Source organism: Pseudomonas sp. NFX98 (genome assembly GCF_047784845.1).
In the GTDB taxonomy this organism is placed as follows: domain Bacteria; phylum Pseudomonadota; class Gammaproteobacteria; order Pseudomonadales; family Pseudomonadaceae; genus Aquipseudomonas.
On sequence record NZ_JBLNNF010000001.1, the window covers coordinates 1 to 57,671 of the forward strand.

44 protein-coding genes, 4 tRNA genes, 4 pseudogenes and 1 riboswitch (1 of these 53 running past the window's edge) are annotated in these 57,671 nt (G+C 56.6%); of the genes and pseudogenes, 16 read left to right on the forward strand and 36 right to left on the reverse strand.

What is annotated here, in order from left to right; translation table 11 throughout:
• Positions 1–376: 376 nt before the first annotated feature.
• Positions 377–453 (reverse strand) — tRNA-Arg (locus tag ACM110_RS00005).
• 565 nt (positions 454–1,018) lie between these two features.
• Here ACM110_RS00005 and ACM110_RS00010 point away from each other — a divergent pair.
• A complete protein-coding gene (locus ACM110_RS00010; protein ID WP_003178899.1) occupies positions 1,019–1,345 on the forward strand; it encodes an Arc family DNA-binding protein in 327 nt (108 codons plus the stop codon).
• A gap of 104 nt (positions 1,346–1,449) precedes the next feature.
• Here ACM110_RS00010 and mgtE read toward each other — a convergent pair whose 3' ends face one another.
• Positions 1,450–2,892, reverse strand: coding sequence for a magnesium transporter (gene mgtE / locus ACM110_RS00015; RefSeq protein WP_416126056.1), 1,443 nt, complete (start codon positions 2,890–2,892; stop codon positions 1,450–1,452).
• 320 nt (positions 2,893–3,212) lie between these two features.
• On the opposite strand from mgtE, the gene ACM110_RS00020 reads away from it, so the two are divergent.
• Positions 3,213–3,731, forward strand: a complete 519-nt coding sequence (locus ACM110_RS00020) for a cell envelope protein SmpA (protein ID WP_416126057.1) — start codon at positions 3,213–3,215, stop codon at positions 3,729–3,731.
• A 19-nt stretch (positions 3,732–3,750) separates the two neighbouring features.
• Here ACM110_RS00020 and ACM110_RS00025 read toward each other — a convergent pair.
• From ACM110_RS00025 to ltaE, 7 genes are all read right to left on the reverse strand, one after another.
• Positions 3,751–3,827, reverse strand: a tRNA-Arg gene (locus ACM110_RS00025).
• Positions 3,828–3,899: 72 nt separating this feature from the next.
• Positions 3,900–3,976 (reverse strand) — tRNA-Arg (locus ACM110_RS00030).
• Between the two features lie 107 nt (positions 3,977–4,083).
• A tRNA-Ser gene (locus ACM110_RS00035) sits at positions 4,084–4,174 on the reverse strand.
• 62 nt (positions 4,175–4,236) lie between these two features.
• Complete coding sequence (csrA, locus tag ACM110_RS00040; RefSeq protein WP_002554426.1) at positions 4,237–4,425, reverse strand: carbon storage regulator CsrA; 189 nt, start codon at positions 4,423–4,425, stop codon at positions 4,237–4,239.
• 187 nt (positions 4,426–4,612) lie between these two features.
• A complete protein-coding gene (locus tag ACM110_RS00045; RefSeq protein WP_416126058.1) occupies positions 4,613–5,854 on the reverse strand; it encodes an aspartate kinase in 1,242 nt (413 codons plus the stop codon).
• A gap of 91 nt (positions 5,855–5,945) precedes the next feature.
• Entirely contained in the window at positions 5,946–8,564 is a 2,619-nt protein-coding gene (alaS, locus tag ACM110_RS00050) for an alanine--tRNA ligase (RefSeq protein WP_416126059.1), read from the reverse strand.
• 146 nt (positions 8,565–8,710) lie between these two features.
• Positions 8,711–9,715: a low-specificity L-threonine aldolase gene (ltaE, locus tag ACM110_RS00055; RefSeq protein WP_416126060.1), complete on the reverse strand. Its 1,005-nt coding sequence runs from the start codon at positions 9,713–9,715 to the stop codon at positions 8,711–8,713.
• A 196-nt stretch (positions 9,716–9,911) separates the two neighbouring features.
• Positions 9,912–10,081: riboswitch (FMN riboswitch) on the forward strand.
• A 103-nt stretch (positions 10,082–10,184) separates the two neighbouring features.
• Between ltaE and ACM110_RS00060 the strand changes: the two genes are divergently transcribed.
• On the forward strand, positions 10,185–10,697 hold the full coding sequence (locus tag ACM110_RS00060; RefSeq protein ID WP_416126061.1) for a 6,7-dimethyl-8-ribityllumazine synthase: 513 nt from the start codon (positions 10,185–10,187) through the stop codon (positions 10,695–10,697).
• Between the two features lie 111 nt (positions 10,698–10,808).
• On the opposite strand, the gene astE is transcribed toward ACM110_RS00060, so the two are convergent.
• The 7 genes from astE to ACM110_RS00095 form a co-directional block, all read right to left on the reverse strand.
• Positions 10,809–11,819 carry a succinylglutamate desuccinylase gene (gene astE / locus ACM110_RS00065; RefSeq protein WP_416126062.1) on the reverse strand — a complete coding sequence of 337 codons (1,011 nt, stop codon included), beginning with the start codon at positions 11,817–11,819 and terminating at the stop codon, positions 10,809–10,811.
• Positions 11,820–11,831: 12 nt separating this feature from the next.
• Positions 11,832–12,122 (reverse strand): topoisomerase II, encoded by a 291-nt coding sequence (locus tag ACM110_RS00070; RefSeq protein WP_175392293.1) that lies wholly within the window; start codon positions 12,120–12,122, stop codon positions 11,832–11,834.
• Positions 12,123–12,183: 61 nt separating this feature from the next.
• The gene (astB, locus tag ACM110_RS00075; protein WP_416126063.1) at positions 12,184–13,530 is read right to left on the reverse strand and encodes an N-succinylarginine dihydrolase; all 1,347 of its coding nucleotides are present in this window, start codon (positions 13,528–13,530) and stop codon (positions 12,184–12,186) included.
• A gap of 165 nt (positions 13,531–13,695) precedes the next feature.
• On the reverse strand, positions 13,696–15,165 hold the full coding sequence (gene astD, locus ACM110_RS00080; protein ID WP_416126394.1) for a succinylglutamate-semialdehyde dehydrogenase: 1,470 nt from the start codon (positions 15,163–15,165) through the stop codon (positions 13,696–13,698).
• Entirely contained in the window at positions 15,162–16,187 is a 1,026-nt protein-coding gene (gene astA, locus ACM110_RS00085) for an arginine N-succinyltransferase (RefSeq protein ID WP_338582523.1), read from the reverse strand. Before astA ends, astD begins: the two co-directional genes overlap by 4 nt.
• Before the next feature lie 79 nt (positions 16,188–16,266).
• Entirely contained in the window at positions 16,267–17,286 is a 1,020-nt protein-coding gene (gene aruF, locus ACM110_RS00090; RefSeq protein WP_416126064.1) for an arginine/ornithine succinyltransferase subunit alpha, read from the reverse strand.
• Between the two features lie 194 nt (positions 17,287–17,480).
• Positions 17,481–18,701, reverse strand: coding sequence for an aspartate aminotransferase family protein (locus ACM110_RS00095; RefSeq protein ID WP_416126065.1), 1,221 nt, complete (start codon positions 18,699–18,701; stop codon positions 17,481–17,483).
• A 311-nt stretch (positions 18,702–19,012) separates the two neighbouring features.
• Here ACM110_RS00095 and ACM110_RS00100 point away from each other — a divergent pair, with 311 nt between their 5' ends.
• Positions 19,013–23,707 (forward strand): dermonecrotic toxin domain-containing protein, encoded by a 4,695-nt coding sequence (locus ACM110_RS00100; RefSeq protein WP_416126066.1) that lies wholly within the window; start codon positions 19,013–19,015, stop codon positions 23,705–23,707.
• On the opposite strand, the gene argR is transcribed toward ACM110_RS00100, so the two are convergent.
• The 7 genes from argR to acs all read right to left on the reverse strand — a co-directional run bounded on the left by argR (position 23,708) and on the right by acs (position 31,649).
• On the reverse strand, positions 23,708–24,688 hold the full coding sequence (argR, locus tag ACM110_RS00105; RefSeq protein WP_338582526.1) for a transcriptional regulator ArgR: 981 nt from the start codon (positions 24,686–24,688) through the stop codon (positions 23,708–23,710).
• Positions 24,689–24,889: 201 nt separating this feature from the next.
• Positions 24,890–25,654 (reverse strand): ABC transporter ATP-binding protein, encoded by a 765-nt coding sequence (locus ACM110_RS00110; protein ID WP_338582527.1) that lies wholly within the window; start codon positions 25,652–25,654, stop codon positions 24,890–24,892.
• Positions 25,655–25,681: 27 nt separating this feature from the next.
• Positions 25,682–26,794: a M14 family metallopeptidase gene (locus ACM110_RS00115; protein ID WP_416126067.1), complete on the reverse strand. Its 1,113-nt coding sequence runs from the start codon at positions 26,792–26,794 to the stop codon at positions 25,682–25,684.
• Between the two features lies 1 nt (position 26,795).
• A complete protein-coding gene (locus ACM110_RS00120; RefSeq protein ID WP_416126068.1) occupies positions 26,796–27,494 on the reverse strand; it encodes an ABC transporter permease in 699 nt (232 codons plus the stop codon).
• Complete coding sequence (locus ACM110_RS00125) at positions 27,491–28,180, reverse strand: ABC transporter permease (RefSeq protein WP_416126069.1); 690 nt, start codon at positions 28,178–28,180, stop codon at positions 27,491–27,493. Before ACM110_RS00125 ends, ACM110_RS00120 begins: the two co-directional genes overlap by 4 nt.
• 91 nt (positions 28,181–28,271) lie before the next feature.
• Positions 28,272–29,048 carry an ABC transporter substrate-binding protein gene (locus ACM110_RS00130; protein ID WP_338582531.1) on the reverse strand — a complete coding sequence of 259 codons (777 nt, stop codon included), beginning with the start codon at positions 29,046–29,048 and terminating at the stop codon, positions 28,272–28,274.
• Positions 29,049–29,693: 645 nt separating this feature from the next.
• The gene (gene acs, locus ACM110_RS00135) at positions 29,694–31,649 is read right to left on the reverse strand and encodes an acetate--CoA ligase (protein ID WP_416126070.1); all 1,956 of its coding nucleotides are present in this window, start codon (positions 31,647–31,649) and stop codon (positions 29,694–29,696) included.
• A gap of 476 nt (positions 31,650–32,125) precedes the next feature.
• Here acs and ACM110_RS00140 point away from each other — a divergent pair, with 476 nt between their 5' ends.
• The 4 genes from ACM110_RS00140 to ACM110_RS00155 all read left to right on the forward strand — a co-directional run bounded on the left by ACM110_RS00140 (position 32,126) and on the right by ACM110_RS00155 (position 35,626).
• Entirely contained in the window at positions 32,126–32,389 is a 264-nt protein-coding gene (locus ACM110_RS00140; protein WP_416126071.1) for a DUF2790 domain-containing protein, read from the forward strand.
• Positions 32,390–32,936: 547 nt separating this feature from the next.
• The gene (locus ACM110_RS00145; protein ID WP_007978181.1) at positions 32,937–34,184 is read left to right on the forward strand and encodes a ribonucleotide-diphosphate reductase subunit beta; all 1,248 of its coding nucleotides are present in this window, start codon (positions 32,937–32,939) and stop codon (positions 34,182–34,184) included.
• Between the two features lie 558 nt (positions 34,185–34,742).
• On the forward strand, positions 34,743–35,204 hold the full coding sequence (locus ACM110_RS00150) for a hypothetical protein (protein ID WP_416126072.1): 462 nt from the start codon (positions 34,743–34,745) through the stop codon (positions 35,202–35,204).
• A 128-nt stretch (positions 35,205–35,332) separates the two neighbouring features.
• Positions 35,333–35,626 carry a helix-turn-helix domain-containing protein gene (locus ACM110_RS00155; protein ID WP_416126073.1) on the forward strand — a complete coding sequence of 98 codons (294 nt, stop codon included), beginning with the start codon at positions 35,333–35,335 and terminating at the stop codon, positions 35,624–35,626.
• A 159-nt stretch (positions 35,627–35,785) separates the two neighbouring features.
• Here ACM110_RS00155 and ACM110_RS00160 read toward each other — a convergent pair whose 3' ends face one another.
• Positions 35,786–35,965 (reverse strand): hypothetical protein, encoded by a 180-nt coding sequence (locus tag ACM110_RS00160; protein ID WP_416126074.1) that lies wholly within the window; start codon positions 35,963–35,965, stop codon positions 35,786–35,788.
• A 729-nt stretch (positions 35,966–36,694) separates the two neighbouring features.
• Between ACM110_RS00160 and ACM110_RS00165 the strand changes: the two genes are divergently transcribed.
• On the forward strand, positions 36,695–37,087 hold the full coding sequence (locus ACM110_RS00165) for an alpha/beta hydrolase fold domain-containing protein (RefSeq protein WP_416126395.1): 393 nt from the start codon (positions 36,695–36,697) through the stop codon (positions 37,085–37,087).
• Between the two features lie 611 nt (positions 37,088–37,698).
• On the opposite strand, the gene ACM110_RS00170 is transcribed toward ACM110_RS00165, so the two are convergent.
• The 3 genes and pseudogenes from ACM110_RS00170 to ACM110_RS00180 all read right to left on the reverse strand — a co-directional run bounded on the left by ACM110_RS00170 (position 37,699) and on the right by ACM110_RS00180 (position 39,104).
• Entirely contained in the window at positions 37,699–38,082 is a 384-nt protein-coding gene (locus tag ACM110_RS00170; protein WP_416126396.1) for an OsmC family protein, read from the reverse strand.
• 145 nt (positions 38,083–38,227) lie between these two features.
• Positions 38,228–38,860: pseudogene (tnpC, locus tag ACM110_RS00175) on the reverse strand (IS66 family transposase); the annotation flags it as partial.
• Positions 38,829–39,104, reverse strand: coding sequence for a hypothetical protein (locus ACM110_RS00180; protein ID WP_416126075.1), 276 nt, complete (start codon positions 39,102–39,104; stop codon positions 38,829–38,831). The pseudogene tnpC (ACM110_RS00175) and the gene ACM110_RS00180, both read right to left, overlap by 32 nt.
• 140 nt (positions 39,105–39,244) lie before the next feature.
• Between ACM110_RS00180 and ACM110_RS00185 the strand changes: the two genes are divergently transcribed.
• The gene (locus ACM110_RS00185; protein ID WP_416126076.1) at positions 39,245–43,054 is read left to right on the forward strand and encodes an autotransporter outer membrane beta-barrel domain-containing protein; all 3,810 of its coding nucleotides are present in this window, start codon (positions 39,245–39,247) and stop codon (positions 43,052–43,054) included.
• A gap of 197 nt (positions 43,055–43,251) precedes the next feature.
• On the forward strand, positions 43,252–44,292 hold the full coding sequence (locus ACM110_RS00190; RefSeq protein WP_416126077.1) for a DUF1214 domain-containing protein: 1,041 nt from the start codon (positions 43,252–43,254) through the stop codon (positions 44,290–44,292).
• Positions 44,293–44,490: 198 nt separating this feature from the next.
• Here ACM110_RS00190 and tnpC (ACM110_RS00195) read toward each other — a convergent pair.
• From tnpC (ACM110_RS00195) to ACM110_RS00215, 5 genes and pseudogenes are all read right to left on the reverse strand, one after another.
• A pseudogene (tnpC, locus tag ACM110_RS00195) lies at positions 44,491–45,421 on the reverse strand (IS66 family transposase); the annotation flags it as partial.
• Positions 45,422–45,502: 81 nt separating this feature from the next.
• Positions 45,503–45,685, reverse strand: coding sequence for an IS66 family insertion sequence element accessory protein TnpB (gene tnpB, locus ACM110_RS00200; RefSeq protein WP_416126397.1), 183 nt, complete (start codon positions 45,683–45,685; stop codon positions 45,503–45,505).
• Positions 45,686–45,690: 5 nt separating this feature from the next.
• Positions 45,691–46,217 (reverse strand): annotated as a pseudogene (locus ACM110_RS00205) (isocitrate lyase/PEP mutase family protein); the annotation flags it as partial.
• Positions 46,218–46,343: 126 nt separating this feature from the next.
• Positions 46,344–46,589 carry an OprD family outer membrane porin gene (locus ACM110_RS00210; RefSeq protein ID WP_416126078.1) on the reverse strand — a complete coding sequence of 82 codons (246 nt, stop codon included), beginning with the start codon at positions 46,587–46,589 and terminating at the stop codon, positions 46,344–46,346.
• Positions 46,590–46,766: 177 nt separating this feature from the next.
• The gene (locus ACM110_RS00215) at positions 46,767–47,096 is read right to left on the reverse strand and encodes a hypothetical protein (protein WP_416126079.1); all 330 of its coding nucleotides are present in this window, start codon (positions 47,094–47,096) and stop codon (positions 46,767–46,769) included.
• 218 nt (positions 47,097–47,314) lie between these two features.
• Here ACM110_RS00215 and ACM110_RS00220 point away from each other — a divergent pair.
• Positions 47,315–47,495: pseudogene (locus ACM110_RS00220) on the forward strand (integrase); the annotation flags it as partial.
• Positions 47,496–47,841: 346 nt separating this feature from the next.
• Here ACM110_RS00220 and ACM110_RS00225 read toward each other — a convergent pair.
• The gene (locus ACM110_RS00225; protein WP_416126080.1) at positions 47,842–48,885 is read right to left on the reverse strand and encodes an acyl-CoA dehydrogenase family protein; all 1,044 of its coding nucleotides are present in this window, start codon (positions 48,883–48,885) and stop codon (positions 47,842–47,844) included.
• 3 nt (positions 48,886–48,888) lie between these two features.
• The gene (locus ACM110_RS00230; protein ID WP_416126081.1) at positions 48,889–50,043 is read right to left on the reverse strand and encodes an acyl-CoA dehydrogenase family protein; all 1,155 of its coding nucleotides are present in this window, start codon (positions 50,041–50,043) and stop codon (positions 48,889–48,891) included.
• A gap of 246 nt (positions 50,044–50,289) precedes the next feature.
• Here ACM110_RS00230 and ACM110_RS00235 point away from each other — a divergent pair, with 246 nt between their 5' ends.
• The 3 genes from ACM110_RS00235 to ACM110_RS00245 all read left to right on the forward strand — a co-directional run bounded on the left by ACM110_RS00235 (position 50,290) and on the right by ACM110_RS00245 (position 54,845).
• A complete protein-coding gene (locus ACM110_RS00235) occupies positions 50,290–50,610 on the forward strand; it encodes a 2Fe-2S iron-sulfur cluster-binding protein (protein ID WP_416126082.1) in 321 nt (106 codons plus the stop codon).
• Positions 50,611–50,780: 170 nt separating this feature from the next.
• Entirely contained in the window at positions 50,781–51,992 is a 1,212-nt protein-coding gene (locus ACM110_RS00240) for a CaiB/BaiF CoA transferase family protein (protein WP_416126083.1), read from the forward strand.
• A gap of 672 nt (positions 51,993–52,664) precedes the next feature.
• Entirely contained in the window at positions 52,665–54,845 is a 2,181-nt protein-coding gene (locus ACM110_RS00245; RefSeq protein WP_416126084.1) for an acyl-CoA dehydrogenase, read from the forward strand.
• Between the two features lie 42 nt (positions 54,846–54,887).
• Here ACM110_RS00245 and ACM110_RS00250 read toward each other — a convergent pair whose 3' ends face one another.
• The gene (locus ACM110_RS00250) at positions 54,888–55,664 is read right to left on the reverse strand and encodes an enoyl-CoA hydratase-related protein (RefSeq protein WP_416126085.1); all 777 of its coding nucleotides are present in this window, start codon (positions 55,662–55,664) and stop codon (positions 54,888–54,890) included.
• 273 nt (positions 55,665–55,937) lie between these two features.
• Between ACM110_RS00250 and ACM110_RS00255 the strand changes: the two genes are divergently transcribed.
• Positions 55,938–57,419, forward strand: coding sequence for a hypothetical protein (locus tag ACM110_RS00255; protein ID WP_416126086.1), 1,482 nt, complete (start codon positions 55,938–55,940; stop codon positions 57,417–57,419).
• 164 nt (positions 57,420–57,583) lie between these two features.
• Here ACM110_RS00255 and ACM110_RS00260 read toward each other — a convergent pair whose 3' ends face one another.
• Positions 57,584–57,671: the end of an acetate--CoA ligase family protein gene (locus tag ACM110_RS00260; RefSeq protein ID WP_416126087.1), read on the reverse strand. Its footprint extends 2,063 nt past the window's final position; only the last 88 of its 2,151 coding nucleotides appear in the window; its start codon lies beyond the right edge, outside the window — the gene reads right to left on this strand; it ends in the stop codon at positions 57,584–57,586.

Consider the following 57,671-nt stretch of genomic DNA (forward strand, 5'->3'; position numbering starts at 1 on the left):
AACAACTTCAACCACTTGCGCTTCAGATCTCTCATCAGCGGGAGGCGAATTCTACAGCGTTACACGCTGCTGTCAACACCTCTTTTTCAACTTCCTTCTGGCTTCGATGAACTGAAGCAACCCGCTGTCGAAAGCTGCGTAACTCATTGTTTACCAAGGAGTTTTCCGTTTCGACTGCGCCGGAAGTGGGGCGAATTATAGACACCTGAGATTTGCCGTCAAGCACTGATTTGGTTTTTCTATCAAAAACGCGCAAAAAGCAGGGAACGATCTATTTCCCTCTATATAGAGGAAGGCAGGCTGAAGTCAGGAGATGCGACTGGAACGGTCACTTGTGATGACCGAGAGAAACGAAGAGTGAGTCGCAAGGAAATAGTGGTGTCCCAGGGCAGGTTCGAACTGCCAACCTTCCCCTTAGGAGGGGGATGCTCTATCCAATTGAGCTACTGAGACACAAATGCCCGCGAGAGTACGCAGAGCGATAGACGGCGAGCATGTTAACGGGCACGCCTGCCTTTGTCATGTCATCCGTGGGCTTTTTAAGTGTAGGCAAGATGCCTCACGAACCGGCGAAGATTCTCCGATCGATTACCCCCCGCCTCGTCTGCAGCGCTCCACCCAATATAAGCATCCGCCATCCATCCTAAATAGCCCTCAAGACAAACCTTCTTCTAGTAAATCGGCCATTTGCCACTATCCTGTAAAGATAAGGAACAGTGATCGAATTCGTATGGTCTGACCTTCAGAGATTTGATAGCGGCTGCTGGCAGAGGATGAAGCCAGCGATACAGACCCGGCAGCTTTCCAAACCAGTCCGCATTTCTGATAATTGGTGCTGGCAGAAAGCCTTTATTCAGTTCAATATTTGTCACAGAATTGACGCCAATGATCTGGCTACTTTGAGGCATGATTCGCACCTCTATCAATTCAGGTTGAACATTTGGCCAGACGGCTTGTCCTACCAGACATCCTGCGGCCAATCCCGAAAACCGCTCCCCTGAACTAACCGGTTAAATATATGCGCCCATTGAAACAGGCAATCTATTCCAGCCGCACGGCTGACAAGTTCGTCGTACGTCTGCCAGACGGAATGCGTGAACGCATTGCCGAGGTGGCTCGCAATCATCATCGCAGCATGAACTCCGAAATCATTGCGCGCCTTGAGCAGAGTCTTATTCAGGAAGGCGCACTGGGAGAAGAGTTAAGCATGCGCCTGGACAGCCCTGAGCTGTCATTACACGAACGTGAATTGCTGCAACGCTTCCGCCAACTTTCCCACCGTCAGCAAAACGCCCTTGTTTCGCTGATTGCCCACGATGCTGAAATGGCCGCCGACGCCTCCTGATTCACACTGAAAGCTCAAAGCCAGCCTGATCGCTGGCTTTTTTTTTGCCTGAAATCCGGGCACAAAAAAACCCGCCAAATGGCGGGTTTTTAATGAACAGGACATCAGAGCAGGAAGATTGTCGCCAACCCCAGGAAAATGAAAAAGCCGCCGCTGTCGGTCATGGCTGTAATCATTACACTGGCCCCCATTGCCGGATCGCGCCCCATCTTCGCCAGGGTCATCGGGATCAAAACCCCCATCAACGCCGCCAACAGCAAATTGAGCGTCATCGCGGCGGTCATCACCACGCCCAATGACCAACTGCCATACAGCAAATAGGCAACGACCCCGATCACGCCGCCCCATATCACGCCGTTGATCAACGCAACCGCCAACTCCTTGCGCATCAGGCGCGAAGTATTGCCAGTACTCACCTGGTCCAGCGCCATCGCCCGAACGATCATGGTGATAGTCTGGTTACCGGAGTTGCCGCCAATACCCGCCACGATCGGCATCAATGCCGCCAGCGCCACCAGCTTCTCAATGGAGCCTTCGAACAACCCGATCACCCGAGACGCTACGAATGCAGTGATCAAGTTCACTGCCAGCCAGGCCCACCGGTTACGCAGAGACTTCCAGACCGACGCAAAAATGTCTTCTTCTTCGCGCAGACCCGCCATGTTGAGAACTTCGCTTTCGCTCTCTTCACGAATCAGGTCGACCATTTCATCGATGGTCAGACGACCGATCAGCTTGCCGTTCTTGTCGACTACCGGCGCCGAAATCAAGTCGTAACGTTCAAACGCCTGCGCAGCATCGTAAGCGTCTTCATCCGGATGGAAACTCACCGGATCACTGGCCATGACCTCGGAGACTTGCTTCTCGGGATCATTGACCAGCAAACGCTTGATTGGCAGCACACCCTTGAGGACGCCGTCGTAATCGACCACAAACAGCTTGTCGGTATGACCAGGCAACTCCTTGAGACGACGTAGATAACGCAGAACCACTTCGAGACTGACATCCTCACGGATCGTCACCATCTCGAAGTCCATCAGCGCACCGACCTGCTCCTCATCATAGGAAAGGGCCGACCGCACACGCTCGCGTTGCTGGTTGTCCAGGGTCTCCATCAGCTCATGGACGACGTCTCGCGGCAGCTCGGAAGCCAGGTCAGCAAGTTCGTCGGCATCCATGTCCTTGGCCGCAGCCAGGAGCTCGTGATCGTCCATGTCGGCGATCAGGGTTTCACGGACCGAGTCGGATACTTCGAGAAGAATGTCGCCGTCGCGATCAGCCTTGACCAATTGCCAGAGCGTCAGACGATCGTCCAGCGGCAAGGCTTCAAGGATATAGGCGACGTCGGCGGAGTGCAGATCATCGAGCTTGCGCTGCAACTCGACGAGGTTCTGCCGGTGGACCAGGTTCTCGACCCGGTCATGATGCGGGCCTTCCTGGCGGTGAGTCAGGTCTTCAACCACTCGCTGACGCTGCAACAGCTCAACAACTTGAGCCAGGCGGTCCTGCAAGCTTTCCTGCGTTTTCTTTACTTCAACTTCAGACATAGGCGAACTCCACTCCCAGCAGCGGGGCACGCCGGAAGGATCAATCAGTCAATTCATGATTGGAAAAACGGGGTATTGAGTAACTACTGGGTAAGTCCATGGAGGTATTCCACAAGCCCCGGCGGGGCTGACGGGCGCAATGATACACCGCCTGACGGTTTTAAATGTTAAAAAATCGCGGCTGAAACAAGCGCTTGCAAGACAAACTTGAGCGCAGTCCTGATCCTTCAATCTCCGACGACTCATCCTGAAAAGAAAACACACCACCGCGAAAAAACGCGACAGCTACGCTTCAGGAGAACCGTCATGGAGGACGCTCGATGCCATCGAACATGAAGCATTTTTTTCTTATCGCCCTGCTCTCCCCGCCTTGGGCACTTGCCACGACCATTCACCGATGCGAAGCGCCCAACGGGCGCGTCACCTTCACCACACTGAGTTGCACAACCGGCGAAAGCCGTTCATCACACGAAATCAAAACCTTTACTCCGGGCAGCACGGTGACCGCTCTCATGCCTGAAGCGGAAACTCGCGGACCATCAAGTGCAAAAATCAAAAGAAGAGATCCAACTGTCGTCGGAAAGATCGAGGACAAATGCGGAAACCTGATCAACGCCGGAGAGCGGCGCGAAGCAATCATCAACCAGCGAATTGTCGCAGGCATGAGCCAGCAAGATGTCGAAAGTGCTCTTGGCAAGCCGGACAGGATCAGCATTCGAAATTCGGGCACAAGTTACCGCTACGAGACCAAACGAGGTCGCAGCGCACATGTTGAGTTTGATGAGAAAGGATGCACGAAAGGAAAAGCCAAATCCCAGACGGCAAAAAGCCCGCATTAAATGCGGGCTTTCTGTTGTATGGTGCACTCGACAGGATTCGAACCTGTGACCGCTCGGTTCGTAGCCGAGTACTCTATCCAGCTGAGCTACGAGTGCAATTTGTGTTTTTAGACCAGATCACAACTGGTTGAAGCCAAGTCATTCGCATTGCTGCAGATGACTCTTAAATGGTGCACTCGACAGGATTCGAACCTGTGACCGCTCGGTTCGTAGCCGAGTACTCTATCCAGCTGAGCTACGAGTGCATTTGTTGCCGCGCATTATAGGCCGTCTAATCTCTATGTCAAACACTTTTTCTAGTAATTTCAACAACTTACCGAAGAAGCCAGATTACAACGTACTACGCAAATAATGGCGGAGAACGGGGGATTCGAACCCCCGACACCCTTTTGAGGTGTACTCCCTTAGCAGGGGAGCGCCTTCGGCCACTCGGCCAGCTCTCCGCAACACGGGGCGTATATTAACCAGCTTCTTCCCCGTTTGCAAACATAAAAAACGATAAAAATTAATGGCTTGGTTCTTCGTCCTTCTCTTTCTTGATGCGCAGGTAGATTTCCTCACGGTGGACGGCCACCTCTTTCGGGGCGTTGACCCCGATACGCACTTGATTTCCTTTGACGCCGAGCACGGTCACGGTGATTTCGCCATCACCAATAATCAGGCTTTCTGCGCACCGACGAGTCAGAATCAACATACCTTTCTCCTCACGCCTTACATTTCAGGGACAACAGTCTGCAAAAAAAAGGCACTCGACCTACAACCAAAAGCGGTCATGGCCTACATGCCTGAGTATTGACTAGCGCGAGCAAAAGAACAGCCTCGGGGTCACGCCATTCAAAAAAACAAAAGGCGCGGTCAGACCGCGCCTTCTGGCAAACGCATCACTCGCCCTGGCGGGCCGGTGCGTCCAGTTCGAAAGCCGTGTGCAGGGCGCGCACAGCCAGTTCCAGGTACTTCTCTTCGATCACTACGGAGACTTTGATTTCCGAAGTCGAGATCATCTGGATGTTGATGCTTTCCTTGGCCAGGGATTCGAACATGCGGCTGGCTACACCTGCGTGAGAGCGCATGCCAACGCCGACGATCGACACCTTGGCGATCTTGGTGTCGCCCACGACTTCACGGGCACCCAGCTCGCTCGCGGTTTTTTCCAGCACGGCTTGCGCCGCCTGGTAGTCGTTACGGTGCACGGTAAAAGTGAAGTCGGTAGTGTTATCGTGCGCAACGTTCTGCACGATCATGTCGACTTCGATGTTCGCAGCGCTGATCGGGCCGAGAATCTTGAATGCAACGCCCGGGATGTCTGGCACGCCACGGATGGTCAGCTTGGCTTCATCGCGGTTGAAAGCGATACCGGAAATGATCGGCTGTTCCATGGTTTCCTCTTCATCAATAGTAATGAGGGTGCCCGGACCCTCCTTGAAGCTGTGCAGTACGCGCAGCGGAACGTTGTACTTGCCGGCGAATTCCACCGCACGGATCTGCAACACCTTGGAACCGAGGCTGGCCATTTCCAGCATCTCCTCGAAGGTAATCTTGTCCAGGCGCTGAGCCACGGACACCACACGCGGGTCGGTGGTGTAGACACCGTCGACGTCGGTGTAGATCTGGCACTCGTCAGCCTTCAAGGCTGCCGCCAGAGCCACGCCGGTGGTGTCGGAACCACCACGACCGAGGGTGGTGATGTTGCCGTGCTCGTCGACGCCCTGGAAACCGGCGACAACCACCACGCGACCTGCTTTCAGATCACCGCGAATCTTCTGGTCATCAATCTGCAAGATACGCGCTTTGTTGTGCGCGCTATCCGTCAGAATCCGTACCTGGTTGCCGGTGTAGGACACCGCTGGCACACCGCGCTTCATCAGCGCCATGGCCAACAGGGCAATCGTCACCTGCTCACCGGTGGAGACGATCACGTCCAGTTCACGAGGAACCGGTTGACCATCGCCACTGATTTGCTTGGCCAGATCGATCAGACGATTGGTTTCGCCGCTCATTGCAGACAGCACAACCACCAGGTCATCGCCGGCATCGCGGAATTTCTTAACCTTGTCGGCAACTTGCTCGATTCTCTCGACGGTGCCGACCGAGGTGCCTCCAAATTTCTGTACGATCAAAGCCATTTCAAAGCCGCCTCTGCCCATGAAGGGCGCCCAAATAATCACTCAAACAGCGTTGCGGCCCGCCACTAGACTACGGGCCGCAAGCACTGCCTTATAAACCCTGCTCTACAAACGGAACGGTCAGCGCCAGTGCAGCATCCAGAGCGCCGGCGTCGGTACCGCCGCCTTGCGCCATGTCTGGACGACCACCGCCCTTCCCGCCCACTGCCGCAGCGGCTTGCTTCATCAAATCACCGGCTTTGAGTTGGCCAGTCAGGTCTTTGGTTACGCCCGCAACCAGAACGACCTTTTCCTCATGGACACTGCCGAGCAGGATCACTGCGCGGCCGAGTTTGTTTTTCAGTTGATCGACCAGCGCCAGCAGCGCCTTGCCATCCTGACCGTCCAGACGCACGGCCAGCACTTTCACGCCCTTGACGTCCAGCGCCTGGGCCGACAGATCGTCGCCCGCCGCGCTGGCAGCCTTGGCTTGCAACTGCTCGAGTTGCTTCTCCAGCAGACGGTTGCGCTCCAGCACAGCCGACAGCTTGTCGATCAGGTTGTCGCGGCTGCCCTTGACCAGGTTGGCCGCTTCCTTGAGTTGTTCTTCCGCCGCGTTCAAGTAGGCCAGTGCCGCAGCACCGGTGACTGCCTCGATACGACGCACACCCGAAGCCACACCGCCTTCGCTGATGATTTTCAGCAGGCCGATGTCGCCGGTACGGTTGGCGTGGATACCGCCGCAGAGCTCGACGGAGAAATCGCCGCCCATGCTCAACACGCGCACGTTGTCGCCATACTTCTCGCCGAACAGCGCCATGGCGCCTTTTTGCTTGGCGGTTTCGATGTCGGTTTCTTCGGTTTCAACGGCGGAGTTCTTGCGAATCTCGGCATTGACGATGTCTTCCAGTGCCTTGATCTGCTCAGGCTTGATCGCTTCGAAGTGGCTGAAGTCGAAGCGCAGGCGCTGACTGTCGACCAACGAACCTTTCTGCTGAACGTGGTCGCCCAGCACTTTGCGCAATGCAGCGTGCAGCAAGTGGGTAGCCGAGTGGTTCAGCGAAGTGGCGTGACGCACGTCAGCCTCGACGTGGGTTTCCACCGGTGCGCCAACGATCAGACTGCCCGACGCCAGCACGCCGTGATGCAGGAATGCGCCGCCGGTCTTGGTGGTGTCGCGCACGTCAAAGCGCGAAGCGCCAGCTTGCAGATAACCACAATCGCCAACCTGACCACCGGATTCGGCGTAGAACGGCGTCTTGTCGAGAACGATCACGCCCTCGTCGCCTTCGCTCAATACGTCGACCGATTGGCCGTCTTTGTACAGGGCAACGATTTTTGCCGAACCGCTGGTATCGGTGTAGCCGGTGAATTCGGTGGCCACATCAACCTTGACCAAGGTGTTGTAGTCCAGACCGAACGAGCTGGCCGAACGCGCACGAACACGCTGGGCTTCCATCTCACGTTCGAAACCGACTTCGTCGATGGTCAGCTCGCGCTCACGGGCGATGTCGGCGGTCAGGTCCATCGGGAAACCGTAGGTGTCATACAGTTTGAAGACCACGTCGCCCGGCACCACGGTGCCTTTGAGTTCAGCCAGGTCCTGCTCGAGAATCTTCAGGCCGTGCTCCAAAGTCTTGGAGAACTGCTCTTCTTCGGCCTTGAGTACGCGCTCGATGTTGCTCTGCTGCTTCTTCAGTTCCGGGAAGGCTTCGCCCATCTCGGCGACCAGCGCGGCAACGATCTTGTAGAAGAAGCTACCGGTGGCGCCCAGCTTGTTACCGTGACGGCAAGCACGACGAATGATCCGGCGCAGCACGTAGCCACGGCCTTCATTGGACGGCAGGACGCCGTCGGCGATCAGGAAACCGCACGAACGGATGTGGTCGGAAACAACTTTCAGCGAAGACTGATCGCCATTTTCACAGCCGATCGCCTCAGCCGACGCGCTCAACAGGTTCTTGAACAGGTCGATTTCGTAGTTGGAATTGACGTGCTGCATCACCGCACTGATCCGCTCCAGGCCCATGCCGGTGTCGACCGACGGCGCTGGCAACGGATGCAACACGCCATCGGCGGTGCGGTTGAACTGCATGAATACGTTGTTCCAGATTTCGATGTAGCGGTCGCCGTCTTCTTCGGGCGAGCCCGGTGGGCCGCCCCAGATGTGGTCGCCGTGATCGTAGAAAATCTCGGTGCATGGGCCGCACGGGCCAGTATCGCCCATGGTCCAGAAGTTGTCGGAAGCGTATGGCGCACCCTTGTTGTCGCCGATGCGGATCATGCGCTCGACCGGCACGCCGATTTCTTTGGTCCAGATGTCATACGCTTCATCGTCCGAGGCGTAGACGGTGACCCAGAGTTTTTCCTTCGGCAGTTTCAGAACACCGGTCAGGAAGGTCCAGGCGAAGGTAATCGCGTCGTGCTTGAAGTAGTCACCGAAGCTGAAGTTACCAAGCATTTCGAAGAACGTGTGGTGACGAGCGGTATAACCGACGTTTTCCAGGTCACTGTTCTTGCCGCCGGCACGCACGCATTTCTGGCTGCTGGTGGCGCGGGTGTACGCGCGTTTTTCCTGGCCCAGGAAGCAGTCCTTGAACTGGTTCATCCCCGCGTTGGTGAACAGCAGGGTTGGGTCGTTGCCCGGAATCAAAGAGCTGGAGGCTACACGGGTGTGGCCTTGCTCTTCGAAGAAGCGAAGGAAGGCTTCACGGATTTCTGCGCTTTTCATTAGGTTCTTCCACGGAGGCTGCGGCCAAAGGCCTGTTCGAAACGTCAACAGACGAAACGACGGCAAAGGGCCGCATTATATCGGCCCTGCGCGCGGGGTACAGCGTGTTTATACGATAGAAACGGTCAATTGGACGGCTAACGCTATCACTTACGGGAAAAGTCGACGAATGTCGCGACGACCTGCTCGATTTGCGCACGGCTGACGTCCATGTGCGTGACCATGCGCAGACGTGCGGCGGCACTGAGCTTGATCCCACGTTCGGCAGCAAATGCCTTAAGCGCCTCGGCCCTGTCGCCCATCGCTACATAGACCATGTTGGTTTGCACCGGCTCGACCTCAAAGCCCGCCGCGCGCAGGCCTTCGGCCAGCAATTGTGCATTGGCATGATCGTCGGCCAGCCGCTGCACGTTGTTGTCCAGCGCATACAAGCCTGCCGCCGCCAGAATCCCGGCCTGACGCATGCCGCCACCGACCATCTTGCGCAGGCGCCGCGCTTTGGCGATCAATTCAACCGAGCCGCACAACACCGAACCCACCGGCGCGCCCAAGCCTTTGGACAGGCACACCGAGACGGAATCGAAATGCTGAGTAATCTCCCGCGCATCAACACCCAGTTTCACTGCCGCGTTGTACAGCCGCGCGCCATCCAGATGCAGTTGCAAGCCATGTTCGCGGGTAAAGCTGCGCGCCCGGGCCAGATATTCCAGCGGCAGGACCTTGCCCTGCATGGTGTTTTCCAGCGCCAGCAGGCGACTGCGGGCGAAGTGGAAATCATCGGGCTTGATGGCTGCCGCGACCTGATCCAGGTCCAGCGAGCCATCGGCCTGCACTTCCAGCGGCTGCGGCTGGATCGAACCAAGCACCGCCGCCCCGCCACCTTCATACTTATAGGTGTGGGCCTGCTGGCCGACGATGTACTCGTCACCACGCTCGCAATGCGCCATCAACCCCAGCAGATTGCTCATGGTGCCGGTCGGAACAAACAGCGCCGCAGCAAAACCCAACCGTTTTGCCAATTCGGCTTCCAGACGATTGACCGTCGGATCTTCGCCATAAACGTCGTCACCGGTGGCGGCGGTGGCCATCGCGTCGAGCATGCCGGCGGTGGGTTGGGTGACTGTGTCGCTGCGAAGATCGATAACGCTCATGAATCTGGCCTCGGTAAGCAGGGGAAATCCCTTTCAGAAAGAATTACTGCGGTCATGCCGGTGAATATTCAACCCTTGCGCACGGATAATGCCCGCTAATACAGCGAAATACTCGATGACAATCATCTGAAAGCATCAATGCGCGTGTAGGAAATATGTGTTAAAAACCTTGCGCCGCCAAACATTTCGGCGGCAAAAACGTTCTCAGGGCGGGGTGCAACTCCCCACCGGCGGTAATTGCGCGCAATGCGCATAGCCCGCGAGCGCTTGTCGCAACATGGCTTCGGCGGTGATTGGCGGCAAGGTCAGCAGACCCGGTGTGATCCCGGGGCCGACGGTCATAGTCCGGATGAAGAGAGAACGGGATTATCGCCAGAGGGCCGTTCGCAGGCATTCATGCCGGCGTGCATACCCTCAAATCCCATTCGATTCATAACGCCCTGTTTTTCATACAAACAGGAGTCAGAACATGCAACCCACCGCAATCGACAGCAAAAGCAAAAACCATCAGGGCGAGCGCGTTGCGTTCATTCAGGCCTGCTGGCACAAGGATATTGTCGACCAGAGCCGTAAAGGCTTCGTCGCTGAAATGATTGCCCAGGGTTATCAGGAATCCGACATCGACTTCTTCGAGGTCGGCGGCGCCTTTGAAATGCCACTTCACGCCAAACTGCTGGCCAAGACCGGCCGTTATGCCGGCATCGTCGCCGCAGCCCTGGTGGTGGACGGCGGGATCTACCGCCACGAGTTCGTCGCCCAGTCAGTGGTCAGCGGCCTGATGCAGGTTCAACTGGAAACCGAAGTGCCGGTGTTCTCGGTGTCCCTGACCCCGCACCACTTCCATGCCGGCGAAGAACTGCATCACAAGTTCTTCTTCGATCACTTCGTGCACAAAGGCCAGGAAGCGGCGAAGACGTGTGCCGATACGCTGAGCAAGATTCGTGCGTTTCGTCGTACGGAGCCGCGTGCGGTAGCTGTCTGACACCAAACCGAAACCTGTAGGAGCTGACGAGTGCAACGAGGCTGCGATCTTTTGATCTGAAAGAACAAGATCAAAAGATCGCAGCCTTCGGCAGCTCCTACAGGGACTGTGTCAGGCCAGATTTTCGTCAGTGGTCGGCACGATCAGGATGCCGGCGCGCAGGCCGTTCTTCACCTTGGGGTTCGGGAAGATGATCCGGGCGCCCTCTTCTTCGATGATCCAGCGGGTATTGGCGATGTCTTCCGCCAACAAGTAACCCACTTCCAATTCCGAAAAGTTTTCAATATCCACTGGCAGGTTCAGGCGGAAGCTATCGCTATGCTTGATGATTTCCCGTGCCACACTGAACAGCTGCAACCCGTCCAGCGCCGCGTCGGTCAATTCCGGTTCGGTGCCTTCGATGATCTGTTTGAGGCGATTTTCCAGCAGCGAAACGTTGACCCCGGTGTTCTGTCCGAACGGTCGTGCCTTGCCCAATTCCAGGGTGAAAGCCTCGGCGCCGAGCTTGTCGTAGGTATAAGAACTGAAAACGATGGACGGTTTGTTCTGCAGCAACACAGCTTCCATGCCCGCAGCGCGTAGACGGGCCAGCTCCTGGCGCGAATGCTGGCGATCTTCCTTCCACGGGTACAAGGCGAATTGCTCGATTTTCGAACCGCGAATCGCGGTGTGCAGGTCGTAGTGCAGGCGCTGACGGTCCGGCAGGCTGAAGAAACTCGCCGCCAACCGCTCCAGTTCACAAGCACGCAAGGCCTCGGAGCCGCTGCTTTGTTCGTGACGGCCGTTGAACAGCCGATTGACGTCCTGCTCGACGAAACGCTCGCCTTTGCGAATCGCCTCGGGGTTGCCGAACAGGAACAGAATACGTGCGCGCGGCTTGAGGTCGCCGCGGGCGATGTCGTGCAACAGGCGATCAAGCAACTCGATCGGCGCTGTTTCATTGCCGTGGATCCCCGCTGAAAGCAGCAGGTCCAGGCCGTTGTCGCGGGCTTCAGGTGGCCGGACTTCCAGCGCACCTTCGCTCAACCAGCGCATCCGCACGCCTTCGACAGTCAGTTGAGTCTTCTCCGCCGGTTCGCGGCCGGCGAGGGTCAGTTCAAGCAGTTTGCCGAGGGCGAGCATAGAGCGTTTTCCTTAGTGGTCGTGATTGCAATCCGGGCCGTGAACGTGATCCTCGTCGTCGCCAAGGTCAGCCGGTTCCATCTCCAGTTGCAGACTTACCAGATTAGTCGCCAATGGGCGCAGCAGCAGGTTGGCGTATTCGGCGTCGCCTTCTTCGACGTCCACGCCGATCAGCAACTGGCCACGGCCGTCCTGCTGGATCCACAGCTCTTTGCCTTGCCACATGACCGCGACGCGGGTGCAGGAAGTTTCCAGTTGCGTGCCGTCGGTGTCTTCAAGGATCAGCTGCAGTTTGTCGCTCATGTAAATACGCTCTCGTTTGAGATGAAGCGGCGCGCTATCGGGCCCGAAAGCGCGCCGTCGATCAATTGATCTGGAATGGATAAACCGCGCCCAGTTTAAGGATTTGCGTCAGTTCATCCAGTGCCGTCCGGCACTCAAGCAGCAATTGCGGGTCCGCCAGATCGTTTTCGGTCATGCGGTCGCGGTAGTGCTTCTCGACCCATTCGGTCAGAGTGCCGTACAACGGCGCGCTCATGATAACCCCTTGATTGACCGCCGCCAGTTCGGTTTCGTTGAGCGCGACGCGCAACCTCAGGCAAGCAGGGCCACCGCCGTTCTGCATGCTCTGCTTCAGATCGAAGACTTTCACTTCGCGGATCAGGCCGCCGGAGCTGGTCAAACCCTGCAGGTATTGCCAGACGCGCTCGTTGCCACGGCATTCTTCCGGCACGATCAATAGCATCGAGCCGTCAGGACGCGACAGCAGTTGGCTATTGAACAGGTAGGAACGAACCGCGTCTTCCACAGTTACCGCGGAACGTGGAACGCAGACGGACTGAAATTTCCCACCGACTTTGGCGAGTTTGCTTTGCAGTTCAGCGAGCATCTGCTCGGTCTCGAGGAACGCGTCCTCGTGATAGAACAGCACTTCACCGTTGCCCACGGCGATTACATCGTTATGGAACACGCCCTGATCGATCACCGACGGATTCTGTTGGGCGTAGACCACGCCGTCATCGCTCAAGCCATGCAGACGAGCAACGGCTTGGGAGGCTTCGAGGGTCTGGCGCGCCGGGTACTTCTGCGGTGCCGGGTAGCGGGTGTCGAACGCGCTGCGACCGAACACGAAGAACTCGACACCGGCTTCGCCGTACTCACGGCAGAAACGCGTGTGGTTGGCCGCGCCTTCGTCACCGAATTGCGCCACGGCTGGCAAAGCGGCGTGGTGCGCGAAGTGCTTCTGATCGGCGAACATTGCGCCCAACACGCGGCTAGTGGTCGGGTGCTCGATGCTGCGGTGATATTTGCAGTTGAGGTTGGCGGCGGTGAAATGCACGCGGCCATCAGCGGTGTCTGCACTCGGGCTGACGGTGGCGGCGTTGGCCACCCACATGCTCGATGCCGAGCAACTGGCGACCAGCAATGGCATTGCTTCCTTTGCTGCGCGCTCGATCACTTGAGCGTCGGTGCCGCTGAAGCCCAGGCGACGCAGTGCAGCCACATCCGGGCGCTCTTGCGGCGCCAGCACGCCTTGCTGAAAGCCCATTTCCATCAGCGCTTTCATCTTCGCCAGGCCTTGCAGCGCAGCTTCCTTCGGGTTCGAAGATTGCTGGCTGTTGCTCTGGGACGCGACGTTGCCGTAGGACAGGCCGCCGTAGTTATGGGTCGGCCCCACTAGACCGTCAAAATTGACTTCATAGGATTTCATCAGCGAGGCTCCACGAGAATTCTGTTGTTATAGGCTTCAGTAACTATTCAGTGCGACCGCATCGCGGCCATCGCGGGCAAGCCCGGCTCCCACAGGTTTGGTGGTGTTCACAAATCTTGTGTACGACGCAAATCCTGTGGGAGCGGGCTTGCCCGCGATTAGGCATCACGCCATCTTCACGCCTGGTGTCAGGGCGGCAGGCATGGTCAGGCTCGGCGTTTCCAGCGAGGCCACCGGGTACGCGCAGTAATCCGCCGCGTAGTAGGCGCTGGCGCGATGGTTGCCCGAGGCGCCGACGCCGCCGAATGGCGCGCTGCTCGCGGCACCGGTCAATTGCTTGTTCCAGTTGACGATACCGGCGCGGCTTTCCAGCCAGAATTGCTGGTAGCGCGCTTCGGAATCAGACAGCAGGCCAGCCGCCAGACCGTAGGCAGTGTCGTTGGCTTCTGCGATCGCCGCTTCAAAATCAGCGTAGCGGATCACTTGCAGCAACGGGCCGAACAGCTCTTCGTCAGGACGATCGCCCACAGCGGTCACGTCCAGAATGCCGGGAGTCAGCAACGCCGACTGAGCTTGCGGCTGCGTCATTTCCAGCAGCGCCACGGCGCCGTTGGCCAGCAGATGTTCCTGCGCATCCATCAACGCTTTCGCCGCGGCAAGGGAAACCACCGAGCCCATGAACGGCGCTGGTTGCTGATCAAAAGCACCGACTTCAATGGTCGAGCTGACCGCCACCAGCCGCGCCAGCAACGAGTCGCCCCAGGCGCCTTGCGGCACCAGCAAGCGGCGGGCACAGGTGCAGCGCTGACCGGCAGAAATGAATGCCGATTGAATGATGGTGTACACGGCGGCATCCAGATCGGCTACCTGATCGACCACCAGCGGATTGTTGCCGCCCATTTCCAGCGCAAGGATCTTGTCCGGGCGACCGGCGAATTGCTGGTGCAGGTGATTGCCGGTGCGGCTGGAGCCGGTGAAGAACAGACCGTCGATGCCCGGGTTCGCCGCCAGGGCGATGCCGGTTTCACGAGCGCCTTGCAGCAGGTTCAACACACCCGCCGGCAGACCGGCCTCGATCCAGCACTTGACCGTCAGTTCGGCCACTTTCGGCGTCAGTTCGCTTGGCTTGAACAGCACACTGTTACCCGCCAGCAGCGCCGGCACGATGTGACCGTTGGGCAGGTGACCCGGGAAATTGTAAGGACCGAATACAGCGACCACACCGTGCGGTTTGTGGCGCAACACGGCAGTGGCGTCGCCCAACGGGCCACTCTTCTCGCCGGTGCGTTCGCGGTAGCTCTGCACCGAGATCGCAATCTTGTTGACCATGCTGGTGACTTCAGTCGCAGCCTCCCACAGCGGTTTGCCGGTTTCTTCACCGATGGTGCGTGCCAGTTCGTCGGCGTTGTTTTTCAACGCGGCGGCGAAGGCTTCCAGCACCGAGATACGCTCTTCCAGCGTGCGGCGAGCCCAGCCCGGAAACGCCTGACGCGCCGCTTGCACGGCGGATTCGACCTGATCAGTGGTGGCGCCAGTCCCGGACCACAGCACTTGCTGGGTCACCGGGTTCAACGACTCAAAGACTTCGCCCTGACCGGCCAGCCATTCACCTGCAATGTATAGCGACTTCATTATTTCGACTCCCGAGCAGCGGACAACGGAACGGCGCGCACCTGATCGCCGGCGTTGAGTTGAAGACGTTTGGCGGTCTGCGGGTCGACCACCAGCGTGCCGGCGGCGAAGCGTGCAGGTGCGGCGGTGATCCGGCAGTCTTCACGCTTGCGGTTGTGAATGATGAACGGCGTGGCGTCGTCACCCGGCGTGCCGATGGCCAGCACCAGCGCCTGGCTGTCGCGTACCGCGCGGATTTTGCCGGTTTCGCATTCGATCGCCGGGCCGGCGTCGAAGATGTCGACGTAGCCTTGATAGCTGAAGCCTTCGCTCTTGAGCATCGACAGCGCCGGCTCGGTGTCCGGATGGACCTGACCGATCACGTTGCGCGCATCCGGCGACAGGAAGCAGGTGTACAGCGGGAATTTCGGCATCAGTTCGGCAATGAACGCCTTGTTGCCCACGCCGGTCAGGTAGTCGGCCTGGCTGAATTCCATTTTGAAGAAGTGCCGGCCCAGGCTTTCCCAGAACGGCGAACGGCCGGCGTCATCGGACACGCCGCGCATCTCGGCAATGATCTTGTTGCCGAACAGTTGCGGGAATTCGGCGATGAACAACATCCGTGCCTTGGACAGCATGCGGCCGTTGAGGCCCGTGCGGTAATCGGCGTGGAGGAATAGCGAACACAGCTCGGAGTTGCCGGTCAGGTCGTTGGCCAGGAACAGCGTCGGGATTTCGCGGTAGATGTTCAGCTCTTGCGAAGCGCTGACCGTCAAACCGACGCGGAAGTTGTACCAAGGCTCACGCAGACCGACGGCGCCGGCGATGGCAGAAATGCCCACCACGCGACCGTCGTCGTCTTCGAGCACGAACAGGTAGTCCGCATCGCCCCGCCCGGCTTCGCCACGGAAAGTCTTCTCGGCCCAGCCGACCCGATGGGCCAGCCGTTCTTCGTTGGCCGGCAATGTGGTCAGGCCGGTGCCGGTGCTGCGGGCCAGGTCGATCAGAGCGGGTAAATCGCTGCTGCGTACGGGACGAACGATCATGCTATCTCCTCAAACGGGCCGCTTGCGCCACCCGTGAAACTTCGCTGCTTTCTATACAAGCAATCAGGCCAGGCAGGCGTTAAACCGCTACCAGGCGCACGCTGGCACCTTCGCCGACGCCCAGGGCTTCGGCCGCTTCCAGATCCAGGGTCACCGGTTTGCCCGGCGCGTAATCGAGCTCAAGCATGACCGCGCGGTAATCCTGCAACTGCGCGTTGGCCACCAGATACTGACGACCGACACCTTTGACCGGCTCGCCGATTTTCACCGGCACCACACGGCTCTGGGCGATCGAACGGATCCCCGAGACACGGGCATGCAGGGTCGGGCCACCGTCGAAAATGTCGATGTAGTGATCGGTCTCGAAGCCTTCGCGCATCAGGATGTCGAAGGTAATCTGCGCCCGTGGATGCACCTGGCCCATCGCCTCTTGCGCGGAGTCCGGCAGCAGTGGCACGTAGATCGGGTAATGCGGCATCAGTTCGGCGAGGAACGTCCGGCTCTTCAAACCACACAGACGCTCGGCCTCGGCGTAGTTGAGATCGAAGAAGTTACGACCGATGGCATCCCAGAATGGCGAGTCACCGTTTTCATCGCTGTAACCGACGATCTCGGTCACCACGGAATCAGCAAAACGCTCCGGGTGGCTGGCGACGAACAGCAAGCGGCCGCGGGAGTTGAGCTCCGACCAAGGCGAACCCACCAGGTCGCGCTGCACGTAGAAACTGGTCAGCAAGCTGTTGCCGGTCAGGTCGTGGCATTGCGAAAGCACGTGGATCTTGTTGTGAATCTTCAGCTCGCGGGAGGCGTGCACGAAGGTTTCATTGCGGAAGCTGTAGAACGGCTCGGAATAACCGGCCGATGCGACGATTGCCGAACAGCCGACGAGCTTGCCGGTGGTGCTGTCTTCGAGGACGAAGAAATAGCTCTCTTCACCGTTGAAGCTCACTTCGGCGGCGAACGAGGTTTCGCTTGCCGCGATCTTGTCGCTCAGGCGTTCAACGTCATCCGGCAAGGAAGTGACACCAATCGGGCTGTCCGCAGCCAGACGCTGTACCTCGCCCAGATCAGCCATTTGCGCGGGGCGCATCACCAGCATGGTGTCACTCCTTAATCTAAAACTCTTTGAGGAAAATAGCCGGCCCCTTGTAGGAGCGAGCCTGCTCGCGATGGTGGATCAGCAACAATGATGTCGACTGACACACCATCGCGAGCAGGCTCGCTCCTACAGTAAAGCGGGACCGGCAAAAAATTTGGGTTCGACGCCTGAAAGGTCAGGCGTCGAAGGGTCTATCAGGCTTGGGTCAGTTTCGCGGCAGCGCGTTCGAAGCGGTCGAGCCCGGCATCGATATCGGCGTCTTCCACCACCAGGCTCGGGGCGAAGCGCACCACGTCCGGGCCGGCTTGCAGGATCATCAGGCCTTCTCGCTCAGCGGCGTTGAAAATGTCCTTGGCCTTGCCTTTCCAGGTATCGCTCAGCACGCAGCCGATCAACAGGCCCATACCGCGGACCTGGGTGAACAGGCCGTATTTCTCGCCGATCTGCTCAAGGCGCGCCTTGAACTTGTCGTGCTTGGCGTTGACGCCTGCCAGCACTTCAGGGGTGTTGACCACGTCGATCACCGCTTCCGCGACCGCGCACGCCAGCGGGTTGCCGCCGTAAGTGGTGCCGTGGGTGCCGACGACCAGGTGTTTCGCCAGGTCTTCGGTGGTCAGCATCGCGGCGATCGGGAAACCGCCGCCCAGGCTCTTGGCGCTGGTCAGGATGTCCGGGATCACGCCGTAATGCTGGTAGGCAAACAGATGACCGGTACGGCCCATGCCGGTTTGCACTTCGTCGAAGATCAGCAGCGCGTTGTTCGCGGTGCAGAGGTCGCGGGCGCCTTGCAGGTATTCGAGTTCAGCCGGGATCACACCGCTTTCGCCCTGGATCGGCTCCAGCACTACTGCGCAAGTCTTGTCGGAAATGGCGGCTTTCAGCGCGGCCAGATCGTTGTACGGGACGTGGGTGATACCGGTGATTTTCGGACCGAAGCCGTCGGAGTACTTAGACTGGCCACCGACGTTGACGGTGAACAGGGTACGGCCGTGGAAGCTGTTGAGCGCGGCGATGATTTCGTACTTCTCGCTGCCGAAACGGTCGAAACCGACACGACGGGCCAGCTTGAACGCAGCCTCGTTGGCTTCGGCGCCGGAGTTGCAGAAGAACGCACGCTCGGCAAACGTCGCATCGATCAACTTATGCGCCAGGCGCAGGGCCGGCTCATTGGTGAACACGTTGGACACGTGCCACAGCTTGTTGGCCTGCTCGGTCAAGGCACCGACCAGCGCCGGATGGGCATGGCCCAGTACGTTTACGGCAATCCCGCCGGCGAAGTCGATCAGCTCGCGACCGGACTGGTCCCAAACGCGGGAACCGGCGCCACGCACTGGAATGAAAGCGGCAGGCGCGTAGTTGGGAACCATTACCTGGTCGAAATCGGCGCGTTCTACCGCAGCGTGATCAACGGACATCGGAGTCTCCTGAAGAGGAATACTCGCCTGAAACTGGCGAGCGATGGGGGGATTGTAAGGACAGTTTTCAGCCCGGCCTTGCCGCCAAGCGACAACTTCTTATAGCGCAAACCCCGGATTTTCCCGGGTTTACAGCAGTGCGACATATAGGGTCGCAAAGGCGCAGTTTAACTGGCGGGGAGCGTTTGCGGCAGGCTTGCTTCGCGGTAACTCATGGCGATCAGGCAAGTGCGGTAAATATGTACCGCACATCGTCCGCGTTGGCGGGTTTTCCTAGGGGCCGATCAAACACCGATGGCCAACCTATCCGCATGAACACCGAATCCACCGTCATTGTCGCTTCCGATGCTTCCACAGCAGACGCTCACCTTCAGCATCTGCAGAACGTCATTCCGCTCTGGCTCCGCCAGGCTGCGCCTCATCGGCGTGAAGCGCTGCGCACCATCACACCCGCGCGACCGGCCGGACTTAAAGACGCGCCGCCACATCATCATGCCGAACTGGGCAGGCTCATCGCCCGACAGGCCTCCAGCCAGAATCAGGTCGACAAGACACTGGCGAAGCTGCAGAACCCCGCCGATTTTGCTGAAGCGCTGCTCATAGCTGAACTCAAGACCCGTTTCGGCCTGGAGCTGGACGTTCGCGAAACCTTTCTGCGTCTTTATATACCCACGCGTTTCCCCTGGTTGCGAATGAAGTCCGGGGCCGCTCGCATCTGGACCGTGTCACTGCTGGACGCGGCGCTGCATAACTTCGAAAACGCAGAAACCAGCGACGACGCCTTCGAGCCTGCTTCGACATACATCACGGCGCCCTCCTCCAACGGGCAATTCAAAACCTTGCCGCAGATCCAGGAAAAAATGCCCATTCCGGCGTTTACCCGTCTGTGCCGGGAACTCGATATTGGCCAGCGTTATAAAACCTATCTGGAAGCCAATCTGGGCATCAGCAATCGCGTGGTTGCAGCGGCATTGCAATCCAAAATCCGTGAAGGCCAGCGAACAGCGCTGACCGCTGCCCTGAACATGGCGCAGATGCAAAACCTGTTGGCCGGCGACGCATACAATCTGATCCGCGGCCTGCTCGACACGTCGGCGTCTGGACGCTCGCGAGGTCAGTCGTGGGGTTGTCATGACCTGACACTCATGAACGCCCGCCTTATCGGCATCCAGTTGTTTGCTCCAGACCTGGAACATGCGCAGGGCGTGGTCAGGGTGGTGGCCTATATTCCTGGCGACCCTGAACATCCGATCAAGCAATACCCGTCGTCCGGCGCATTCGCCGAAGAGTTGAGCCAGCGACTGCGCACCCCCGACTATCAACAGTTCTTCAGTCGTTTCATCGCCCACGAAGATAGAGGCCATTTCTTCGCGCAACTGAACAATCAGCTGGCACCTATCACCTGGCAGCCCGTGCAGCCAGGCGACCCGCGACCGACCTGGAGAGAAGCGCCGAACCCGCGTCCCGACTTGCATCTGGTGGCAACGCCGATCAAGGGCCAACTATGGACGCATCTCTATCAATGCCAGCTCGACAAGATCCTCAACGATGCACGCGTGATTGCGGTCTCCACCGCAACGGTCGACCAGAAAGCCCGATGGGCGCTTTGGGATTCCTTCGCGGAAATTGCCTCGGCACTGCTCAACGCGGCGGCCTTCATTGCCCTGCCATTCGTGCCGTTTCTCGGTGAAGTAATGCTGGCCTACGTGGCCTACCAGATACTCGATGAAACCTTCGAAAGCGTGGTCGACTGGGCGCAGGGACAGACTCGCGAGGCTTTCGGGCACTTCATGGGGGTCGTTGAAACTGCGGTGCAACTGGGCACCTTTACAGCAGGTGGCGTCATTGTCGCCAGCGAATTTCGAGTATTGCTGCCTCGGGAAATCATTCAGTTCTTCGACCGTTTCGACGCGGTAAAAAAGCCGAACGGCGAAACTCGCTACCTGCAACACGATCGCGTCACCGAACCGATGCCCATCGCCCCGGACACCGCGCAGCTACCACCGCTGCAAGCGGACACACTCAAACGCTTGAAGATCGATCACGACATTCAAACCTTCATTGAGCAAATCGGCAGCGAACAAGCGGATGACTATCTCAAAGCCGACCCCGTGACGCAGCTCGAATTACTTCATGAGAACGGCTACTGGCCCGCCGACAAAGGCCTGCGCTTGATCGATGGCTCCGCGCAAATTCTTTGGCAAAGTCTCGCGCCCGATGTCCCGGTCCTGCAACTGGACATCACACGCTTCAATGACGGTGACTTGCTCAAAACCTTTCTCCTGGCTTTGTCAGAAACCGAAACAAAGACCTTGATGGGCGAGGAGTTCGGCCTGCCCTCCAAAAGCCTCGAAAACCGTACCCACAACCTGCGCCGCACGCTGATGCAACTGGCCCAGCGCAAGCGAAAAAGCCTGTTCGAGCAGCGCTACCGCAAACTCGAGCGCGGCGCACGCGCGGTGGTACAAACCCTGATCGATGCCGCACCCGGCCTGCCCACCAGCGTCGCGGAGGCGATTGCGGGCACGGCGGATGAACTGGAGCTTCAGCAGCTGAAAAACGGCAGGATTTCCCCGCGACTCTCGGAGCTGAGCCAAGAGGCAATGTTGCAAGTACGGGTGACACGCGCCTACGAAGGACTTGAATTGCCGTCCACCGAGGACAACCTTGATACCGACCGATTGGCGCTGCACACGCTGGCAAACTTGCCGGGCTGGACTGGAGAGACCCGACTGGAGCTGCGCCACTACAGCCACGAAGGCGCACTGATCGACAGCCTCGGCAACGCCGACGCGCCGGCCCGCAAGGTACTGGTACTCAGCGAAGAAGGTTCGTATCAAGCCTATGACCAACATGGGGAACAACTCAGCGGCCTGAATACGCTCTACGCCAACCTGCTCCAGGCATTGCCAGACAGCGAGCGTGCAGCACTGAATATCCATATCGGTGAAGGCGAACGCCTCAAACAACTGATTCGCCAACATGCCTTGAGCCACGATGAAATGCGTGTCTTGCTGGCGGGATACCCTAATCTCAAACCCGCCTACGACCCGCAGGTCATGCGGTTGCTGGGCGGTGGCGACGGTTATCATCGGATACCGTTCAATACGCCCACACTACAATCCCGAGCCCGGACGCTGTTTCCTCATTTATCCGGGCAAGAACTCGAGTCTTTTGTCGTTCGTCTGCAACGACACCCAAGCGGACCACGGGCCGAACTGTATCGTCTCAATATTCAACACACGCAACTCGTTGAATACCTGTCTGGCTGGCGCGACGAGATCCCGCTGTTCGTTCCCGATAGCCGAGTCAGTCTCACTACAGTGCAATTCGCTACTCAGAAACAAGTCCGTCAGCAGTTCATGATCGATCTGCTGGACTGCTGGCGCCGACAATGGACACTTCCAGAAAACGGGTTTGAAAGGGTCGACTTCGACTTCTTCCAACCGGTCATCGGTGAGCTGCCTCAGCTGAACGCTGACTTCAGCGGTGTGACATCGTTGAGACTCGAAGGCAGTAATGCCACGCGAGGAATGCACGAGTTTCTGAAAAACTTCCGCGGATTGCGCGAGCTGAAACTACGTTACTTAAACCTGGGTCGCCTTCCGGACATCCTTTCATCGCTACAACTTAAACAACTGATTCTCAGCGATTGCGCGGTTGCCCTCAGCCCCGAGAGCCACGCCATGCTCGCCGGTTTACATGAATTGACAATTCTTGACCTGTACAAGAACCCATTGGGCCTGACGCCCGATATCGGCGGCATGCCCGACTTGAACTATGTCGACTTTTCACACACGGGTATCACAGATCTCCCGCATGACTTGTTGAGTCGTCCACGCCTGCGCACCGCTCTGCTGAACGACAACCAGATCAAGGAATTGCCCAACGCTCTTTTCACACTGCAACGCAGCACCCAGGAAGGCTTCGATCTGGGTAACAACCCGCTTACAACGGCGACTTGCGAACGTATCAAACAACACTTTCAGCAGACACGCCAAGACTTCGGCATCTATGCCGAAGAATCCGACATTCATCGAGTACAAACGCTGTACCCAATGATGGATAAAGAGGACGCCAGCAAATTCGTATTTCTGTTACCCGGTACCTTGACCGAGGGACGAGTCGCAATGACTCGCCTGGAAGCCGAACTCACAACCCTTGAAAACGATCTCGCCGCCTGGACTGCCGATATTCCCGCCGTCCACCCGCACAGCAATCAACCGTTCAACGCGCAGCAACTGCTCATCGAACACTCGACACGGGACGAATTCAAACAATTGGTATTGCGTTGTTGGCGCCGGGAAACTCAACCGGATGACTTCAGCGATTTGATGGAAACGACCTACGACCTGAGCGCAGATACCCTCATTACCGGGGACTTGCCAACACTGACCGCGGACTTCAGTCACGTCTCGCTGCTTTACTTGAACAGCGACAGTGGCCTGACCGCTGGCGTTACGCGATTTCTGGAATGCTTTCCAAACCTCAAGACCATCAACATTCGCCGCTTTAGCCTGGATGATCTGCCGGAGGCAATCTTCAGGATGAGTCGATTGAAGTCGCTCAGTCTCCCCGATTGCAACATCACCCTGACCGGGAAAAGCGTGCTGAGCCTGGCCGAAATGACTCGCCTGGAATTCATCGACTTGAGCGGAAATCCCCTAGCGCTTGCTCCGGATGTCAGCCAGATGATGGACTTGGCCACGCTGCAACTGGACAACTGCGGTCTCACTGAACTGCCGCCCGGCCTGCTGCAAAGCAAAAGTCTGGAAACGGCGGACCTGAGCGGCAACGCGATTACTCGGGTATCCAGCGATATTCTGGAACTCCCCATGGAAATCGCCGAAAGCATTGACCTGCGCGGTAATCCGTTTTCCGAAGAAGGCCTGAAAGTTCTGGTTGAGTACTTCAGGCTGACCAACATCGACTTCGGTGTTCAAGCGGTGATCGAGCGGGTGGAGTTGGAGGTGTCGACGTCCGAGGCCTCAGACGCCGAAGATTGATCAACCGCGCTCGGAAGGCACCGACGACAACTCGAACGGGCTGCTGCTGCGCCGCTGGTTGCGATCTTCCCGCGGCGTGGCGCCGAAGAAGTTGCGGTAAGCGCTGGAGAAGTGCGGCCCCGAAGAGAAGCCGCACGACAGGCCGATCTGAATGATCGACTTGCTGGTTTGCATCAGCATTTGCCGGGCCTTGTTCAGGCGCAGCTCCAGGTAGTACTGGCTCGGCACACGGTTGAGGTATTGCTTGAAGATGCGCTCCAGCTGCCGACGAGACACGCACACGTGTTGGGCGATTTCGTCGGTGGTCAGCGGCTCTTCGATGTTGGCTTCCATCAGCAACACCGCTTGGGTGAGCTTCGGATGGCTGGAGCCGAGGCGATTCTGCAAAGGGATTCGCTGGCGTTCGCCGCCTTCGCGGATGCGTTCGACCACCAGTTCTTCGGAAACGGCGCCGGCCAGTTCAGCACCGTGATCGCGAGCCAGTACCGCCAGCAGCAAGTCGAGTACCGACATGCCGCCGCACGCGGTCAGGCGATCGCGATCCCAGTCGAACAGGTGACTGGTGGCGATGACTTTTGGGAAGCGCTCGGCAAAATCGTCCTGCCAGCGCCAGTGCACGGCAGCGCGATAACCGTCGAGCAAACCGAGTTGCGCCAACGGATACACGCCGGCCGACAGACCGCCAATCACGCAACCGGAACGCACCAGTTGCTTGAGCGCGCTGCTGAGTGCCGGCGCCAATGTGGTTGGTGGCTCGTCAGCGAGCAGGAACAGTTTCTGGAAGTTTTCGAGCTTGCCGGTCCAGGCTTCGCCGGGCAATTGCCACTCGCCTTCGGCTGGCGGTTCGGCTTGCAGGAACGACAGTTCGTAGACAACGTCCGGATGCACACGCTGGGCAACGCGCAAGGCCTCCTCAGCCAGCGCAAGCGTCAGTGCTTTAGTGCTGGGCCAAATCAGGAAACCAATTCGATGGGCAGTCATGGCGGGCAATCCGAAACGAAAACAGTGATGAAGGCATGGGCCAATGCTAGCCCGGAAATGAACGCAAATCTTAAAACCAACACAGATGCCTCTGTAGGAGCTGCCGAGTGAAACGAGGCTGCGATCTTTTGATTTGAACAATAAAGATCAAAAGATCGCAGCCTTCGGCAGCTCCTACAAGGTGCGCAATGGCAGCCCTGATTACTTCAAGCTACCGGACAGGAATTGCTGCAAACGTTCGGATTGCGGGTTCACCAGCACTTCACGCGGGTTGCCGCTTTCTTCGACCACACCTTTGTGCAGAAACACCAACTGGTTCGACACTTCACGGGCGAAGCCCATTTCGTGGGTCACCACAACCATGGTCCGGCCTTCCTGGGCCAGGGCCTGCATGACCTTCAGCACGTCGCCGACCAGTTCCGGGTCGAGGGCCGAAGTTGGTTCGTCGAACAGCATCACCTCAGGCTCCATCGCCAGCGCACGGGCAATCGCTACGCGCTGCTGTTCGCCGCCGGACATGTGACCCGGGTACGCGTCTTTGCGATGGGCGACACCGACCTTGTTCAGGTAGTGCTCAGCCTTGTCGCGTGCTTCGGCTTTCGATACGCCAAGCACGTGGACTGGCGCTTCCATGATGTTTTCCAGCGCGGTCATGTGCGACCACAGGTTGAAATGCTGGAACACCATCGACAGGCGAGAACGCATGCGTTGCAGCTGTTTCGGATCAGCAGCCTTCAGCGCGCCGTCCTTGTTCGCCACCAGCTTCAACTCTTCGTTGTTGAGCAGGATCTTGCCCGCGTGCGGCTGCTCCAGCAGGTTGATGCAGCGCAGGAAAGTACTTTTGCCGGAGCCACTGGAGCCGATGATGCTGATCACATCGCCAGCCGCCGCTTTCAGGGACACGCCCTTGAGCACTTCGTGACTGCCATAGCGTTTATGCAGGTCTTGGACTTCAAGTTTGTACATGCGGTCGGTTCTCACAAAAACAGTCAGTCAGTCGTTGAGCAAGCGCCCGTGACGCAGCGCTTCGCGCCCCGCCACCTTGGCCAGCCAGAAACCGGGTTGGGCATAACGCAGCCGTTCAATGGCAAACAGCACCCCGGACGTACCAGCACACACCGTGCTGACCCGATCCGCGAGCGGATCGATCACTTCGAAAATCTCGTCGCCGGCTTCAACCCATTCACCCGGTTGACGCAAGAAACTCACCACGCCGGGATGCGGCGCGAACAGCAATTCGGTGCCTTCGAACGGCATGCCTTCGCAAGCGTCCTGCGCAGGCTTCGGCCACTCGCCGCTGATCAAACCCTGCTCGGCGAGGAACGCCAGAATGCCTTCGGCGTACGCTTCGGTTTCGGCGCGACCGGTGTCGGCCTGACCACCCAATTCAATGGTAGTCGCCAGGCACGCCAGTGGAATCTGCGCGTCCGGGAACAGCCGCGACAAACGCAACCACGGCAACGAACAGGCTTCGTCGAAAGAGCTTCCACCGGAATCTTCCGCCAGCAGACCGACCCGCACATTCAGGTGCGCGGCCAGCGAACGCCATTGCGGCCAGTGCTGAGGCAAGGCGTACATGTGCAGCGCCGCTTCGGCATCGCAATGCAGGTCCAGCACGACATCGGCGGTGCAGGCATGGCTGAGCAAGATGCGCTGCATGCCCTGCAACTGGCTGCTGGCTTCAGGCAATGCGACCAGATGATCAGCCATCGCCTGACGGATCAACCGAATATTGGCGTGCGGATCGTCGCCGAGACTGTCGGCCAACGCAGACGCAACTGGCGCACTCAACTCAACGAAATCGCGGTTGAAGTTCTTGCCGCTGCCCGCCTCGAAACGTCCTTGATGATTGCCTTGCAGCAGTTGACCGAGGCCCAGTGGATTGGCCACTGGTACCAGTTCGATCACACCGTTGAGCAAGCCTTGGGCTTCGAGTTCGGCCAGACGCTTTTTCAGCGCCCAGGCGGTGCGCATGCCCGGCAGTTCATCGGCGTGCAGGCTGGCCTGAATGTAGGCCTTGCGCTCGCCACTGCCGAAGCGGAACACCGAAATCCGGCGTTCGCTGCCCAAGTGGCTCCACGGCAATGAATGATCGATGCGTTCCATATCAGTGCTTCCGCGGGGCCAGGTAGCCCAACCAGCGGCGCTCGGCCAGTTTGAACAGCTTCACCAGAATGAAGGTCAGGCACAGGTAGAACACGCCGGCGGTGATGTAAGCCTCGAACGGCAAGTAGAACTGGGCGTTGACCGTGCGCGCGGCACCGGTGATGTCGATCAGGGTCACGATGGACGCCAGACTGGTGGTCTGCAGCATCATGATCACTTCGTTGCTGTACTGCGGCAGCGCCCGGCGCAAGGCCGACGGCAGCAGGATGCGCTTGTACATCTTGAAGCGCGACATGCCCATGGCCTTGGCCGCTTCGATCTCGCCGTTCGGCGTGGCGCGCAGGCTGCCGGCAATGATTTCGGCGGTGTAGGCGCTGGTGTTGATGGCAAACGCCAGGCACGCACAGAACGTTGCACTGGACAGCCACGGCCAGAGGTAGCTCTCGCGTACAGCTTCGAATTGCGCCAGGCCGTAGTAGATCAAAAACAGCTGCACCAGCATCGGCGTGCCGCGGATCACGTAGGTGTAGAGCCAGGCCGACATGTTGACGACGGCGTTTTTAGAGACGCGCATCAGGCCCAGCGGCAACGCACACAGCAGGCCGAAAAACAGCGACAGCCCGAGCAATTTGAGGGTAGTCAGCAGACCGCCGAGGTACAGCGGCAACGACTCCCAAATGACGTTGTAGTCGAAGATCATAGATCAGCCGCCCTTACGCCTACCGAGTAGCGCTTCTCAAGTTGACGCAATGCCAGCAACGAGACACTGGTGATCACCAGGTACAGCGCCGCCACTGCGAGGAAGAAGGTGAAAGGTTCGCGGGTGGCGTCTGCCGCCTGCTTGGCCTTGAACATCATGTCTTGCAGACCCACCACCGAAATCAGCGCGGTGGCCTTGGTCAATACCAGCCAGTTGTTGGTGAAGCCCGGAATCGCCAAGCGAATCATCTGCGGCACCAACACCCGGAAGAACACCTGAAAACTGCTCATGCCGTACGCCATGCCCGCTTCAGCCTGACCTTTGGGGATCGCCATGAACGCGCCACGGAAGGTTTCCGACAGGTATGCACCGAAGATAAAGCCCAGCGTGCCGATACCGGCAACCAATGGGTTCAGGTCGATGTAGTCGTCATAACCGAGCATCGGTGCGACGCGGTTAAGCAGGTCCTGACCGCCGTAGAAAATCAGCAGGATCAGCACCAGGTCGGGAATGCCGCGAATCACGGTGGAGTACAGATCGCCCAGCCAGGCCAGCCAACGCACCGGCGACAGACGCAGTGACACGCCGATCAGGCCCAGAACGATGGCCAGGGCCATGGACGACAAGGCGAGCTGAAGCGTCAGCCAAACGCCATCGAGGATGACAGCCCCGTAGCCTTTCAACATGATTCAGGTCCTCGAAAGTTGGGATGAAAAAATGGCGCAAACCTCAGAGATCCTGTTGCTTGCGCCATTTCGGACTTGTCGCTGGGACGTGTTACTTGCCGTAGATATCGAAGGCGAAGTACTTGTCCTGGATTTGCTTGTATTTGCCGTTCTCACGAATGGCAGCGATCGCGGTGTTGATCTTGTCTTTCAACGCGTCGCCCTTGCGAACCGCGATACCTACGCCGTCGCCGAAGTATTTGACGTCGGTGAACGCAGGACCGACGAAGGCGAAACCTTTACCGGCGTCGGTTTTCAGGAAACCGTCATCCAGCAGCGTAGCGTCTGCCACGGTGCCGTCGAGGCGGCCAGCGGCCACGTCGAGGTAGATTTCGTTCTGCGAACCGTATGGCTTGATCTCGGCACCCAGCGGGGCCAGGACTTCGCGGGCGAAACGCTCGTGGATCGAACCACGTTGCACGCCGATGTTCTTGCCCTTGAGCTCGGTCAGGTTGTCACTGACCTGAGTGCCGGCCTTCATGACCAGGCGCGCCGGGGTGTTGTAGTACTTGTTGGTGAAGTCCACGGACTTCTTGCGGTCTTCAGTGATCGACATGGACGACAGGATCGCGTCGATCTTGCGCACTTTGAGTGCCGGGATCAGACCGTCGAACTCTTGCTCGACCCAAACGCACTTGACCTTCATTTCTTCGCACAGGGCGTTACCGATGTCGTAGTCGAAACCAACGATGCTGCCATCCGGGGCTTTCGAGGCGAACGGAGGGTAAGCCGCTTCGATACCGATTTTCAGAGGTTTTTCATCGGCGAAGGTAGGCAGGGACAGCACGGAGGCAAGTGCCAGGGCGCCAAGCAGCACGAGTTTCTTCATCTTGGGACTCCATCGGTAAAGGGCTAAAACGGCAGAGTGAGCGACAGCCCATTATGCGAATGAGTGGAACCGGAAAGCGTTGCTGCGTCCTGGGAAGCGGGTGTTGAAATTCAACACGGGCAACGACGAGCGAGTGATCGGCATTCTAACGACAGGCCCGAAGCCGATATTTCTTCAATGCGACAACAAATTACAGAAGCACCGAGAAAGCCGTTTAGGCACGTTGACAGCCCTGCAAAATCATGCAAGAGCAAAAGACAGTTAACCGATCGATACTGCAAATTGCGGGCCTATTATTGGCAAACCCTTCTAATCCGGCAAGCGCAGCGTGGGGTCTTATTTCTCCAAGGCGGGTACGGGGCCCGGATTTGGGACACAGCGTTTCCCTACGCCCCGGATCGGCGCGATGCGGTTACACATTCAGTAACTTGAAAGATTGCGGGTAACAGTAGGAAACCTCCCACAGAGGAAGCCGATAATTATTGGTTGAAGATCAACATCAAAAGATCGCAGCCTGCGGCAGCTCCTACAGGAATCGCGTTCCACTGTAGGAGCTGCCGAAGGCTGCGATCTTTTGCTCTTCAAAAACAAAAAAACCCGCCAGGCTCACACCTGACGGGGCTTTCAGTGACTCAGAATCAGCGCTTACGCAACATTCATCGTCTTGTGCGTATCAATCAAATGCTGCACCACACCCGGATCGGCCAGGGTGGAGATATCGCCCAACCCATCATATTCAGCCGTCGCGATCTTGCGCAGAATCCGGCGCATGATCTTGCCCGAACGGGTTTTCGGCAGGCCCGGCGCCCACTGGATGACATCCGGCGAAGCAATCGGACCGATCTCTTTGCGCACCCAGTTTTTCAGTTCCAGGCGCAGTTGCTCGTTCGGCTCTTCGCCGTTGATCAGGGTGACGTAGACATAAATGCCCTGCCCCTTGATGTCGTGCGGCACACCAACCACGGCAGCCTCGGCGACTTTCGGGTGAGCAACCATCGCGCTTTCGATCTCCGCAGTACCCATGCGATGGCCGGAGACGTTGAGCACGTCGTCCACGCGGCCGGTGATCCAGTAATAACCATCAGCATCGCGACGCGCGCCGTCACCGGTGAAGTACATGCCACGGAAGGTCTTGAAGTAGGTATCGACGAAACGGTCATGATCGCCGTACAGCGTACGTGCCTGACCTGGCCACGAATCGAGAATCACCAGGTTGCCCTCGGCCTCGCCTTCGATGATATTGCCAAGGTTGTCCACCAGGGCCGGCACCACGCCGAAGAATGGACGTGCCGCAGAACCCGGTTTGAGAGCGTGAGCGCCAGGCAATGGGCTCATCATGTTGCCGCCGGTTTCGGTCTGCCACCAGGTATCGACGATCGGGCAACGGGACTTGCCGACATTCTTGTAGTACCAATCCCAGGCTTCCGGGTTGATCGGCTCACCCACCGAACCGAGCAGACGCAGGCTGCTGCCATCGGCGCCTTCAACGGCCGCATTGCCCTGCGCCATCATCGCGCGGATCGCGGTTGGAGCGGTGTAGAGGATGTTGACCTTGTGCTTGTCGACGATCTTCGCCACCCGGGTGATGTCCGGATAGTTCGGCACGCCTTCGAACAGCAGCGTGGTCGCGCCGTTGGCCAGCGGGCCGTAGACGATGTAGCTGTGGCCGGTGACCCAGCCGACGTCGGCGGTGCACCAGTAAACTTCGCCCGGGCGGTAGTCGAACACGCGCTCGTGAGTCATGGCCGCGTACAACAGATAGCCGCCAGTGGTGTGCTGCACACCCTTCGGCTTGCCGGTGGAACCGGAGGTGTAAAGGATGAACAGCGCTTCTTCGGCGCCCATCTCTTTCGGCGCGCAAACGGTGCCCGCCACTTTCATCAGGTCTTCGTACCAGATGTCGCGATGCTGGTTCCACTTGATGTCGCCACCGGTGCGCTGGCACACGATGACTTTCTGGATGCTGCTGGTTTCCGGGTTGGTCAGTGCGTCGTCGACGTTGGCCTTGAGCGGGATCTTCTTGCCGGCACGGATGCCTTCATCAGCAGTGATCACCACTTTGGATTTGCAGTCGATGATGCGACCGGCCAGGGCTTCCGGCGAGAAACCACCGAACACTACCGAGTGAATCGCGCCGATCCGGGTACAGGCCAGCATGGCGACCACGGCTTCGGGGATCATCGGCATATAGATAGTCACCACGTCGCCGCGGTGTACATCCTGGCCACGCAGGGCGTTGGCGAATTTGCAGACTTGTTCGTGCAGTTCGCGGTAGGTGATGTTGCGGCTTTCGGAAGGGTCATCGCCTTCCCAGATGATTGCGACTTGATCGCCGCGCTCGGCCAGATGACGGTCGAGGCAGTTGTAGGAAACGTTCAGGGTGCCGTCGGCGAACCATTTGATGTCGACATGGTGATCGTCGAAGGAAGTCTGCTTCACCGTGGTGAAAGGCTTGATCCAGTCGAGGCGCTTGGCTTGCTCGCGCCAGAAGCCATCCGGGTTGACGACGGACTGCTGGTACATGGCCTTGTAGGTCGCCTCGTCGGTCAGCGTATTGGCCAGAACCTCGGGACGAACGGGATACAGGGAAGCCGCACTCATCTTTCTTACCTCGGTGGAATAGTTGTTTTTGTATGACCCCGTTTTAGCGGGGCCGCGGCTATAGAACCATTCGACGATGGTAGTAACAAGCCCCTACAAACTGTCGTGATTAGCTGCGCAGCCTGCCAGACCGGGCATTTGCGGCCATCCCCAAAAGCACCAGGTAAACGCAAATCCCTGTAGGAGCTGCCGAAGGCTGCGATCTTTTGATCTTGCTCCTTGAAAATCAAAAGATCGCAGCCTTCGGCAGCCCCTACGGGGATTGTTACAGGATCTGTCAAAGGTGTTTATCAAAACCACGGCTATATGGACGAAGCGCCCGCGCCTAAAATCTGCCCCGCCAACCAGGCAAATTCTGATTAACCAAGTTACAGCCCCCACGAAGGCCGTTAATCAAAACACCTAGTACTAAAGCTCCACACGCAATCCCAAAAAGATTGCGTGCCCCCTCTCGCCTCAAGAAAGGTAAAACTTAAATGAAAGCTTTATTGGTACTGGCCTTCAGCAGTCTGTGCGCAACCGCCATGGCAGACGAGGTTCAGACTGATGTCGCGCAGCAACAACCCCCTATCGAGGAATACACTTACTCGATGCACCTGGACATCGCCAAAGTTATCTCCATGAGCGAAGTGCCCAATGTGTGTGAAGTTGTCCCGATGAAGATGGAATATGACGACTCCAAAGGTCAGCGGCATATTCTGCGCTACAGCGTGATGGGCAACGGCTGCTCCAGCGGCTGATAGTGACTGCACCGAATCGGATCAATTCAGCGCTTGCTGAGGGTCGATTCCAGCCCGGCTTCGGTCGGGCTCAGTTGTGTTTGCAGTCGTCGAAAAGCGTTCGGAAACACAAGATGTAGTGAAAAAAGGCATTTTTTGATTGTTTTTTGAGCAAAAGTGAATTCGAGCAAAAATTACGAAAAAAAATCTTCACCCGCCAAAGCCCTGTAAACCCTCGCTCCGACCGAAAAACCCGCCCTCTCGTCCGCTCCATGCGCGGATTCGCCCCACCACGTCCGTAAAAATTTCCCTATAATGCGGCCTTAAACGGGCCTGCAATATCCCCTTACAGGGATGAATAGCCAGTCTGAAGCCCCGCAACGGCATTCGATGCTGATTGCGCCCATCAGAGGCTCTCGGAACCCCGTAAAAAATTCTGTTTTATTGCCTGCCTTGGCCGGTGCAAAAACGATTCCTTTAGATCCAACGCGGTCAGTACGACCGTGTGAAATACCAACCAATCAATTTCACACGGGCAATCTGGCCCTCACGCAGGAGACGACACGTCATGCTGAGCTGGGACGAATTCGACAAAGAAGACACGGAAGTAGCAGTCAAGAGTGCTAACGCTGGCCACGCCACCGAAGCCAACATGGACCGTCTCGACAGCGCCGGCGGTGCCGCCGCCCTGGAAGCCCGCGCCGTGACCGCCGCTGACTCCGCCGCCGTTGCCCGTGCCAAAGCTGCCCTGGATTCGCTTGACGTCGCCGAAGGCCTCGCCGAACTCGAAGGCGCCTCCGCCCGTGTCGCCGTTGACGAAAAGCGCATGATCAACTGCCGCGCCGACCTCAACCAACTCGTGCCATTCAAGTATGACTGGGCTTGGCAGAAGTACCTGGACGGCTGCGCAAACCACTGGATGCCGCAAGAAGTCAACATGACCGCCGACATCGCCCTCTGGAAAAACCCGGAAGGCCTGACCGACGACGAGCGCCGCATCGTGATGCGCAACCTCGGCTTCTTCTCCACCGCCGACTCCCTGGTTGCCAACAACCTGGTCCTGGCCGTGTACCGCCTGATCACCAACCCGGAATGCCGCCAGTACATCCTGCGCCAGGCCTTCGAAGAGGCGATCCACACCCACGCCTACCAGTACTGCATCGAATCGTTGGCCATGGATGAAGGCGAGATCTTCAACATGTACCACGAGATCCCATCGGTCGCGAAAAAAGCCACCTGGGGCCTGAAATACACCCGCTCGATCTCCGATCCGAAGTTCGAAACCGGCACCGTCGAAACCGACAAAGAGTTGCTGCGCAACCTGATCGCCTACTACTGCGTTCTGGAAGGCATCTTCTTCTACTGCGGCTTCACCCAAATCCTCTCCATGGGCCGCCGCAACAAAATGACCGGCGTCGCCGAGCAGTTCCAGTACATCCTGCGCGACGAATCCATGCACCTGAACTTCGGCATCGACGTGATCAACCAGATCAAAATCGAAAACCCACACCTGTGGGATGCTGAAATGAAGGAAGAAGCTTCGCAGATGATTCTGCAAGGCACCCAGCTGGAAATCGAATACGCCCGCGACACCATGCCTCGCGGCGTACTGGGCATGAACGCGGCGATGATGGAGGACTACCTGAAGTTCATCGCGAACCGTCGTTTGAGCCAGATTGGTTTGAAGGAAGAGTATCCGGGGACGACTAACCCGTTCCCTTGGATGAGCGAGATCATGGACTTGAAGAAAGAGAAGAATTTCTTTGAGACTCGGGTTATTGAGTATCAGACTGGTGGGGCTTTGAGCTGGGATTGATCTTATACACCTTATTTTTCAGCCGAGTCTGGACTTTTTTCACTAAAGCCGGACTGAGCGCACCAAATCTGTGCAAAGAATATAAAAACCACCTAAGGCGCAATGCTTAGGTGGTTTTTTTGCATACGCAACAGCTGAATAAAGCTGCAGTTGCTGGCTGGTCGTCTCCGCCCTATTACTAGCCGTTGAGGTTATCGAATGCGCGACAGTGCTGACTAACAAGCCTCAACAGTACCACTTCTGACTGACATCAGTACCACCAAACAATAACGCCATAGCAGACTTCATCGCTCGCATAAAGATAGTTCTGAATCACTCGACATCATTTATAAAGATTAATATCCGCATTATCCCACCCACTATTCAACTTTTCACACCTCGCACACATCAACGACCCTTATTAAAGGACGCACAATAAATCGAAAGGTGCCAAAGATCGATTCGACCAGTAATTCTAGCGACGAACGGTCTAATCAGAAAAAATATTGCTATAGCGTATAATGTAGAATATACGCTCAATTGGTTATCAGCAATTTATGATTCCTGGAGCTATGAGTGATGCTCATTTACGACCCAATAGAGAAAGCAGTAAGGACTTGGTCTCATGCCGAAATTGAAGGCCCCTGTTTCATCGCCACTATAACCTCACTTGAGAGTGGAGAAACTAACCGCGCGGCGTTACTCCGATGTGCTTACTCGCTGCACCAATACTTATTGGTGGTGAAAGGCGTCGAAATCAAACACATCCATATGATGTGCCCACCTTCGATCAGCGGAAAAAGCCAATGGATTATGGAAGAACTCGTAAGCGTAATTAGCTACAACGGGCTGGGGTTACCGGAAGGTAGTGTTGTCTATCGGACAAAAGAGTCTGTTTACAAAATTGGCGAATTTGATCTAAGACAAAAAAAGAAGTCGCGAGTTCTCTACTCTTCAGAGCAACTTCAGGGGCACATATCCGAGGCATTGCCCCACCCAGCAGGACGGACGACCACAGAACTCTTCGGGCAGATTGGTTGATCGCCCAATCAGAAAGCTCTCTGGGACGGATTTTTCCCCACTTCGCAAGGCGCGCCAGTAAAAATCTCTATAGCGTATAGAGATTTTTACTCAAGCAGGGCTTTATAGTTCCTTTTGCGGACAAGCAAATGGAACTCAAACAATCATTTGGCGAAACGGTCAGATCTATTCGGCGGAGCAAAGGTCTTGCCCAAGGAGAGATAGGAACAAATCAAGGCTTTATTAGTGAGCTTGAGAGTGGACTAAAGGCCCCTACGCTACCAAAAATTGCCGAGCTTGCTAAAAAACTAGGGCTCCATCCAATTACACTTCTTACTGCCACATATGAAAACATGGGACCAGAAAATTCCGATGAATTATTGGCAAAAGTCACCTCAGAACTTGAGCAGTTAAAACGGCTAAAATCCAAAATACTCAAGTAGCCTGACAAAAGTTTACTTGATCGCTCCTTATCCCCCCAAAACGCCTTCTAAACAATTCCACTACCCGAAAATAGTTGACCTATTTTTTTCAATAACCACTACCAGCAGAGCATCTCTTCGACGTTTCTAATCAACAGATAGGGCATCTGCCTACAAAACTCACCGCCTTATGTCGCCCGCCAGCCGACCAATCGGCTCTAGAGCCGCTCCAGGCAGCAGAACAACATCCAAAAAACGGTGGGCCTTATGAGTTCTGTTGGCCAGCAACAGCCTTGCTTCAGCTGTATAACGCTCCTTCAATAGCCACTTTTCAGTTTTAACTTTACGTTTTCCTTTCATAATCGCCTCTTAGATTAAAGGGAAGTAGAAGGCAAAAAAATTTAGCCAGTTTTGAAGCTGGCTATATTAATCTCCTACCAGAGTGGTAATCACCGCTCTTCGAAAACTGCGCCTTAACGCGATCGAAATACCTCTTCCATCCCATCAAGGATATTCCTAATCAGGTATTCGCTTTCAGGCCACTCTCCGACCAGTTGCTCAATCCTACGCGACGGATTTGCTACTGCCTCAGCCGTTTGATCGGAGCTACGGTCACGTCGAGAAATTTGCATATTTTTGCTCAAGCGTACAGCATTTCCCTTATCAATCCGGGTGATATGTGTGAAATGCACGTCAACGCGCTCACTCCCGTATTTGAGAGTAAATCCGCGATTTTTGCGGGCCTCATTATCCTACGACCGAGCAGGTTTAGGCTCATGTGGGTGTTGTATGTGCCGGGAACCACATCCCCCATAACAACATTTATTTTCTCTCCATCGAATCAGCCGCTACTTCAATTCGAAGTTGGCTCTACCGGAGAAAGTCGATGTTGACCGAAAAAGCAAAAACCTTCGTTTACGAATGGAAACACAGTACAGATGAGCTAGCCGGCATCCTGACTGGCGAAGACAAGTCCGTAACACTGAATGACTTACGGGCCCTGTACACCAAGACACTCGCTGAAAATCTACCACCTGCCGGTGTGACCTTCGAAGACGTCGTCATCGGTGGATTCCTTGGCAGGTTGCAATTCCGGCGACCATCAAAACTGACGCCATTTTGGTTTACATCCACGGAGGCGCCTATATCCTCGGAGGGCCAGCGGGATATCACGGCATCAGCGGTAACTTCGCATCCTTGCTGGGTGCCAAAGTATTCATGCCGGACAATCGCTTAGCGCCAGAGCATCCTTTCCCAGCAGCGATTGATGATTCGCTCGCGTTCTACAAAGGCTTGCTTGATCAGGGTTACGCGGCCAATAAAACCCTGATTGCTGGCGAATCCGCTGGCGGCGCAATGACCGTAACGGTCATGGTTGCGGCGCGTAATGCCGGGTTGCCGCTGCCAGCTGGTGGCGTGAGCATTTCACCTTGGGCGAACCTCGAACACACGGGCATTTCGAAAGGCCACCTGGAACCGTGATTGAAAGGGATGTGGCCGGCTATGGAATGGTCAGTGAGGCTGATCTTTTCAGGCCTTCCGATAGCGTCGTGGTTTTGATGTCAGAGGAAACCATCGAGAACGATGGATGCCAGTTCGTTAAACTGTCTTTACCCGAAGACTATTTGCGCTCAGCTCGAGGGACGCGAGAGCTTTCAATAACACTGGCCTACTCGCCAGTGGTCCGGACTACCCGGTTCGAGTATTTGGCTACCCGAATTTATTACCGTTTGGTCATAGGCAACTCGCTGGAGGAGGTATAGAAACACTTCAGCCAAGAAATAAAAAAGACGACGGAGGTACTCAAGGAAGCCAGGGACACCAATCGCGACATCTCCGCCCAGATGAGAAACCACGGTACGGTCCAATCGTCTCGCTGGACGTTCCAACAAGGCAACCCGGCGAGAAGTGGTTTGTGGTCGTAGTCCGGCAGGATCGTGACTGGAATCCCTCGGCGGCAGAAAAGGAGCAGTACTCGCTGGTGATTACGGTGGCCGACCGCGACAACGAACGTAAGCCTTCGGCAATGTCATCTAGTCAGCTACGTAGACTTTGAGAGGGTGTCCGACTATGCGGACACCATCTCTAGCTAACTAGGTGTCTGGGCTTATCGATATTTCGGGTGCGTGGCCGACTGGAAAGTTTATCGAACGGGCAATGAAGCATTTCTCATGAGCCATTTTGTGCAGCGTCTGAGCTTTTGCGATCTCAGACCCCGATGCCAGAATCACTTTCGGCCCCAAAACAACTGAGGTGAACTGACCAGCGCCGTCGCTCTCCTCGACCATTGTTCCTTGAGCATTGTCCTCGTAGGCCACCACAACGATCCCGGCCTCAGCACAAAGGCCAAGGTACCAAAGCTTTTGGCACGCAGATAAGGACGCCAAGAGCAATTCCTCGGGGTTCCAGCGTGTTGGGTCTCCTCGAAAACTGGGATCGGACGACCCCTCAATTGGTATTTTGCCGTTAGCTGCGATTACGTGCGCCCGGCTGTAACCCCGATAAGATGACGTTCCTGTTCCGTTGTTGCCGGCCCAAGTTACCTGGACTTCGTACTCGTGCGTTTTATCTACCGTTGATCCCTCCTAGGAAAGTTTTCGAAAAGTCCGTTAAAAAGCGAACTTATTGAGCAGGCACCCATCGATGAGGTAGCAGCTCCATAATCTCACTGGCCCGCTGCGTCGGCAGGCGAGTGAGGACGTCCTTTAAATAAGCATACGGATCATGCCCGTTGAGTCGCGCCGACTGGATCAGGCTCATGATCGCCGCCGCCCGTTTGCCGCTGCGTAGTCACCCTGCAAAGAGCCAGTTTTTGCGCCCGAGTGCCCACGGCCGGATCTGGTTCTCGGCCCAATTATTGTCAATGGGTACGGCTTCGCCATCAAGGTAGCGCGACAGCGCCTTCGAGCGTTTTAGGTTGTAATCCATTGCTCTGCTGATCGCCGAACCATCGTGCACTAGATCACGCTGGGCGATCATCCAGGCATGCAGCGTATCCATCACCGATACGGCTTTTTCTTGCCGTATTTGGTACCGTAAATCCGGCTCCAGGTCGCGGATCTCACTTTCAATTTCGTACAGCAGCTGGATGTAGCGAAGAGCCTGCTCGGCCAGTTGGCTTTTGTTGGTGGCGTGCAGTTCGAAGAACGTGCGCCGCGCATGGGCCATGCAGCCGATCTCGGTCACGCCGAGTTCGAAACTGGCCTTGTAGCCACCGAAATCATCACAGACCAGCTTGCCCTTCCAGTTGCTTAATTGCATGGACTTGACCACCCATTTGCATTCGACTTGACCAGTCGTTTGCATCGGATTTGACCAGCACACTGGGTGGCCTTGACCGGCAAAAAACGGCCAAAAGCAGCCTCTCGCGATGCGGTGAAAAACATTCATTGCTGATCTCGATGTCCTCCAACTCCCAGCTTTTATCAAAGAGCGCCTTGTCGGTCCCATAGAAACGAAACATTGCAAACCAAGGTGCTCCCACTTCATGGGGACCCATTTGTCTTCCTTGCCGCAACGCGGTAGCAACTTTCCATTTTTAGCCAACCTACGAATTACCGACTAAAGTTCATAGCTGTCACCGCCATGCACAGCCACTTGGCTGGCAAGCATTGGTGTGAGTTGAACAGGGAGGTTTCAATGAACAGCGCTCTCGACCATTGCTGTGTCGGGTTTGCCCCGCATTTCAAACGCAGCGCCTTGCTTGTCGCTGTGGCCAATGTCCTGACACTGGCTGATGCCCAGGCCGCCTGTGGGCCGCTGGCCTCAGGACTCTACAACGTATCGCAAACCTGTACGCCCGCCGCCGGTGTGGATGCTTCGATCAGTACTCAATCGGGGACGAACATCACCACCACTGCCGGCTCCTCGGTACTTAGCCGGGGCAACAATGCCAATTCAACGCTGACACTCATCGGCACCACAGTCGAAAGCACGCCACCGACTGCTGCAAACGCCGTGTTCTCGAATGTCATCGGGACTACCGGCAATGCGTCCCTGAGCGTCAATGGCGGCACCAACACGGTCAACGTCGGCGGCAGCGGACTCGATGCGCTGGCCATCACCAATGCTGGAATTGGACTCTCGACGTTTTCCGTCACTTCGGGCACCACACTCAACATCCTCAATACCGTGGTCGGGAACGAACACGACGGGATCGATGTAAATGCCAGTGGCGGCGGCGTGATCAATGTTACGCACGATGGTAACGGCCAGATCACACTGCTTGGCGGCAACGGTATCTGGACCAAGTCCACCGGCAGCGGTGATACCAATGTCAGCGTTGGTGCCGGGGTCAGCATCCTGGTCAACAACGACGATGCGCTGTCCGCTGGTCCTCCCATTACCGATGACACCTTGCCGACTGCTGGCATCGGCAATCACGCCGGTGTTCATACCCGCGCGGTCAATGGCAACACCACGCTGGTGAACGCGGCGACTATCCAGGCCCTCGGCATGAACGCCTTTGGCCTATTCACAGAAGGTGGCGCCGGCAATACCCTGTTGAACAACAGCGGGACGATCAGCGCCAATGGCCTCAATGGTTTCGGTATTCGTTCTTTTTCCACCGTTGGGAGCATCGACATCGTCAATAACGGCGCAATCACCACCACGGGAGGCGGTGGGCACGGCATCTATGCCAACGATAACGTCGGTGCCACCGGCTCGATCAGCATCGAGAACAATGCGGCCATCAATGTCGGTGACACGGCCAATGCGGCAGGATCGCGAGCGATCTACATCATCAAGCGCGGTACCGGCGATGCGACGGTTACCGGCAGCGGCAATCTCACCGTGCTCGGCGGACTGAGCACCACACGCGCCTACGGCATCATCGTCAGCGCCGAGAACAACAACGTCCTTATCGATTACTCCGGCAACATCTTCGCCAGCGGTTTCGGCGCGGGTGGCATTCGGGTCGATTCGACGGGGGGCAATGTCCGGATCAACTACAGCGGCAATCGTATTGAAACGATCAACAGCAATGCCAACGGGATTTATGCGTCGACCCAGGCACCGGCAGGCACCGTGGACGTCAATGCCGGCGGCACGATCATCACGCACTCCGACGCCGGCTCGGGCGATGGCAGTGGCATTGGCTCCTTTGGCATCCAGGCGCTGACCCTGGGTGGGAACGTTGGCGTCACGTTCACCGGGCCGCTGATTGACGTCAATGGCCAGGGCGCGGCGATTCTGGCGGGCAACGCATTCAACGCCGGCACCGGGACAGGCACCCTGAGTGTCAGCAACAGCGGTCAACTGATCGCTCGCGGCGATCAGCAGCGCGGGATCCGCACCTTGTCCGTCAGTGGTGCGCAAACCATCGTCAATACCGGGCCGATTCAGACGCTCGGTGCCAGCAACGGTCAGGGGATTCTCGCTGAAGCATCCGGCGCGGCCGATCTCTCGGTCAGCAACACTGGGGCGATTTCCACCAAGGGCACGGGTTCGTCGGCAATCGATGCATTGACCGAGGGCGGCGTGGCCAGCGTCAGCAACAGCGCGACCCTTCAAGGTGGCCGGGCAGACAGCAGCGGCGTGACCTTGGGCGGTGCCACCCAGACATTGAGCAACTCGGGAGTGATCGGCGCGCTCAGCGATTCCGCGGTGCGTGCCGATGCAACCACGCCTGGGACTAATTTCACACTGGACAACACCGGGCAGATGACGGGCTCGGTCAACGCCGTCAGTGCCGCCAGCATCGTCAGCAACAGCGGCACCTGGATCTTGCGCGATTTCGCCGACAGCACCGGCAGCGGCAGCCGGGATACCTGGAGTGTCGCGACCAGCAACCTGGGGTCGTCCGGCACCAACAGCATCGACAACAGCGGCGTCATTCGCCTGGCAGCACAACCCGCTACAGGCATCGCCAGTTTCAGTACCAGCGGTGCCTACCTGCCCTTGGGTCAAACGGTTAACACACCGACGCTGGGCGGCCCGGTGCAGGGGCAATTGCTCGGCGTGAACAGCTTCACCAACAGCGGCACCCTGGACCTTGCCGACGGCAGCAACACCGTGGGCAATGTGCTGCTGATCAGCGGCGCGACCACCGCCGGCACCGATGGCGGCGGCGTGTTCGTGTCCAATGGCGGCAGCCTGCTGCTCAACACCACTTTGAACGGCGGCGGCGTCAACAGCCGCTCCGACATGCTCGTGGTGGACTCGACCACGACCGGCAGCGGTGGCGCCACCGGGGTCGCTGTGCGCAATGTGGGCGGGCTGGGCGAACTGACCGAGGGCAACGGGATTGCGGTGGTTGAACTGCTGAATAAATCGGACGGTGCAAGTGACCCCAATGCCTTCCGCCTGGCCCGCCGGGTGGTCGCCGGACCGTATGAATATCGCCTGCAACAAGGCGCCGAGGATGGCAGCGCCCAGGACACCTGGTTCCTGCGTTCGGACGAGTTGCCAGGCCCTGATCCCGATCCATCCCCTGCGCGCGTACCCAATTTCCGTCCAGAAGTCTCTTTGTACGGCGCGCTCCCGGCGCTGGCCCTGGTGTACGGCCGGACGATGGTCGACACATTGCACGAACGGGTCGGCGAAGAGCGCCTAAACGGCAGTGATCCTTTGCCCAAGGAAGACGAGTCCACTCTGGCTCCGTCCATGGGCTGGGGCAGAGTGATCTACCGCAGCGGCAAGCAGGATGGCGATCGCAAAAACGCCTTGGGCAACACGCCCGAGTACAACTACGACCTGACCGCCTTTCAGGTCGGCACCGACCTCTACCGCAAGACCCGAACCGATGGCAGTCATGAACAGGCCGGTATATCGCTCTCGGCCGGCACCATCGATGCTGGCGTCAGCCATTACACCCGCCGTCCCGCCGGCGAAGACACCTTGCGCGCTTACGGCGTCGGCGCGTACTGGACGCACTTCGGCCCGTCGGGCTGGTATCTGGACGGCGTGGTGCAGGTCAACCGCTTCGACATCGAGGCCAAGCCCAATGACCTGGACACACTGAAAACCCGCGGCTGGGGGTACACCGCCTCGTTGGAAAACGGCTACCCCTACGAGTTCGACAAAGACTGGTACATCGAACCTCAGATACAGGCCATCTACAGCTACGTCGATCTGGACAGCAGCGACGACGTTGGCGCCAACGTTCGTTTCAGGGATGTGGATTCACTGATCGGGCGGCTTGGCGTGCGCATTGCCAAGGATTGGGATACCGAAGGCGTGGACAAGAGCGAACGGCGGACCAATGCGTGGGTGCGCCCCAGTGTCTGGCATGAGTTCAAGGGGCAACCTAAAACCGAGTTCTCCTCCGAGTCGGGTTACGTGCCGTTCGAGGCGGACATCCAGGGCACCTGGGGTGAGGTGAACCTAGGGGTGGATTACCAGGCCAACCGACGCACCACTTTTACCGCCTCGGCGGGGTATCGCCAGGGGTTCGATGGTGATAGTCATGGGTATGACGCGATGCTGGGTTTCAAAATCAACTTTTAGAGGCAGCGGGTGATCACCGCCTTTGGTGACATGCAGTCATGGCAAAGGTTTATCTGCATGTACTATTGCACATCTCAAAGCATCTTCGACAATCGGCCAAAAGCGGACGTTCTTTTTAGCGCGCGCAGACTCAGACTATAGTATCGAAATCAACAAACCTTTTCGAAAAAGTCTCTCGGCAAACTGAAAGGATTCGTATGAAGCAGAAAACTATTTTCAATGTTCTCGCGTGCACCCCCTTCACATTCATGGCGGGTGCATATGCCGATGAGGTTTCCACCAAGCCAAGCGCAACGCCAGTGACGGTTGATAACTTCGTTAGGGCTGAGTCAGACCTGTACATCGGTTCACTGGCAAAACAGGGTGGCCTCGGCAAGCTACTTCATCGTCGTGAAGCGGCCGACATTGGGCACCAGACTGTTATACGGCTCAATCGAGACACGCTCTACACCTCAGGGGTTTTCGACCTCGATGCCGGACCGGTAACAATTACTTTACCCGACTCAGGTAAGCGCTTCATGGCGTTGCAAATCATTAGCGAGGACCACTACACCCCGAATGTATTCTACGGCGCTGGTACGCAAACCCTGACCCGCGAAAACATTGGCACCCGTTATGTTGTCACCGCCATCCGTACGCTGGTTGACCCTAATAACCCGGATGACGTCAAACAAGTTCACGCGTTACAGGATGCTGTCAGCGTAAGCCAAAAGAATTCCGGCACGCTGGAGCTGCCATTATGGGATACCGCCAGCCAGAAAAAAGTCCGCGATGCACTACTGGTGCTGGCTTCGACTATTCCCGACTTTAAGAAGGCGTTTGGCACTCAGACTGAGGTTGATCCTGTACGCCACTTGTTGGGGTCTGCTGCTGCCTGGGGCGGTAACCCGGACAAGGACGCTACCTACTTGAACGTAACTCCGGCCAACAACGACGGGAAAACCGCGTATCGCCTCACGGTAAAAGATGTTCCTGTCGATGGCTTTTGGTCCGTAAGCCTCTACAACGCTGAAGGATACTTTGAAAAGAACTCTGCCAATGCGTACACGCTGAACAATCTAACGTCGAAAAAATCCGATGATGGTTCGATCACGATTCAGTTCGGTGGGTGCAACTCGCAGACCACCAATTGCCTGCCGACCATGAAAGGCTGGAATTACACCGTGCGATTGTATCGGCCAAAAACGGAAGTTCTCAGCGGCGCGTGGAAGTTCCCCGACGCTAACCCGGTCAACTGAATCCGCCGTTACGGTTGGATGCGAGTAGCCGCTAAAAACCTTAGCTGTCATTCCCGAAGGGCAGCTAAGGGTCGACTTCTGCCAGTCAGGGCCACCCAGTGTGCTGGTCAAATCCGATGCAAACGACTGGTCAAGTCGAATGCAAATGAGTGGGCAAGTGCAATGCAAATGGGTGGTCAGGTGGAGTGTAATTACCCACCAGTCTTGCAGGAAGTTGCGGGCGTGCTCATCAGCCCGGCTGGGGCTGAAGTCGTAAACGACTGCCGCTGTTCCGCAGAACTGGCTGGTGGCGTAGGCCCAGACATAGGCGCGATGGGTTTTCTTCGCGCCTGGGGTGAGCATCTGTACCGGCGTTTCGTCAGCGTGAATGACCTGCTGCCCAATCACCACCTCGCGCAGCGCATCTACCAGAGGCTGCAATTGCACACCGCTCACGCCAACCCATTGGGCCAAGGTTGAACGTGGGATGGCCATACCGGCTCGACCAAAAATCGATTCCTGACGGTAAAGAGGCAAATGGTCGGCATACTTCGCGATCATGACGTGGGCTAGCAACCCTGCGTTCGGGATACCCTTGTCGATGACTTGTGCCGGCACCGGCGCCTGGATCAGTGTTTCGCAGTCATCACAGACCCCTTTGCCACGGACATGGCGCTCGACAGTAAAAACGCCAGGCGTGTAGTCCAGTTTTTCGCTGACGTCTTCACCGATACGCTTGAGTGCGCAGCCACATGGGCAGTTAGTATTGTCCGGTTCGCGATGGATCAACGCGCGAGGAAACTCCGGCGGCAACGCCGTGCGTTTAGGCTTTTGCTTTGTCTCCGTCGCAGTTGAAGGTGTTTGCAATGCCTGAAGCTCAGCCTCAATCGCCGCGATATCGGTATCGATCAGATCGTCCAGCAAGCTGGCCTGTTGCGGATTTAACTGTTCGCTGCGCTTGGCAAACTTCAACCGCTTAAGCTGCGCCGATCTCGTGGGTCAGTTTCTCGATAACCGTTTGGTCGCGGTGGATCTTTTTGCCCATTGTCTCGACTGTCTGATCGAGACTTTCCACACGCTCCATCAAGTGCGCTGCCAGAGCGCGCAGTTGTTCAGGAGTTAAGTGGTCGAGATTGGGGAGCGAAGTCATGCCGCCGATTTTGCCAGAGCGGGCGAAAACCGACGACCGGCTGATTGGACAATTGCACGGTCAGGTGGGACGTGGCAGAGATTACAGGATGGAAATCGCGTTGCCTGGCCCCACTCTTTGCCAAGGCAGACCCAGCACCAGGGCATGCAGTTGCTCGGCGGCCAACTCTAGCTGCGAACCGTGCCGACAACCGGGCCAGAAGAACTTTCCCTGATGCAGGCGGCGGGCCGCCAGCCAGATACCCAGCCCATCGTGCACCAGCACTTTAAGATAAGCGTGCGTTCGGCGAATGACCTCAAGCACTGGAAGGGCTGATGCGTTGGTTCGAGCAATGATCGAAAGCTCCGGATCAACGCGTGCCTCCAGTGCAACACGCACGTGCCTATACCCTCTTCAGTGCTGATGAGGTCTGTTGACACCCGAATTGAGCCGGAAGAAGGGTGTCTTCAATCGTGAGTGCCGCTATTCCTGCGCGCTCCAACTCCTGAACTGTGCGCATGACATTAAGTGCATTTCCGTAACCGTGATCGGCGTCAGCGATGAAAGGCAACTGCGCAACACGACCTATTCTGGCCGCTTGTTCGACAAACTCAGACAGGGTAATGAGTGCGAAGACTGGTGCAGCTAGAACCTGAAGAGATGCAACTGATCCATCCAAAATACCCACTTCAAATCCGAGATCGGCGGCGATGCGTGCTGACATCGGATCAAAGACTGAAGCGGCCTGGAAACAGTTACTGGATGCCAACAGTTCGCGAAATGAACGGCGTAATGCTTGGTGGGAAACTCTGGGCATGATCGACCCTGTCCTTGACGTCGTCTGGGTGACTATTATGAAAAAAGCTGCAGATCCCCCCAGCTTTGGCTAGAAAATTCAGTCCCGCCAAGCTGGTACAAGGGGCAAAGTGCTTTGAGCTAAATGTCACCAAAGCGTATAGGCGTAGTTTATGTAAAAACGGGTTTGGTCCTGATCCTGCGCTGTAGTTGTTGGGAGTCCGGTACGATAGTTTGCGCGACGTAGAGAAAAGCCTAGTCCTTTTAGTGAACCGCTTTGGAGAGTGTAGTCCAACCGATAGTCGCTCTCCCATTCGCTATATTGTCCAGTCGTAGCATTGCCAACTCCTCGGATATCCTGATCTTTGACGTACGTCCATTGAGCTTTACTCAATACATCATCTATGTAAAAAAATTGTCAGTGGCGATTTTATCGGCACGTCAGCAGGTGTGGATTTCGCGTAGGAGCGCGGTTTTCACTTCGGTTTTGAGTAACCTGCCGCGCTCAAAAACGTTTTTACACAGCCTCGGCCAAAAGCAATTCGCCGTCGCAAGTGCCGAGCAATCTGGATTACATCGACTTGACCGATACGACTTCCACGTAGCGGAATTTCTTTCTGGCTACTTTTGTGGCTTCCTGTTCCGCCAGTAGGGTACTCAGGGTGTCGGCCTCATGTACGATCTCAAACGTCTTGCCTTCAAACTCGTTGCTCACCCGCAGAGTAACCCGGAGCCTCGGGGTGAAAGTCTTGGAGGCCCTCTTTTTTACAACCTTCGATATTGGCGTGGCAATAACATCCGCTTGGAGCTCTGTCGAGTAATCAGGGCGCTCGGACGCAGCTATTGGAGCGTTGCCGAACAACGCCTTACGCATCTCTTCTTCGGTCAATTCTTTGCTCATATTAATTCTCGGAGCTCGCTAAAAACTGCGGAATTCTATCAGCTCGTCCAGACCAGGAAGTGCCTAGTATAGAACTGTGCGTGGAAAACGAAGTCCCTGTGTGTCCAATACTTCCTAGCTCGATTAGGTAAACTGGCATCATCGATGGTCGTCGGACTCAGCAATCCTTGAACCTCCACAGAAAGCAGGTCCTTCCATGAAAACTGTTCAACTAGCAAATAGCTCACCGCGAAAATAAAGGGAAGCTAATCAGTCAGAAGTCGCCACTGCGCTTGCGAGACATCTGGGGCATCCGTATCAGACTGGAGCTTGCTGCGAGGAACAGGGATCTCGCACTCTTCGATCTGGCGATCGATAGCAAGGTGGAAGCATTGCGACCTGACCAAGCTGGGAGTTAAGCGATGTTCACCGCCATTATCCGTTCAGCCTCAGCTTCCATCCAAACCGCTGTGCTATACGTTTGAGTGAAGTTATAGAGAGCAGATACGCATCCCCCGTCGCGTCGGCACGACAGCGAGGTTGGTGTCCTAACCAGAGCCCATTCGGTATTACAAGGATCGGTGATTAAGCCAGTAAAAACCTTGCAGGATTGATTTTGGATTTGGTTAAAGCGCTGAGGATTGATGCGTCTCTCCGCGAGCCCGCATAGCAAGCCCGAAATAAAAATGACGTCTCATAAAGGAGGCAAGCTCTCCAGCCAAAGGTGAAAAGCATGACTCCGTTTGATTAGAAACCAGGGCACGGGTCATGTGTTGTCTAAAGTTATGGGCTCATAAAGAGGCCTATCGAAGTTGCACGTCGCATCAGCCTCCCGAGCCCAGCGCGGCAAGGGCATTCCGACATCATGGTGCCAAATCATTCGTGAAGCATCTCGGCGGACTGGGTCTAATAACATTCGCCCTAGCTCCGCTAACTCGCCTCCCGTACGTTTACCTCTCGTCGCCCAGCTGCGCAACCGTCGACTGTACAATTGCACGTTGTACTCCATGGCAAACCCATTACCACCAAATGTTTGATGCACAGTTGTCGCGACTAATCTTGACGCTTCGACGGCTTTTGCTCGCGCCATTATGGCGAACTCTGTTGCGGGAGCACCGTCACCGCCCGCCGTTTCTAGCGCAGTGAAAGCCGCTTTACGAATCAATAACTCAGCGGAGTCCAAAATGACGGCAGCATTGACCAAACGATGGGCAACGCCTTGATAGCTACCGATTCGTTTGCCGAACTGCTCGCGCTCACGCGCGTAATTCAAGCCATATTCTAGAAGCTCCTGGCCTGCGCCTGTCATTTTGGCCGCTTGAATCAACGACGCGTACCGGTAAATCCGGTCACCCAAGGCGCAATCACCGATTTTTTCGCCCGTCTCAGGACTGGAGTGATGCTCAACGAGAAAATCACCCGCAGAAGAACGCTTGGCGACACCAGTAAGAGGCTCGAGATATACCCCATCATCGCGTCGAATCGCGACGCTTCTAACATCCGCAGGGACTGGCCCCTCGAATCCGTAAGACACTCCGGAAATACCTGTCAGGGCAAGTATGGGTATGGTCTCTACATACGATGTGGGCGCAAGTGCCCTTCCTAACTCATAAGCAATGCGCACGAAAAGCTCTGGGTCAGCCTGCAAATCGTCCAGACCGAACGCGCTGAGCTCTTCCTGCAAGCCCGGCAATATTCCATTTGTTTCTTCTGCCGTACGCACCAATTCAGGACTGCTTTGCTTAACCAGAAGCTTGCGCAGCGTTCCGCCAATTTCTTCGACCTCTTCACTCCAACGCTCATCTAACATCGTTTAATTACTCCGCGGTAGCGCTAACTGGCGATTGGCAACGATATTGCGTTGAACCTCGCTGGTACCTCCGATCACCGTCAGCACGGTAGCAACACGCAGTTGCTGTTCCAAATCGGATGCAAGCACGTCTTCACTTTCAGGGTACAACGTCGAATGCCCAAGCAACTCCGTCGCCCATTCAATGAAACGCTGTGCCAATTCAGATCCATAAACCTTGCTCATCGGACCGATGCCTGACGTGTCCTCGCCCCTCGCAGCGGCTAGACCCACTCGAAGATAAAGCAACCGATCGGCCTCCAAATCCATGACGAACCGTCCTAAAACTTCGAGATCTGATTCGGATAGCTCATCAGCCTTACCGGCAAGACGGTGAATCAGACGAGCGCAGAGAAGCCGGGTTTCGGTACCGCCGAAACTCATTGCTCGCTCCTCATCAAGATTTCCCGTGATGACATGCCAGCCTTGATGCTCCTCACCTACCAAATTGGCGGCGGGAACTCGAACGTCGTCATAAAACACCGCATTAACCCGCCAGCCTCCCAATACTCGGACGGGCTGGATGGTGATACCGGGAGAACTAAGATCGACCAGTAATAGCGACAGCCCACGGTGACGACTCTGTTCAGGATCAGTGCGAACCAGCAAGCTGCACCAATTGGAAATGTGAGCGGAAGATGTCCAGAGCTTGGCACCATTGACTATGTAGTGATCGCCATCTCGCACCGCGCGAGTTTTCAAAGAAAGCAAATCGCTCCCGGCACCTGGCTCGGACAATCCCTGGCAATAGGTCCAGTTACCGGCCACAACATGAGGCAGGTGCTCGGCAATCTGCGCGGGCGATCCGTTGCGCAAGAGCATCCCTCCGCCACGTTGATTGGTGGTCAACCCATAGCCTGGGAATCCTTGGCATTCAAGCTCTTCAGCCATCAAAAATTGCTGATCGACTCGGGCAGCCTGACCATAAGGCGATGGCCAAGTCAGACCAATCAAACCTTGCTCCGCCAATTGGCGGTGAAAAGTCATCGAGTAGCGTTCGATTTCCAGCGACTCAACCTCCTCGCGCATGGCTTTCATTTCAGGCCAGCCATAACTATCGGCGAGGGCTCGCATCCGATCGCGGTATAGGTTTTCCTCGTCACCAGGGCGAAAATTCATACCGCCTCCATAAATGGTTTAATTAGTTAACCTAGATACATTATCGCGTTCGCCGCGTCTTTGTAAGAGGGTGATAGGAAATACTGCGGATGATGCAACCGTACCAGCAAGCGCATTTTGATAGCTAAGGTTGACAAACATAGATATCTAGGTTGACTATCTTGGCAAATACATCGTTAGCAACCCGAATCCGCCGCTCCAGGGAAGCTGAAGACTGACAACAATAGACCCACGGAAAAAACATCGATGGCCCGAGTTACCTTTGTCGATCACGCAGGTAGACCCCACGAAGTCGAGGCCGATAATGGTGACACCTTGATGAAGGCGGCTGTAGTCAACAGCGTGCAGGGGCTCGCGGCGGAATGTGGCGGCTGCCTAAGTTGTGCAACATGCCATGCCTATGTGGATGAAGAATGGGTGAACCGTGTCCCTGCCCCGTCGCATGAAGAGCTGGCGATGATTCAGTGCGCGGTCGATGCACGGCCCAATAGTCGCTTGACCTGCCAGATCATTGTGACGCACGAGTTGGACGGGCTGGTTCTTCATCTACCTGCGTCTCAATACTGATGACCAGCCTTTAGGCGGGCTGAACGCCAAGGCGTCCGGCGCCGCGGGAGCACCTCGGTGAACAGAGCTTCCGAACCGCTGTTTCCCAACAAGCCATTGGAAACAAACATTTTTCGGCTCACTCTGTTGAGCAAGAAAATTTAACATGGACTAATTGAAGGAGCTTCGCTATGTCGCAATCTCTGGCCGGCCTCCGGGTGCTGGAAATGGGTCGTATCGTTTCGGCCCCCTGGTGCGGACAAACCTTGGGCGACTTGGGCGCTGATGTTATCAAAATCGAACGTCCCGGCTGCGGCGATGACATGCGCAGCTACGGCCCGTCCTACGCTGTAGACGCAAATGGGCAACAAACTGCTGAGTCTGGACATTACATATGCTCGAACCGTAACAAGCGCTCGGTGACCGTGGATATTTCCAAGCCTGAGGGACAGGACATCATCCGTAGACTGGCAACGGAATCCGATGTTTTGGTTGAGAATTATAAGGTCGGTGATTTAGCGCGTTACGGTCTTGATTACGAAACCCTGCGCAGTCTCAATCCAGACCTTATCTACTGTTCCATTACCGGTTTTGGTCAGAGCGGCCCATACTCGAAGCGCCCTGGATATGATGCCGCGTTCCAAGGCATGAGCGGCATGATGGCAGTTACAGGAGAACCGGATGGCGGCCCCCAGAGGGTCGGCGTGTTCATCATTGACGAAATGACTGGCCTGTATGCAACCGTAGCAATCCTCGCGGCGTTGCGCCATCGAGATGCTGGCGGCGGCGGGCAATACATCGATCTCGCCCTCTTGGACGTTGGAATCGCTGCTATGGCTCCTCGCACCATAGAATGGACACTGGAGGGCAAAATTCCTGAGCGCTTGGGTACGAAGTCTCCAGGCTCGGCGCCAGCGCAGGTGTTTCAGTGTGCGGATGGATATTTAAATATTCAGGCCGGAGCCGAGGAGCATTACCGGAAGCTCTGTGACGCGCTCGGCTTGGAGGAGCTCAAAGAGGATCCGCGCTTCGCCGTACGTAAGAATCGGGTCATTCATCAGGACTTATTAGTTTCAATACTTCAAGAAGAAATCAAACAGCGCCCGGCCAAGGAATTATCCGATGATCTGGTCGCCCGGGGCGTGGTGGTTGCGCCAATCTATCGGGCCGATGAGGTGGTCAACGATGCCCAAGTAATCCATCGAGAGCTGTTTTTTGACGTCCCCCATCCGACTGTAGGTAAAGTGCCTCTTGTCGCGAGCCCAATGCGAATGTCGAAAACACCAGTCGACAAATTCGTTGCTCCACCGACCGTAGGTCAACATACTCAACAGGTCTTAGGCGACATGCTGGGCTACACTGAAACAGACATCGCTCGGCTACGAACATCTGGAGCCATCTAAATAAAACAGCTTTGCCGCAGGGAAGACTGCGGCAGACTTAGTTGGCCATGGCCCATCGCTGTCTCTGTTATTAATATTGATATGTACCAAAGCGCTGCTGCTTCTCAATCAGCGTAAAGCCTCGAATCATCTTCTCTAAGTGCAGTTCGTCATGCTTGCGAAGCGTTCGGCGCTGACCCAGATCTACATAATGCGGCCCTATTGAGACTGCGCACCTTTATCATCCGCTGTGGACTGCGGAAGCCTTCCCCCCGCCCCGAATTGTGAATACGCAAACCTCGAGCTGACCTGATCCTACCTTTTGCTCTCATGGTTTACATCTTAGAAATGGAGTGCTCCAACCCTGCGCGCTACTTTGCTGCAGGGCCTCGTCCATTTTCCTCATGAGCAATGATCAATAAGGGTGAAAGGATCTCTTCGTCTCCGTTCATTGGGACGGGGCAGAGGATTGGCCGGAGCACCGGCCGCAGAGCGGAGGCCATTGCTTCCTCCAACGCTGAGCCGAATCATGACGGTATAGCGCCTCACCAAGCCCTTCAAGGGGCGATCTCTTAAAAAGCATAAGCACACCTAGCATACTAGGTAATATATGTTTATATTTTATGGAAGCTAAGCATTCCTAGCCCTATAAGGCTTCGCCCGCCCATCACACAAACAAGAGAGAGCCAAGCAATGCCTGACATCACGATAGAGGAACGACTCGAACTCCGTGACGCCCTGAGGAAAATTCTTGGTAGGGTTTGGCCAGCGGAGCATGCCGTTTCCAAGGCTCAAAACCCAGAGGATCTGAATGTCCTCTGGCGTGAGCTATGCGAAAATGGGATTGCTGGCATGCAATCTCCCCAAGACCTCGCCATGGTCATGAATGAATGCGGGAGGGCTGCTGCTCCCGTTCCGATCATTGGCGCGGCGATTGCCACGCGACTGCTAACACCTGAGGAAATTGAGGCAATTGAAGTTGGTGACATGCGCCTTGCTGTGGCATTCGGAGCGCTCGACGCTATCCCCCAGACACACACGTTGCGTATTGAGGCTGAAACCGCAAGTGCGGTACTGTCCGGCATTGAGGACTGGTCAATCGCTACTCACCTTCTGGCCTTTTCCGATGATGGACTAAGTGCTGTGCTGATTGCTAAGCATGCTGAGGGCATTTCAACCGAGGTCACCCCTGGTTTCGCTGTGCCAGCCCTCGTTACAGTTTCTTTGAACAACGCCAAGTGCCGGCGGCTCACGGTAAGTCCCGAAGCAGTCAATCAGGTCACGCTGCTGGCGCGTATGCTGCTATGCGCCCGATCCAGCGGTGCCGCTCGCCGCGGCCTCGAGCTGGCCGTCGATTATGCCAAGCTTAGAGAGCAGTTCGGACAAGCCATCGGACGCTTTCAGGCTATCCAGCACAAACTAGCCGACTGTGCCGTAACCTTGGACATCTGCGAACTTATGACCGAGAGCAGCGCCACGGCCATAGACGGTGGCGCAGGCAGTTTTGAGACATCAGCGCTTGTCGCCTTAGCGAGCCCTGGTTTACGAAAGGTTGTTTTAGAGTTGCATCATGCATTCGGTGCAATCGGGTATGCCGAAGAACACGAGCTTCCTCGGCATTTCCGCCGAATCCATGCAGACATGATGCGTTTGGGAAGCGCCCCTGCTGCTCGTCAATATCTGGGTAAACGTTTGTTGGAAAATCCCCAGCCTTTTCCCCCACTACATTCCCACCCCGGCGCAGACCGTTTACGTGAAGAAGTTAAGTCGTGGCTAAGCGAGCACTGGAACAAGGAGCAGCAACAGGCCTCGCGTCAGCGTCCATTTGCCGAGCGAGAAGCAGACCCGAGCTTTATACGCTCTCTTGGGCAAAAAAATTGGCTAACCGTGAACTGGCCTAAGTCGCATGGCGGGATGGGTTTGTCGCCACTGGAACAACTGGCGTTTGTGGAAGAAATCAACGGTTCAGGTGCCCCTGTGTCACTTGCCTCGGCTGGAAGTTGGCTTATTGCGCCTGCACTCATCAAATTTGGTACGCAGGCGCAAACCGATGAATTTCTGCCCCTGATTGCAAGCGGTGAAGCACGCTTCTGTCTAGGCTACAGTGAGCCTCAGGCTGGTTCTGATCTGGCGTCCCTGCGCACCCGGGCGATCCGAGATGGGGACGATTATGTAATCACCGGTCAAAAGCTTTGGACTACCCTGGCAGAAACCGCGACCCATGTCTTTCTAGCCGCCCGAACCGATCAAGATGCGAAACCTAAGCATGCCGGGATCAGTTTGTTCATCGTCCCAATGAACACGCCCGGAATCAGCATCTATCCTGGAATGGCTCTATATGGTCGGACATTCTCCACAGTGTTCTATGACGAAGTTCGTGTACCCGCCAGTAACCTGATTGGTGAGCTGAATGGCGGATGGGGCGTGTTGACCTCGGCTCTCGCATCGGAGCGTGTATTGATGGGAGGTAGCGTGGCACGGCTCAAGGCACTGCTGGAAAGCATTGCCAAAGCCTTGCCCCATCGTGGAGACGACCCGGTCACCATTGATCGCCTAGGTGGACTCGCGGCAGATCTTCAGGCGGCCCGGCTTCTTGCCATGCGATCCGTACAACTGTTGGAAAAAGGTATACCCGCGATGGTGGAAGGTGCCATTAGCAAATTATTCACCGGCGAGTATGCCGAACGGCTCGGCGAACAGGCGCTGGAATTGTTCGGTCTCAATGCCACCTTTTCCGAAGAGAGTTCTGCCGCCCCCCTCGAGGGAGCGATCGAACAACACGTACGCGTTTCAATCATGGCGGTGATCGGCGGTGGCACAGCGGAAATTCAGCGCACTCTGATTGCCCAACGAGGACTAGGTCTACCTCGGTGAAATGGGTGCACGGCGCGCTGAATAAACGCGCCGTGCATCCTGTCAGCGGCCAGACCAGACTGGCTTGCGGCGCTCCAGAAAAGCTCGCGGCCCTTCGCTGGCATCGGCACTTTGATTCACCCGCCTACCTGCCTCGCCCATGAGCGCAAACAGATTCGCCTCGTTCAGGTCGCTAGCGCATTTGGCTACGCGCAAACTCTGCTGCACAGCGATCGGCGCGCAACCCGCAATTTGCTCAGCAAGTCGTAAAGCCTCGGTGACTGCCTCGCCTGGTTCCACTAGTCGATTCACCAAACCTAATTGGTAAGCACGTTCTGAAGAAATCGATTCACCTGTGGCAAGCATTTCGTAAGCCACTACCGGTGGAATCCTACGTGCCAGGCGGAACACCCCCCCTGCTCCAGCGCAGATGCCCCGCTTAACCTCAGGCAAACCGAAACTGGCCCGACTCGAGGCAACCAAGAGGTCGCAGGCAAGACAAATCTCTAAACCTCCCCCATAGGCTGGTGCATCGACCGCAACAATCCAGGGTTTGAGACGACGAGCCTCAACGATTCCAGCGAATCCGCCTTCCTCGGTTTGCAGGGCCGCCTGACGGCCAGAAGCCACCTCAGCCAAGTCGGCGCCCGCACAAAAGCTGTGCTCTCCTGTTGACGTGAGCACTACCGCCCGGATCTGAGGATCTTCTTCAGCAATCTTAACCGCCTGTCCTAATCGTAGCGTGATAGCACCGTTTATCGCATTGCGCTTTTCCGGCCGATTGATATTAACCATGAGCACATGCTCGCCTACACGCGAAATCTGCAATACCTCATCCATTTCAAACCTCCTGATTTTTTCCACCACCGCATCTTGCTGGCGACCAACCACATAACTGTGTTTATATAAGGAATCCTAGTTAACTACGTTATCTAGGCTGGTTGCAAGACTGATATATCAAAAACCACCGTGAAGCGTTTGCTAGGTCGTCGCCAGCCGTCGGTTGGTACGAAATGGGGCTAAGAGAGCCAATTGCAGTTAATTAGCTCCAACAGATGAGGGATTAGACGACCAGATCCGACTTTGCGTACTAAAACAAAAGGAGTGACCGAAATGATGGATCCTACCCGCATAGCTGTAATTGTCGGCGTCGGTGAGTGCTCTGATCGTAACAATGTCCTTGAACCTCGTTCGATGCTGACCGAGGCTGTAAAACTCGCGGGCGCTCAAGCGAATGGACTGCTTCTGCAGGTCGATTCAATTGACGTGGTAGCTATCATGAGCTTCAAGTACAAGAACATTGCGCAACTACTGGCCGATGACTTGGGTATTGCCCCGATTCGCGCTGTGGAAAGCCTCCCGGGCGGGGAAAAGCCAGTCCGGTTGCTAGGCGAAGCCGCGGCACGAATAGCAGCAGGCACTTCGACGGCTGCCCTCATTTGCGGCGCGGAAGCCATGCGAACACGTGCTCGCGCAGCACAAGAAGGGGTAACTTTGGATTGGGGCCCGTTAGATACTGCTTCGAAGCCGTTGACGGCTTTGGACTTTGTTACGCAACACGCAGCACGATACGGCTTAGTTCAGCCCACACAGGTTTATCCCCTTTACGAAAATGCGACGCGCCACGCCTGGGGTCAGAGTCCGGAGGATGCACAGCAGGAGTCAGCGCGAATATGGAGTCAGAATTCAGACATAGCGTCTCGCAACCCCGGCGCGTGGCTAGGCAAACCACATAGCGCTGAACAGATCATTGAAGACAGCGACGCCAACCGCATGATTGCCTACCCCTATCGAAAGCTAATGGTTGCAAATCCAATGGTGAATCAGGCCGGCGCCGTGCTCGTTACGAGCCTGGCGCAAGCTCGAGCTGCAGGCATTGCTGAGCGCGATATGGTCTTCGTCTGGAGCGGGGCGTACGCCAATGAGCCCAGCGATTTCTTAATCCGGGATAGCTATAACAGCAGTACCGCTCAAGATGCTGTGCTCAACAGCACCGTCGAGCAGTCTGGTTTACAGGCAACTGAAATTGACCTGATAGAACTCTACAGCTGCTTCCCGACTGTCCCTAAGATGGCACGGCGCACTTTATGTCTACCCGAAGGAAAGCCTTTAACAATCGCAGGTGGGTTAACTTTTTTTGGAGGGCCGGCAAATAACTATATGACTCATGCATTGGTAGCCAGCGTTCGCGCGCTGCGCGACCAAGAAGGCCGCACCGCGTTGATCTATGGGCAAGGAGAGTATGTGACCAAGCACGCGGCATTGATAATGGCCTCTGTCCCGCCGCGACAGTTATCGCAGATGCTTGACGTGCAGGCGACCGCCGATGCAGCCGCCGGGCCTCAACCACACCTCCTAGAAACTTATAGCGGTGAAGCAACTATCGAAAGCTTCACCGTTCTCTATGACCGCAGTGGTATACCATCCCAAGCTCCGATCGTGGCCCGAACCCCCAACGGCGATCGAGTTGTTGCATCGGTGCCTGGCGGCGACCATGCAGTTCTTCAGCTATTAGTAGGCGGTGGGCGGGATCCGATCGGGCTCGTCGGGCATGTCACACTTGAAGAGCAAGGATTGCTTAGATTCCGCGTATGAGGACGAAAAGGTACATCGTCCATTGCAAAGCCGGGTGGTTGATTCGACCTTTATGATGAGTTCGGGCGTCACCTTAGTTGCGCCCGAACTGCCCGGTCAATGTAACGAGTTAGCCCAACCCATTGCTGGCCCGCCCGACCTTCCAACCTGACACTATCCCTCCGCTATTTATCTGCGCGCCACACGGCAAGGGCATCGAGTGCCTCAACGGTCCCACCGCAAACCCGCAGAGGATTGACTTCCAAAGCTTCC

Bases quoted from the DNA above. Each gene is read 5' to 3' on its own strand.
- ACM110_RS00010 (WP_003178899.1), top strand. From the start codon at position 1,019: ATGCGCCCATTGAAACAGGCAATCTATTCCAGCCGCACGGCTGACAAG.
- mgtE (WP_416126056.1), bottom strand. From the start codon at position 2,892: ATGTCTGAAGTTGAAGTAAAGAAAACGCAGGAAAGCTTGCAGGACCGC.
- ACM110_RS00020 (WP_416126057.1), top strand. From the start codon at position 3,213: ATGCCATCGAACATGAAGCATTTTTTTCTTATCGCCCTGCTCTCCCCG.
- csrA (WP_002554426.1), bottom strand. From the start codon at position 4,425: ATGTTGATTCTGACTCGTCGGTGCGCAGAAAGCCTGATTATTGGTGAT.
- ACM110_RS00045 (WP_416126058.1), bottom strand. From the start codon at position 5,854: ATGGCTTTGATCGTACAGAAATTTGGAGGCACCTCGGTCGGCACCGTC.
- alaS (WP_416126059.1), bottom strand. From the start codon at position 8,564: ATGAAAAGCGCAGAAATCCGTGAAGCCTTCCTTCGCTTCTTCGAAGAG.
- ltaE (WP_416126060.1), bottom strand. From the start codon at position 9,715: ATGAGCGTTATCGATCTTCGCAGCGACACAGTCACCCAACCCACCGCC.
- ACM110_RS00060 (WP_416126061.1), top strand. From the start codon at position 10,185: ATGCAACCCACCGCAATCGACAGCAAAAGCAAAAACCATCAGGGCGAG.
- astE (WP_416126062.1), bottom strand. From the start codon at position 11,819: ATGCTCGCCCTCGGCAAACTGCTTGAACTGACCCTCGCCGGCCGCGAA.
- ACM110_RS00070 (WP_175392293.1), bottom strand. From the start codon at position 12,122: ATGAGCGACAAACTGCAGCTGATCCTTGAAGACACCGACGGCACGCAA.
- astB (WP_416126063.1), bottom strand. From the start codon at position 13,530: ATGAAATCCTATGAAGTCAATTTTGACGGTCTAGTGGGGCCGACCCAT.
- astA (WP_338582523.1), bottom strand. From the start codon at position 16,187: ATGATCGTTCGTCCCGTACGCAGCAGCGATTTACCCGCTCTGATCGAC.
- aruF (WP_416126064.1), bottom strand. From the start codon at position 17,286: ATGCTGGTGATGCGCCCCGCGCAAATGGCTGATCTGGGCGAGGTACAG.
- ACM110_RS00095 (WP_416126065.1), bottom strand. From the start codon at position 18,701: ATGTCCGTTGATCACGCTGCGGTAGAACGCGCCGATTTCGACCAGGTA.
- ACM110_RS00100 (WP_416126066.1), top strand. From the start codon at position 19,013: ATGAACACCGAATCCACCGTCATTGTCGCTTCCGATGCTTCCACAGCA.
- argR (WP_338582526.1), bottom strand. From the start codon at position 24,688: ATGACTGCCCATCGAATTGGTTTCCTGATTTGGCCCAGCACTAAAGCA.
- ACM110_RS00110 (WP_338582527.1), bottom strand. From the start codon at position 25,654: ATGTACAAACTTGAAGTCCAAGACCTGCATAAACGCTATGGCAGTCAC.
- ACM110_RS00115 (WP_416126067.1), bottom strand. From the start codon at position 26,794: ATGGAACGCATCGATCATTCATTGCCGTGGAGCCACTTGGGCAGCGAA.
- ACM110_RS00120 (WP_416126068.1), bottom strand. From the start codon at position 27,494: ATGATCTTCGACTACAACGTCATTTGGGAGTCGTTGCCGCTGTACCTC.
- ACM110_RS00125 (WP_416126069.1), bottom strand. From the start codon at position 28,180: ATGTTGAAAGGCTACGGGGCTGTCATCCTCGATGGCGTTTGGCTGACG.
- ACM110_RS00130 (WP_338582531.1), bottom strand. From the start codon at position 29,048: ATGAAGAAACTCGTGCTGCTTGGCGCCCTGGCACTTGCCTCCGTGCTG.
- acs (WP_416126070.1), bottom strand. From the start codon at position 31,649: ATGAGTGCGGCTTCCCTGTATCCCGTTCGTCCCGAGGTTCTGGCCAAT.
- ACM110_RS00140 (WP_416126071.1), top strand. From the start codon at position 32,126: ATGAAAGCTTTATTGGTACTGGCCTTCAGCAGTCTGTGCGCAACCGCC.
- ACM110_RS00145 (WP_007978181.1), top strand. From the start codon at position 32,937: ATGCTGAGCTGGGACGAATTCGACAAAGAAGACACGGAAGTAGCAGTC.
- ACM110_RS00150 (WP_416126072.1), top strand. From the start codon at position 34,743: ATGCTCATTTACGACCCAATAGAGAAAGCAGTAAGGACTTGGTCTCAT.
- ACM110_RS00155 (WP_416126073.1), top strand. From the start codon at position 35,333: ATGGAACTCAAACAATCATTTGGCGAAACGGTCAGATCTATTCGGCGG.
- ACM110_RS00160 (WP_416126074.1), bottom strand. From the start codon at position 35,965: ATGAAAGGAAAACGTAAAGTTAAAACTGAAAAGTGGCTATTGAAGGAG.
- ACM110_RS00180 (WP_416126075.1), bottom strand. From the start codon at position 39,104: ATGGGTCCCCATGAAGTGGGAGCACCTTGGTTTGCAATGTTTCGTTTC.
- ACM110_RS00185 (WP_416126076.1), top strand. From the start codon at position 39,245: ATGAACAGCGCTCTCGACCATTGCTGTGTCGGGTTTGCCCCGCATTTC.
- ACM110_RS00190 (WP_416126077.1), top strand. From the start codon at position 43,252: ATGAAGCAGAAAACTATTTTCAATGTTCTCGCGTGCACCCCCTTCACA.
- ACM110_RS00215 (WP_416126079.1), bottom strand. From the start codon at position 47,096: ATGAGCAAAGAATTGACCGAAGAAGAGATGCGTAAGGCGTTGTTCGGC.
- ACM110_RS00225 (WP_416126080.1), bottom strand. From the start codon at position 48,885: ATGTTAGATGAGCGTTGGAGTGAAGAGGTCGAAGAAATTGGCGGAACG.
- ACM110_RS00230 (WP_416126081.1), bottom strand. From the start codon at position 50,043: ATGAATTTTCGCCCTGGTGACGAGGAAAACCTATACCGCGATCGGATG.
- ACM110_RS00235 (WP_416126082.1), top strand. From the start codon at position 50,290: ATGGCCCGAGTTACCTTTGTCGATCACGCAGGTAGACCCCACGAAGTC.
- ACM110_RS00240 (WP_416126083.1), top strand. From the start codon at position 50,781: ATGTCGCAATCTCTGGCCGGCCTCCGGGTGCTGGAAATGGGTCGTATC.
- ACM110_RS00245 (WP_416126084.1), top strand. From the start codon at position 52,665: ATGCCTGACATCACGATAGAGGAACGACTCGAACTCCGTGACGCCCTG.
- ACM110_RS00250 (WP_416126085.1), bottom strand. From the start codon at position 55,664: ATGGATGAGGTATTGCAGATTTCGCGTGTAGGCGAGCATGTGCTCATG.
- ACM110_RS00255 (WP_416126086.1), top strand. From the start codon at position 55,938: ATGATGGATCCTACCCGCATAGCTGTAATTGTCGGCGTCGGTGAGTGC.